Source organism: Ruegeria sp. HKCCE4148, assembly GCF_017872495.1.
Lineage (GTDB): Bacteria > Pseudomonadota > Alphaproteobacteria > Rhodobacterales > Rhodobacteraceae > Ruegeria.
The window spans coordinates 1-57671 of record NZ_JAEDOS010000011.1 but is presented as its reverse complement, the minus strand read 5'-3'; the positions used below and the strand labels follow the sequence as shown (position 1 = coordinate 57671).

45 protein-coding genes (1 of these 45 running past the window's edge) are annotated in these 57671 nt (G+C 56.8%); 18 read left to right on the top strand and 27 right to left on the bottom strand.

Annotated elements, in window-relative coordinates; genetic code table 11:
* A protein-coding gene (locus I9187_RS19555) for a GtrA family protein (protein ID WP_209509795.1) crosses the window boundary here: on the bottom strand, positions 1 to 279 show its 5' portion. 105 nt of this gene lie to the left of the window's left edge; only the first 279 of its 384 coding nucleotides appear in the window; the start codon lies at positions 277 to 279; the stop codon falls past the left edge of the window.
* Complete coding sequence (locus tag I9187_RS19550; RefSeq protein WP_209509796.1) at positions 276 to 1265, bottom strand: glycosyltransferase family 2 protein; 990 nt, start codon at positions 1263 to 1265, stop codon at positions 276 to 278. Before I9187_RS19550 ends, I9187_RS19555 begins: the two co-directional genes overlap by 4 nt.
* A 224-nt stretch (positions 1266 to 1489) precedes the next feature.
* Here I9187_RS19550 and I9187_RS19545 point away from each other — a divergent pair, with 224 nt between their 5' ends.
* The 4 genes from I9187_RS19545 to I9187_RS19530 all read left to right on the top strand — a co-directional run bounded on the left by I9187_RS19545 (position 1490) and on the right by I9187_RS19530 (position 7404).
* Positions 1490 to 3388: a glucosyltransferase domain-containing protein gene (locus tag I9187_RS19545; RefSeq protein WP_209509797.1), complete on the top strand. Its 1899-nt coding sequence runs from the start codon at positions 1490 to 1492 to the stop codon at positions 3386 to 3388.
* 6 nt (positions 3389 to 3394) lie between these two features.
* Entirely contained in the window at positions 3395 to 4726 is a 1332-nt protein-coding gene (locus tag I9187_RS19540) for an arylsulfotransferase family protein (RefSeq protein ID WP_209940301.1), read from the top strand.
* 172 nt (positions 4727 to 4898) lie between these two features.
* Positions 4899 to 5906 (top strand): glycosyltransferase family 2 protein, encoded by a 1008-nt coding sequence (locus tag I9187_RS19535; RefSeq protein WP_209509799.1) that lies wholly within the window; start codon positions 4899 to 4901, stop codon positions 5904 to 5906.
* A gap of 244 nt (positions 5907 to 6150) precedes the next feature.
* Positions 6151 to 7404, top strand: coding sequence for an arylsulfotransferase family protein (locus tag I9187_RS19530; protein WP_209509800.1), 1254 nt, complete (start codon positions 6151 to 6153; stop codon positions 7402 to 7404).
* A gap of 105 nt (positions 7405 to 7509) precedes the next feature.
* Here I9187_RS19530 and I9187_RS19525 read toward each other — a convergent pair whose 3' ends face one another.
* The 5 genes from I9187_RS19525 to I9187_RS19505 form a co-directional block, all read right to left on the bottom strand.
* Positions 7510 to 8988: a sulfotransferase gene (locus tag I9187_RS19525; protein WP_209509801.1), complete on the bottom strand. Its 1479-nt coding sequence runs from the start codon at positions 8986 to 8988 to the stop codon at positions 7510 to 7512.
* Complete coding sequence (locus tag I9187_RS19520) at positions 8985 to 9248, bottom strand: hypothetical protein (protein WP_245223315.1); 264 nt, start codon at positions 9246 to 9248, stop codon at positions 8985 to 8987. The genes I9187_RS19525 and I9187_RS19520 overlap by 4 nt, the downstream gene beginning before the upstream one ends.
* A complete protein-coding gene (locus I9187_RS19515; RefSeq protein WP_209509802.1) occupies positions 9245 to 10609 on the bottom strand; it encodes an arylsulfotransferase family protein in 1365 nt (454 codons plus the stop codon). Before I9187_RS19515 ends, I9187_RS19520 begins: the two co-directional genes overlap by 4 nt.
* 215 nt (positions 10610 to 10824) lie before the next feature.
* Positions 10825 to 12288 (bottom strand): glycosyltransferase family 39 protein, encoded by a 1464-nt coding sequence (locus I9187_RS19510; RefSeq protein WP_209509803.1) that lies wholly within the window; start codon positions 12286 to 12288, stop codon positions 10825 to 10827.
* A 37-nt stretch (positions 12289 to 12325) separates the two neighbouring features.
* Positions 12326 to 12646: a hypothetical protein gene (locus I9187_RS19505; protein WP_209509804.1), complete on the bottom strand. Its 321-nt coding sequence runs from the start codon at positions 12644 to 12646 to the stop codon at positions 12326 to 12328.
* Positions 12647 to 12809: 163 nt separating this feature from the next.
* On the opposite strand from I9187_RS19505, the gene I9187_RS19500 reads away from it, so the two are divergent.
* The 4 genes from I9187_RS19500 (at position 12810) to I9187_RS19485 (ending at position 19840) form a co-directional block, all read left to right on the top strand.
* Positions 12810 to 14201 carry an arylsulfotransferase family protein gene (locus tag I9187_RS19500; RefSeq protein WP_209509805.1) on the top strand — a complete coding sequence of 464 codons (1392 nt, stop codon included), beginning with the start codon at positions 12810 to 12812 and terminating at the stop codon, positions 14199 to 14201.
* A gap of 179 nt (positions 14202 to 14380) precedes the next feature.
* On the top strand, positions 14381 to 16369 hold the full coding sequence (locus tag I9187_RS19495; protein ID WP_209509806.1) for an acyltransferase family protein: 1989 nt from the start codon (positions 14381 to 14383) through the stop codon (positions 16367 to 16369).
* A gap of 280 nt (positions 16370 to 16649) precedes the next feature.
* Positions 16650 to 17741, top strand: a complete 1092-nt coding sequence (locus I9187_RS19490) for a tyrosine-type recombinase/integrase (RefSeq protein ID WP_245223314.1) — start codon at positions 16650 to 16652, stop codon at positions 17739 to 17741.
* A gap of 296 nt (positions 17742 to 18037) precedes the next feature.
* Positions 18038 to 19840 carry a hypothetical protein gene (locus tag I9187_RS19485; protein WP_209509808.1) on the top strand — a complete coding sequence of 601 codons (1803 nt, stop codon included), beginning with the start codon at positions 18038 to 18040 and terminating at the stop codon, positions 19838 to 19840.
* Between the two features lie 22 nt (positions 19841 to 19862).
* Here I9187_RS19485 and I9187_RS19480 read toward each other — a convergent pair whose 3' ends face one another.
* Both I9187_RS19480 and I9187_RS19475 read right to left on the bottom strand, forming a co-directional pair.
* Positions 19863 to 20885, bottom strand: coding sequence for a ParB N-terminal domain-containing protein (locus I9187_RS19480; RefSeq protein WP_209509809.1), 1023 nt, complete (start codon positions 20883 to 20885; stop codon positions 19863 to 19865).
* A gap of 73 nt (positions 20886 to 20958) precedes the next feature.
* The gene (locus I9187_RS19475; RefSeq protein WP_245223313.1) at positions 20959 to 22371 is read right to left on the bottom strand and encodes an AAA family ATPase; all 1413 of its coding nucleotides are present in this window, start codon (positions 22369 to 22371) and stop codon (positions 20959 to 20961) included.
* A 400-nt stretch (positions 22372 to 22771) separates the two neighbouring features.
* Between I9187_RS19475 and I9187_RS19470 the strand changes: the two genes are divergently transcribed.
* Entirely contained in the window at positions 22772 to 23779 is a 1008-nt protein-coding gene (locus tag I9187_RS19470; protein WP_171238969.1) for a replication initiator protein A, read from the top strand.
* Positions 23780 to 23783: 4 nt separating this feature from the next.
* On the opposite strand, the gene I9187_RS19465 is transcribed toward I9187_RS19470, so the two are convergent.
* The 4 genes from I9187_RS19465 to I9187_RS19450 all read right to left on the bottom strand — a co-directional run bounded on the left by I9187_RS19465 (position 23784) and on the right by I9187_RS19450 (position 28304).
* Positions 23784 to 23987, bottom strand: coding sequence for a hypothetical protein (locus I9187_RS19465; RefSeq protein ID WP_171621428.1), 204 nt, complete (start codon positions 23985 to 23987; stop codon positions 23784 to 23786).
* Between the two features lie 393 nt (positions 23988 to 24380).
* On the bottom strand, positions 24381 to 25751 hold the full coding sequence (locus I9187_RS19460; RefSeq protein WP_209509811.1) for a nucleotide sugar dehydrogenase: 1371 nt from the start codon (positions 25749 to 25751) through the stop codon (positions 24381 to 24383).
* 221 nt (positions 25752 to 25972) lie between these two features.
* Positions 25973 to 27148, bottom strand: a complete 1176-nt coding sequence (locus I9187_RS19455; protein WP_209509812.1) for a glycosyltransferase family 1 protein — start codon at positions 27146 to 27148, stop codon at positions 25973 to 25975.
* A gap of 67 nt (positions 27149 to 27215) precedes the next feature.
* Positions 27216 to 28304 carry an NAD-dependent epimerase/dehydratase family protein gene (locus I9187_RS19450; RefSeq protein ID WP_209509813.1) on the bottom strand — a complete coding sequence of 363 codons (1089 nt, stop codon included), beginning with the start codon at positions 28302 to 28304 and terminating at the stop codon, positions 27216 to 27218.
* Between the two features lie 156 nt (positions 28305 to 28460).
* Here I9187_RS19450 and I9187_RS19445 point away from each other — a divergent pair, with 156 nt between their 5' ends.
* From I9187_RS19445 to I9187_RS19435, 3 genes are all read left to right on the top strand, one after another.
* On the top strand, positions 28461 to 29513 hold the full coding sequence (locus I9187_RS19445) for a Gfo/Idh/MocA family oxidoreductase (RefSeq protein ID WP_209509814.1): 1053 nt from the start codon (positions 28461 to 28463) through the stop codon (positions 29511 to 29513).
* A gap of 97 nt (positions 29514 to 29610) precedes the next feature.
* On the top strand, positions 29611 to 30531 hold the full coding sequence (locus I9187_RS19440) for a glycosyltransferase (RefSeq protein WP_209509815.1): 921 nt from the start codon (positions 29611 to 29613) through the stop codon (positions 30529 to 30531).
* Positions 30532 to 30534: 3 nt separating this feature from the next.
* Positions 30535 to 32166 (top strand): GMC family oxidoreductase, encoded by a 1632-nt coding sequence (locus tag I9187_RS19435; RefSeq protein WP_209509816.1) that lies wholly within the window; start codon positions 30535 to 30537, stop codon positions 32164 to 32166.
* A gap of 4 nt (positions 32167 to 32170) precedes the next feature.
* On the opposite strand, the gene I9187_RS19430 is transcribed toward I9187_RS19435, so the two are convergent.
* On the bottom strand, positions 32171 to 33274 hold the full coding sequence (locus I9187_RS19430; RefSeq protein WP_209509817.1) for a glycosyltransferase family 4 protein: 1104 nt from the start codon (positions 33272 to 33274) through the stop codon (positions 32171 to 32173).
* Between the two features lie 281 nt (positions 33275 to 33555).
* Between I9187_RS19430 and I9187_RS19425 the strand changes: the two genes are divergently transcribed.
* Both I9187_RS19425 and I9187_RS19420 read left to right on the top strand, forming a co-directional pair.
* Complete coding sequence (locus I9187_RS19425; protein WP_209509818.1) at positions 33556 to 34854, top strand: glycosyltransferase family 4 protein; 1299 nt, start codon at positions 33556 to 33558, stop codon at positions 34852 to 34854.
* A complete protein-coding gene (locus tag I9187_RS19420; RefSeq protein ID WP_245223312.1) occupies positions 34844 to 35953 on the top strand; it encodes an SUMF1/EgtB/PvdO family nonheme iron enzyme in 1110 nt (369 codons plus the stop codon). Before I9187_RS19425 ends, I9187_RS19420 begins: the two co-directional genes overlap by 11 nt.
* 16 nt (positions 35954 to 35969) lie before the next feature.
* Here I9187_RS19420 and I9187_RS22220 read toward each other — a convergent pair whose 3' ends face one another.
* The 6 genes from I9187_RS22220 to I9187_RS19390 form a co-directional block, all read right to left on the bottom strand.
* Complete coding sequence (locus I9187_RS22220) at positions 35970 to 37499, bottom strand: GMC oxidoreductase (RefSeq protein ID WP_209509819.1); 1530 nt, start codon at positions 37497 to 37499, stop codon at positions 35970 to 35972.
* A gap of 34 nt (positions 37500 to 37533) precedes the next feature.
* Positions 37534 to 38505: an NAD-dependent epimerase/dehydratase family protein gene (locus I9187_RS19410; protein WP_209509820.1), complete on the bottom strand. Its 972-nt coding sequence runs from the start codon at positions 38503 to 38505 to the stop codon at positions 37534 to 37536.
* Positions 38506 to 38599: 94 nt separating this feature from the next.
* Positions 38600 to 39343, bottom strand: coding sequence for a polysaccharide deacetylase family protein (locus I9187_RS19405; RefSeq protein WP_209509821.1), 744 nt, complete (start codon positions 39341 to 39343; stop codon positions 38600 to 38602).
* Positions 39344 to 39346: 3 nt separating this feature from the next.
* Entirely contained in the window at positions 39347 to 40783 is a 1437-nt protein-coding gene (locus I9187_RS19400) for an FAD-dependent oxidoreductase (RefSeq protein WP_209509822.1), read from the bottom strand.
* Positions 40780 to 41742, bottom strand: coding sequence for a lysylphosphatidylglycerol synthase transmembrane domain-containing protein (locus I9187_RS19395; RefSeq protein WP_209509823.1), 963 nt, complete (start codon positions 41740 to 41742; stop codon positions 40780 to 40782). Before I9187_RS19395 ends, I9187_RS19400 begins: the two co-directional genes overlap by 4 nt.
* Positions 41743 to 41755: 13 nt before the next feature.
* Positions 41756 to 42682 (bottom strand): glycosyltransferase family 2 protein, encoded by a 927-nt coding sequence (locus I9187_RS19390; RefSeq protein WP_209509824.1) that lies wholly within the window; start codon positions 42680 to 42682, stop codon positions 41756 to 41758.
* A 307-nt stretch (positions 42683 to 42989) separates the two neighbouring features.
* On the opposite strand from I9187_RS19390, the gene I9187_RS19385 reads away from it, so the two are divergent.
* Positions 42990 to 44426 carry a lipopolysaccharide biosynthesis protein gene (locus I9187_RS19385; protein ID WP_209509825.1) on the top strand — a complete coding sequence of 479 codons (1437 nt, stop codon included), beginning with the start codon at positions 42990 to 42992 and terminating at the stop codon, positions 44424 to 44426.
* A gap of 47 nt (positions 44427 to 44473) precedes the next feature.
* On the opposite strand, the gene I9187_RS19380 is transcribed toward I9187_RS19385, so the two are convergent.
* A complete protein-coding gene (locus I9187_RS19380) occupies positions 44474 to 45979 on the bottom strand; it encodes a PepSY-associated TM helix domain-containing protein (RefSeq protein WP_209509826.1) in 1506 nt (501 codons plus the stop codon).
* A 185-nt stretch (positions 45980 to 46164) separates the two neighbouring features.
* Between I9187_RS19380 and I9187_RS19375 the strand changes: the two genes are divergently transcribed.
* Together I9187_RS19375 and I9187_RS19370 are read left to right on the top strand one after the other, a co-directional pair.
* Positions 46165 to 47205 (top strand): glycosyltransferase, encoded by a 1041-nt coding sequence (locus I9187_RS19375; protein ID WP_348540151.1) that lies wholly within the window; start codon positions 46165 to 46167, stop codon positions 47203 to 47205.
* A complete protein-coding gene (locus tag I9187_RS19370) occupies positions 47202 to 49247 on the top strand; it encodes a glycosyltransferase family 39 protein (protein ID WP_209509828.1) in 2046 nt (681 codons plus the stop codon). The genes I9187_RS19375 and I9187_RS19370 overlap by 4 nt, the downstream gene beginning before the upstream one ends.
* Positions 49248 to 49257: 10 nt before the next feature.
* Here the strand turns inward: I9187_RS19370 and I9187_RS19365 are convergent, their stop codons facing one another.
* The 6 genes from I9187_RS19365 to rfbF all read right to left on the bottom strand — a co-directional run bounded on the left by I9187_RS19365 (position 49258) and on the right by rfbF (position 55744).
* Positions 49258 to 51294 (bottom strand): radical SAM protein, encoded by a 2037-nt coding sequence (locus I9187_RS19365; protein ID WP_209509829.1) that lies wholly within the window; start codon positions 51292 to 51294, stop codon positions 49258 to 49260.
* Between the two features lie 104 nt (positions 51295 to 51398).
* Complete coding sequence (locus I9187_RS19360) at positions 51399 to 51800, bottom strand: GtrA family protein (protein WP_171621444.1); 402 nt, start codon at positions 51798 to 51800, stop codon at positions 51399 to 51401.
* Positions 51797 to 52675, bottom strand: coding sequence for an NAD(P)-dependent oxidoreductase (locus I9187_RS19355; protein ID WP_209509830.1), 879 nt, complete (start codon positions 52673 to 52675; stop codon positions 51797 to 51799). Before I9187_RS19355 ends, I9187_RS19360 begins: the two co-directional genes overlap by 4 nt.
* On the bottom strand, positions 52675 to 53907 hold the full coding sequence (locus tag I9187_RS19350) for a class I SAM-dependent methyltransferase (protein WP_209509831.1): 1233 nt from the start codon (positions 53905 to 53907) through the stop codon (positions 52675 to 52677). The genes I9187_RS19355 and I9187_RS19350 overlap by 1 nt, the downstream gene beginning before the upstream one ends.
* Complete coding sequence (locus I9187_RS19345) at positions 53904 to 54989, bottom strand: SDR family oxidoreductase (RefSeq protein ID WP_209509832.1); 1086 nt, start codon at positions 54987 to 54989, stop codon at positions 53904 to 53906. The genes I9187_RS19350 and I9187_RS19345 overlap by 4 nt, the downstream gene beginning before the upstream one ends.
* Complete coding sequence (gene rfbF / locus I9187_RS19340; protein ID WP_209509833.1) at positions 54971 to 55744, bottom strand: glucose-1-phosphate cytidylyltransferase; 774 nt, start codon at positions 55742 to 55744, stop codon at positions 54971 to 54973. The genes I9187_RS19345 and rfbF overlap by 19 nt, the downstream gene beginning before the upstream one ends.
* 671 nt (positions 55745 to 56415) lie before the next feature.
* On the opposite strand from rfbF, the gene I9187_RS19335 reads away from it, so the two are divergent.
* On the top strand, positions 56416 to 57671 hold a 1256-nt coding region (locus I9187_RS19335), incomplete at its 3' end, for an NAD(P)/FAD-dependent oxidoreductase (RefSeq protein WP_245223310.1).

Genomic DNA, 57671 nt, shown 5'->3' with positions numbered 1-57671 from the left:
CAACGCGTAGACAATTGCTTGATTTAGGAACAGACCAATTCCCGCAATTGTCAGAAATCGCGGCATGGCCTGCCGGTGATCCGCCTCGGACTGAAAGCTGAACCGATGGTGTCCGAAATAGGACACTAAAAATCCAGCTCCGAAACCAAATGCATTTGCCGAAAACGGATGCAAAAACCCTATTTCTATCAACGCAATCGCAACCACAGCATGGGTGATCGTGGCAAGAACGCCGACGACCCCAAAGGCCACAATACTTCTTAAATCAATGGGCTTCACAATGACTCTTCCGAACCTGAAATGACGCGCTCCACGACAAAATGGGGGCGACGTTTGCTCTGTAAATACAACCTGCCAATATATTCGCCAAGGATTCCGATTGTCAGGAGCTGAACTGAGCTCACCAGCAGGACAACCACCATAACCGAAGACCAGCCCGAGACCACATCACCGGTAAACCACCTAAACAGAACCCAGACAATGAGCAACGCCCCCAGAAAGGTTGTAAAAAGTGCCAGCCATGTCGCCAGCCGCAGTGGAACGATAGAGAACCCGGTAATTGCATCGACGGCCAACTGCAGCATCTTTTTAAACGGATACTTGGTTTCCCCGGCGAAACGCTCGGCTCGATCATACAGCAAAGGCACCTGCCGGAAACCGAGCCAACTGACCATGCCGCGAATAAAGCGATCTTCTTCAGGCATGGCGTTCAGATAGTCGACCACCGTGCGGGACATCAGACGAAAATCGCCGGTGTCCAGCGGGATATCGACATCGGTCAGCCGGTCGAGGAGGCGATAGAACGATGCGGCTGTCGCCCGTTTGGCGGCGGTCTCGCCCGCGCGCTGCCGACGCTGGCCATACACGACATCGGCCCCGTCTTGCATCAGGGCCAGCATCTCGGGCAAAAGTTCCGGCGGGTCCTGTAGATCGGCGTCCAGCACCAGAATCCGGCCCCCGCGCACATAAGCCAGGCCGGCCGAAAGCGCCTTTTGGTGCCCATGATTGCGCGATAGGATCACCGCCCGGATATTGGGCCGGGTTTGCGCAAGCTCGGTGATCATCCAACGCGTCCGATCTGTTGATCCGTCATCTACGAGGATCAGCTCCCAGGACATCCCGAAACACTCTACGGCCACAGCACTGGCCCGGCGGACAAGTTCCGGCAGCACGTCTTCTTCGTTGAAACAGGGCACCACAATTGACAGGCCAACCTCGGCCTGTATCCGATGTTGCTCCGCGTCCGGCGTCTGAACTTTGTCCATCGTTACAACAATCCCTTCCGGCGCTTTCGCCGTCTTAGAGTTTTGATCCCAAATCTCGAACGGTTTTACAATGTGTCGGTCAATGAACGTAAATTGGAACTGTGGCCATTGTGTTGCTTGATCGCGGGGCGATAAAAGTGACAGAGGACGGGAAAATCGCTTAGTATCAAAGTCAGAGTTTGATGGAAGGTATTGTTTAGTGGCGCTCATAAATGGGTTTTGCAATGACCGATGCCAAAGTCCCTTTTCGGATTTTGTTGCCAATAACAGCAGCGCTGGCGGCGCTGATTTTCTTACCAACCGCCGGGCTCGGCATTGCGCAATCCGGCTTGAACCCGGATGAGTGGCGGTTTGCGGCCGGGCGCGCAAACGGGTTTGCCGAGATTCATGGCCGCTGGGCCACCCATTGGGCCCATGAGGTTTTTGTTGGCAAAACCGCCCCGATCGCGCTGTTGATAGCCATCATCTTTGTGGCGCTGTTCGGGATTTCTGTTCTGATCGCGCGCCGATCCACGCGACCGGCAGGTCCCGCAATGACTATCACAGCAATCCTAGCGGTCTTTCTGGCCGGGTTTTCGCATGTCTACCTGACGGAAATCCTGCATTACCAGACGCTTGCGCCATGGTTCAGCCTTGGCCTTTTCACATCTCTCGCGGCCATGGCGCTTATCGAACCAGTCAAAGCGGGGTCAGTCCCCCGCATGATCCTGCGCCTGATCGTAGCGGCTGAACTCTTGTCTATCTCGATGGGGTTTTATCAAAGCTACGCCCTGCTGGGCCTCCTTGTTCCAGCCACGGTGCTGATCCGGGTGGATCGGTTCGATCACAGACAAAGCCTGTTCTGCCTACTGCAGGTGACCGTTGTCTCGGTCGCGGCGCTGATCCTGTACCGGCTCCAATTGTCGGCCACGCTGACCCTGCTGGATCTCGATGCCAATTTCCGCTTTTCCGCCAGGATGGACATGGCCACAGTGTTCGACAAACTCTCTACACTACCGCGGCTTGAGCGGTCGATCCACAACGGAGGGCTTCTGGGTCTGCACCAGCCCTATCGCGGCCTGTTTCTGCTTTCCACCGCTGCGGCCTGCGGAGTGGTTCTGCTGGCGGCATTGACCGCTTGTTTGGCGCCGCACGCGCTGCGCGGCGGGGGATGGCTGGGAGCGTTTCGCGTACTTCTGGGCGGGCTCGGAGCGTTTTTTATCCTGCCGGTTCTGATCTGGTTCCTTTATCCGGAGCCCTATTTCATCGCGCGTAGCATCGGTTTCATGGGCTTTGTCTTCGCCGGTGTCGTGCTGGCCTCTACCACTGTCATTGTGCAAGGAATGGACAGTCGCGCTGTATCCCGACTGATGCCGGTCGGAGGGCTAGCTCTGGTGCTGGTCTTTGGCGTCACGCAGGCGTTTACCTCATCGCGTCTGTGGCCGCTGTTTCAGCGTGTCGCGGAACAGGACGTGGCCTTGGCCGACGCGATTGTAACCCGGGCTGATCCCCTTGAAGGCTTCGATGTCCGGTCCGTTCCGATCCGTTCTGTTGGTGCTCCGTCTTATTCGAAACTAAGCTTCGGCGATTTTCACACCCCCAGCACCTTTCATCGAGGCATCGACATAAACTCGATCTTTCAGGTCCGCTATGGGGCGGCGGATTATGCCAGCTCGGCGCTTGCAACTCCAAGAACCTGCCCCGCCTTCCCGGCGGAGGGTTCGGTTTTCATGGCCGATGGCACGCTTTTTGTCTGTCTCGAAGCCTCAGCCCCGCTCCCAGCGCGTTCCACCTGCTTTCCTCTCAACGCGGGCAAGGGCGGGGCGGTCTGCTATGCTGACGGTATGGCCGTTCTGGTCGGCAGGACCTGTACGGATATTGACCCCGGCAAAGGTCAGATCGTCGCAACGCAGTTGAACCAAGCAGGGCACCGAGTCCGGTCCAATCGCTTTAACTGGCAGGCGCGCGAGACTTGGATGAACGGCCTCTGCCACCGGTTTGTCGCGAATACAGACAGGCCATTCTCGACATTGCGCATTGAACATAAGATCGCCGCACCCGGGCAGACCTGGGCCGTTGAGCGTAATGCCAGTGACGCGCGAACGCTGGAAGAGATTTTCGAGACGGGCAATAAGCGGGAGTGAAACTACATGGAACGCAGGAATCTGATTGGGTTTGCCATCTTTCTCATAAGCGGTGCGATACTTGCTTTTCTGGCAGGTGTCTCAGTCGCGGTTCTGGACCTGCCACCAACTGCTGTGGTCCGCAACGTTAAAAACACGGCAAAGGAACTGGTCCGCGGACCGTGGTATCGGGATCACCGCTGGATGCCGCGCCGTTATGAAGGTGTGGGCCTCGTCAAACACGACCCCGAGCGCAGCTGGGCCGGGATCACGGTCATGCAAGGCATGTTTGACGAGGGGATCAAGGCCCGTGCCTATGACGCAGATGGCACGCTCTTACAGGAATGGCCGCTCGATTTTCTCTCAATCTGGCCCAAGCCGACCCACATCCTGCCCGAGAGCCGCATTCCCAAAGGTTCGAAGGGGTACCATACTCAGGGAATTGCCCTCGAAAAGGACGGCTCTATCCTCGTCAATTTTGCCGAGCGTGGCACCGCACGCCTTGGCCCTTGCGGCGATGTGATCTGGACCGTTGACCACATGACCCACCACTCGATCACAGAAAACCCGGACGGGACCTACTGGATTCCAAACAAACGCGACCCTGCAACTGTCGCTGAGGAATATAGGCTCCCAGGAGCTTCGATAGAGGCAATCCTAGAAGCTGACAATTATTACGCCGATTCTGCACTCCTGATCGATACGGACGGTCGCGTCATAGAAGACGTCCCGATCCTGGAACCCGCGCTCGACTGGCTGGCCCAACGTCAGGAATTCGACATTATCTACGGGCTAAACGAGGAAGACCTAGATCCAATACACCTGAACGACATTGAGGTTGTAACCCCGGCATTAAGTGCCCGGCTTCCCGGATCAGAACCAGGCGACCTGCTACTTTCCATGCGCAATCTCAACGCACTGACTGTGCTGAACAAATCCAGCAACAAGATCGTCTGGATGCAACACGGGCCATGGGTGCAACAGCACGATCCGGACATCGCTCCGGATGGGACTATCACAGTCTTTGACAATGGCAGCGGGCGGCGAATGCCAGGGCGCGATTTCGTAGGGGCCCGCGTGCTTCGTTTCGACCCCGTGACCAGTCTGGCTGAGACAATCTACCCAAAGACGGATGATCAGCGGTTTTTCAGCTTCATTATGGGCACACACCAGGCGCTGCCCAACGATAACATTCTGGTAACCGAGAGCATGTCAGGACGCGTTTTCGAATTCACACCGGACGGGGAGATTGTCTGGGAGATGGTGTTCGTTGCGGGAACACGCTCTGCCGCGCTCATCGAAGAAGCCCGGCGATATCCTCTGGGTTATGTCGATAGATCGGTCTGGTCCTGCCCATAACTTTTCATGGTTTCAGGGGTATCCGCCCCCGGATTGCTACGTGATACTGCTGCAAACTTGTGATTGCAAACCGACACTGACAATTGAAAACTCGCGGTCCGACACGGAACTCTTTGAGCCTGTTATAAAACCATGATCACGTAATCCAGACCTAGCAGAAAAGACACTCGCCATGGAGCCGTTGAATAAGAACACTACTACATCTTCGCCTCAGGCAAACGTTGCGGATCAAGACGTTCCCACACTCAGCCTCGTTGTACCGGTGTTCAATGAAGAAGACGTCCTGCCGGTCTTGTTTGATCGTTTGAGACGTATCTTGGAACATTTGGGGGAAAGCTATGAAATCATCTGTGTAAATGACGGAAGTACTGATGGAACAGCGGAACTTTTGACGGAAGCACACGCGCGTGATGATCGCATCAAGGTTCTGAATTTTTCGCGTAACTTCGGCAAGGAAATTGCATTGACGGCTGGACTCGACGTCGCTTTGGGAAAGGCTGTTGTTCCTATAGACGCGGATTTACAGGACCCACCCGAGCTGATTGAAACGTTCCTCAAAAAATGGCGTGAAGGGTTTGATGTTGTTTACGCCGTCCGACGCCGCCGCAACACCGATACCGCGATGAAGCGCTGGTCGGCGACCAAGTTCTATCAAGTCATTAACCGACTTTCAGGTGTATCTATCCCGGCCAATACCGGTGATTTTCGCCTTATGGATCAGCGCGTGGTGCGCGTTATTGTTCAGTTACGCGAGCAGAACCGCTTTATGAAAGGTCTTTTTGCCTGGGTCGGATTTCGACATGCCGAAATCACTTACGACCGGCCAGAGCGCGCAGCTGGGGAGACCAAGTTCAATTATTGGCGCCTTTGGAACTTCGCATTGGACGGCATCACCGGATTTAGCACAGTTCCTTTGCGAGTGGCAGGCTACGTCGGGATGCTAACGGCAATGGGGGCGATCATTTATGGCCTTTTTCTGATCATGCGCACCCTGACCCACGGAGTAGATGTGCCCGGCTATGCCTCATTAATGGTTGCTGTTCTGCTCATCGGCGGCCTCCAACTCGTCGTACTTGGCGTGATCGGAGAATATTTGGGACGCCTTTATGAAGAAGCCCGAAAGCGCCCACTTTACGTCGTTGAAAGCAGCCTTGGTCTGAAATTCGATGAAAACAAATAAACACGTGGATGCTTACTATGGTCAGCTACCGCCCCAAGTTCTTCATAGGGCATGTAACGTGCTCGCGGTTGATAACGCCGGTTGTTGCCCCACTAAAAAGATCTCCATATTGCGAACAATTTGATACATTCGGCCCAAAGGGTACAGTATTTCGAAACAAGTTCATCGCGCCAGGACTCCCACGTTGACTTGGTTCGAACAGCAGAGGACAAGTACAAAGACTATTTAAAGTCGGGTTTTGCGAATGCGTATTGTTTCATACATCTCAGCGATCTTACTGATTGCCATCTTTTCATTCGCTGTGGGCATGTGGACGACCCACAAGGAATGGGCACCTTGGAAAATTCTCAATCAGTCCCGGGAAGTCGTAAAGTCTTGGAGGTCCACCGGATATGTCGTCCCTGGCGGAACTTATCTCCACCGCCCGGATCGAATGCCATCGGATGCATACGTCGCCCATCGACCCGATAAAATCGCGCCCGGATTTGTGTTGATCAATCGGATCGCAAATCCTGACCCGGGCTATATTACTGAACTCATTGATACCAAAGGCAACGTGCTGCACACGTGGAAGATCGACCATTCCAAGGTTATCGATAGTGGAAACGAAGGCGAATTCGTTCATGCCATTCGCCCTCTGCCTGATGGTTCGATCCTTGCCAATTTCGATGACAACATGGGTATGGCAAGGTTTGACGCCTGCGGAGGCATCGTCTGGCGGCGTACAGATATGGTGTTTCACCATTCGCTGACTGAAGATCCCGACCTTGGCGGATTCTGGACCTGGACATCCAAATTCTGGGATGGCGGCCATGATCAGCAGATGACTCGGATCGATGAGGAAACCGGTGAAACGCTTGAGAGCATCGACTTGGCAAAAGACGTTATTCTTCCTGACCCCAACGCACAACTGGCCTTTCGCATTCCGCACGGCTTCAAATGGCGTTGGGACGCTGGTGTAGATGAAATCCCCGACATCATTCACCCCAATGATGTGGAAGTTTTACCTGCGGCATGGGCCGACGCCTTCCCTGAGTTCTCTGCAGGCGATCTTATAATGTCACATAGATCAATTGATCTTGTTGGGGTTGTTGATCGCGAGACAAAACGTCTGAAGTGGTTTCAGGCGGGTCCATGGGAGCATCAGCATGATGCGGATTTCCATCCTGACGGCACGATTACGGTATACTCAAACAACACCGAACGCCGTCGGTCTTCTATTATCGAAATGGACATGAACACCGGCAAAGTACGAGACAAGTTTGGTGGGACTGAACTGGTTTTCGACAGTCATATCATGGGGCAGCAGGAACGACTGCCAAATGGAAACTGGCTGATTGCGTCGCCAATGGAGGGCAGGGTCATTGAGGTGACGGTAGATGGCGAACTGGTTCGCGAAATATCGAATATCCTGACTGACAAGCATAATTCTATCATCACGACAGCCGTTCACGTTCCGCCCGATTACTTTGACGCCATACCGTCCTGCGAACAGTAAAACCGCAAAAGGATCGTCACCAGTCTGCTACCGGGTCAGGGTTTCAAAGGTGGTTTCTAAGGCAGCCAAAATCCAGCGACGTCAGTTTTGCCCTGCAAATAACAATCAGGAAAAGCTGAGAGCGCATTTCTCCAGCTCGTCATATACGTCCAACGCATCGCGAAACTTGCCTTGGGCGAATATTTTCGTATCAGCCAAATCCTGTTTCGAATGGAAATAACGCCCGAAATCATGCTCGCCCGGTTCAAGGTCGAGAGCTTGATATAGCGCCGTCATTGTCCCACCCGGAGACGACCGCAGATTGTCCTGAAGAAGAATGATGCACTTATCCCTATGTCTGAGTACATGTCGAAACGCATGCGTCCAGTAATCAAGCCAGTAATCGATCGTATCCGCGCTGTACCGTTCAGGATCAAACCCCGAAAACAGAAAGGGTTTGTGAATCTTGCCAAACTCGTAGTGGCCGATATCCGCCATATAACGTGCGATGAAGACATCTTCGGATTGTTGTGTGCAGAAATTCCTGTGCTGCCGTAACAGAGAATGGGCATGGCTTTCCGGGCGCCGGACCGGCACAACGATCCTGCAATCTGGAAAGGCATTCAGCAGATAGGGAATCCGGGCGATATTGGCGTTGTTCTTCGAACAATAGCGTGTTTTGCGCGGCACCTCCGGACCGGCCTGAACAGACCGTGCGCGGACGATTTTAGACATGTGCCGACGGAGGAACTGATCCGCTTCGAGGTTAGTGTTTTCTGCCGTCCAGAGCGGGATTGAAGAAGCCTGATAATGTTGCGGCCAGAACATTTTCCAGATGACTTCTTCAAAAGCCTCCGGGCTGTCCAAATCAATCTCAAGACCATCTCCATGCGCGCGCTGGCGACGACGCACCCCTCTTCGCTGTCCACCGGCCAGCCGGTTCCAGAGAAGGGGGGCCGTCAGAAAAGGCATGTCCCGATAAATATGTGTTGCGATTTCAGACGCATCATGCAGCGCATTCAAAACCGCTGTGGTACCACCGCGGGCCAGCGACGTTACAAAAACAGGCCGTGTGACTTCTTCGGCATGAGATTGGGAGGACAGTTTTTCTTCGGCCCACGCAGCTGCTTTCAGAACTACAGGGCCAGAAAACGCCATACTATGAACGAATTGCTCAACAGGGGAATACAGCGTGTTATCGGCATCATGCGCTGCCGCCACAGGGCGAAGCCACTGAATGGTCTTCACCGCCGCAATGGCAACAATCGAAACAATAACAATGTAATCAAGCCGCAGCATGACATCAAAAACTGCACTGCTGGTCGTCACCCCAAAGTACTCAGCCAAAAAAATAGGCAACCCCGCAGCTGCCAACGCCAAGACGACACGCCAGGCAATGTTGAAACCTCCAACAATCAACTTTAGTCCGGCACGCCGTACCGCCTGTTCTTTAGCGTAATCAGAAAGTTGGCTGTCCATCAAAGACGTCACACCCGTCATGCTGGTGCTTACAACATCGTTTGCAGTCTCAAAAATATTCGTGCGCCAAAGAACAAACGCAAACCCGCCTACGGCAAGCAACGAAACAGCAAGAATTATTATCATTGCGACGGATCTAGCTCGTTATCCTGTTCGGCGCTCTCTTTCCGTTTTTTTATCAGCCGTTTGAGCGGAAACCACACAAGCCCGACAATAAGAAAGAGAACGCCCAAGAGAACGGCAATCGTAACGGCAATCGCTCCCAAGCCCGCTCCAGGACCGATATAAGCAAAAGCCGGACTCGGCAGAGCAAGAAACAGCATCCCGAGGCATCGAAATAGCATGGTCGGATGGCGCCCGATGTGATGTTTTAAAAACCAATTCATGACTCGCACTCTCCCCATTTCGTTTGGAAAAATTCCGCGGAATATAATTTTGAGTTGGTTATTTCCCCAACAAAATCGTCGTCGAAACGATTGACGTATTCCCACACAATATCGCCCTCCGCTGTCACCTCTAAGACCCGTCCAGCGTCAAATTCTGTTATCAGCATACCACCATCACTCAAAATTTCATGCTGGCCACGAACAACCGAAAGCATCTCCTGGCCGGGTCTGCTGCCATACGCGATTTCCGTTTCGCGGCTGACAGGGTCAATCAGCATGATGTTGGTATCGCGAGGCGCACTCAGCCGCGTCTTTTCTAGTTCATCATAAGACGTCAGATAGGCGTTATTATTGAAGACGGATATCTTACCATCCGGGCGAAACTCCGGATCGTGTTGACGTACCCAGGGGCCTGTCTGATACCATTTCACAGCTTTCGTTTTGGAATCCACGACTACGATCAGGTTCAGACCGCGCATGGAAATAGCCCAATCCCCAGGAGTAAACAGGGGAAATTTTCCGGCCAGTGCGGTCGGTAGCTCGGCGATCTTGTTAGCATGAACAAGCTCTCCCCGTGCAACTTTAGACGATTTGAACGTTTGCCCAGACGCCGTAAGCAGGGCGGATAAGCCGCTGTCGAAAATGATTTCTGGAATCGAAAATCGCTCAAGGATTTCTCCATGTTCGTCGAGCCTCAGGATAAGATCCTCGGAAATAAGCTGATTGGTGGCTGGGGTAGAGAACGGCGGGAAGCGTTCCGGTTCGTCCGCTGCCTTCCATTCATCGCGGCTGAGGAGCAGATACCCCCCGCCTTCGGCCTCGATCAGCGAATGATGCGTTTTCTCATTGATCGTCCAGATTATGTTGCTGCACTGATCCAACTTAACAGTTCCGCAATACTCATAATTGAAGATTAAATCTCCACGCGGGGTCAGCACGGCACCATGCACATCCGTCAATAGTGGTGTCAACATTGTGCATGGGCGGGTCTCAGCATCCGGAAAATGCTCATGGTAATTCAACGACCATTTTCGGATGACATTACCGTTGCGATTAACCAGCCGCGCCTGGTTCTCGCCCTCAAAAAAACCAAGCATCAGGATGGTGTCGGAACTGTCGGGCTTTGTGTTGACGGTAACGCCTTCGCCTTGCCCGCGGGACGGCTGGAGATGTTTCTGATCAGCCGAACTGGTCAGGGTTTTCTCGATAAATAGCACATTATACGCAGTCCGCAGTTGCGGCACAGGCGGCCAGTGTTTTATCTGCGCGAAGATGCCGTACAACACGGCACCGAACAAAACGGTGAAAATCAGGCAAGACCAAAACAGGCGCGCGGATAACTCTTCAAAAAAACGCTTCATACTATGCGACAGCCCTGTCTCACTTAGCCAGAAATCACCCAAATTTTAGTTTAGCAAGAGCGACTCTTGTAGAACCTCATAGACATTTACACTAAAAATACACGTTCAAGAAATCGTGCCTCTAATCCCACTTTAAAGCAACATGTTCATATCTTAATAGTAACGAAGAAACAGGATGCCATGACAGGGGGACGGCCTGGATCCCCAGGTACCACTTACTTGCGCCGATAGACCAACACGTCGCCATCCCCGAGTGTTCCGGCAAAACCGTGTACGAAATCCAGCCTCCCTTCGGCATCGCGGGCCAGCTCCGGGATGGTGCGAAACATCCGATTGGGGAACAGAACGACCAGCGCTACAGGTCCGGGCTGAGACATCGCCTTGCTGTAATGTGTGGAGTCGCCGATAGTCGTCCAGTCTGCGTTAAAATGGTTTTCGAAGATCGGACCCCCTGGATTGATGGCATAGACCCGCTCGGACGGGCGTCGTGTGTTCTCAACCAGCGCAAAAGCCCCGGCCAGATCCTGCTTGGGGGCCACGTAGTTCCGCTGTACCAACACCACGGAGAGAGCAGTTATTGCCAGAACACCAATGGCAAACAACGGTTGCTCGAGCCCGGGACGCCTGAGCGTCCCCGCCACAACACGCGAGCCAAACCCACAACCAACCACAACAAGAAGGATGACAGGCGCAATATCAACGAAAAAAAACCGCGGCCAGATTCGCATCTCAAGCGACAACAAGATGATCAGTGTTACCACGACATGCGCCACGATAGACGGGAAAAATAGCGGTTGTGTCGCATGTGTGCCTACCGCACCAAACGCAATAGCCACCAGCCCGCCAATAGCAACGACCAGAGTCAGCGGCCCTGTATTTCCAACGGCCGTCCGCAAGCCCTCTATAATAGTCCAGAGCGGGTTTTGATATTCCTGCATAGGATCAACAGCAGAGGTCGCCGAAACCTCGCTCATGGTACCCACGAGACTGGGCAGAATTGGCAGATACGCCAACAGGATAAGAACCACCGCGATGGTCACACCGATTAGCGGCTGCACCACCCATGCCCGGGTCAAGCCGCCCCGGCCAAACCCGGTCGTCAGAGACAGCAGCCAGACAAACCCCAAAGCGACAAAGAAAAACGCACCCGTCAGATGAGTGAAAACCGCTGCAGCCGCCGTCAGCCCGAAACCGACCCAAATGCCAATGACCGGGCGTTTCACACCCCGTAGAAACAGAATGAGGCCCAGCACACTCCAGAACGCCAGTTCGGTGTATCCGCGAGCATTTTGTGAAAACCAGACCTGATGGTAGGAAAGCGCTACCAGCAAAGCGGATATATGAGCGGTCCAGGTTCCGGCCACGTCTTTTGCCAGCCACCAGATCGCCCCGACGGTGCCGACACCAAACAGAGCAGCCGGAAAGCGATAGACCCAGGCTTCTTCTCCAAAGATCTGGGAAAACAGCTTGGCCTTCATGCTGAAGAAGTAATGATGGTTCATTGAATATTCACCCATCATCTCACCCCAGGGCAGACGAACATGCGTATCGACTGTCCAGATCTCATCATACCACAACGGCGCGTTCAGCCCGGCGGTTCTGAGCACTGCGGCAAAGAGCAGGATGAACAGAAGCACGGCCAGATCATGACGGCCAATCTCTCGGGAGTGTTGGGTCATAGGGCGTCTCCGGTCACATTTGCCTCGATCCGGGGCATCAATCAAAACCAACAATATCAGGGTTCGTCGCGACTGTTCGCCGACCGTCTTGCAAAAGCGCTCCGCACTTAGGCAGTGCAATTAAACAAAATGCTAGCGCAGACGATTTCATATGGAAAATGTCCCCCAATCCCTGACGATTCGCCCATTCTCTTTGTATTGTTGAGGCATCAGCACTGACAGCTCTTCCTCGCGTCGATGGGAAACACCACAGACCTGCAAACCGGAAATTTCCATTCGCATCGGGTTCTCCAGAGCTTACCAGACTATAATTTTCCTTAAATTCGGGGAAATCACTCATCATCAATGCATCACTCAAACTAAAGTCTCTAAGGGAACGGACTGATGGTTCGACTGGCAGGTTTTAAAGTCAACGCCATTCCGCTTTTAACAAAGATGTTTTTGTACTAAAGTGCGATCCAAACTCGAAACTATGCCGATTTTGTTGCCAAAACCCCAACATCTCAAGGATGAAACCTGTGATGGAAAGGTTGGTTTTTAAGAAAGTCGAGATTTGGATTCTGGGGCTGTGTCTGGTCGCGGGCTTTCTTTGCATGCTCTTGTTTGGCGCTATCGTTCTCGATGAAGAGCGGGGCAGAAAAGAGCTTGGCAGTGCTCATTTCGGAGAGATAGGAAAGGCAGCGATGACGCTTGCCGAAATACCCGAAAACACGTGGCAAGCCTTCAAGAAATTTGGGCGGCCTGACACCAAAATGATGCCCTTTCTTCGTCTTCCTCCCGATGACGATTTGCCCGATGGGTGGTCCTGGATACAGCCTCCCGGTTCTAATGGACTAACCGGGTATTTGCTGCTGAGCCGGTATAACGGCGATCAAACGCAGCACGAAATTGAATTGATGTCGCTTGAAACCGGAGAAGTCCACCGAACCTGGTCGCCAAAACCTGAAATGCTATTGGCTACGGTTGATCGGCTTCCGGAATTTGATGGGGTTGCAAGCTACGAAAACTGGAACAATGCCTATTTTCGCTATATTCACCCCTACTTGACCGAAGACGGCCGTCTTCTGCTCAAAAACCATAATGCACCGTTATTTATGATGTCACCTTGCGGTGACATCGAGTGGTCGCTAAGTGAATATCTGTTTCATCATTCGACAAGTTCAGACGGTGAAGGCGGTTTCTGGATTCCAAGCTATCAACTAGACGAGCGGCCCGAGGATCTGTCACCTAAATTTGCCCGCGACACTTTGGTGCAGGTGAGCTCCAAAGGCGAGGTGCTTGTTGAAGAGGCGTTGGATGAGATTTTGGTCCAGAACGGTTTGCGCCATCTGCTGTTTCCCGCCGCTCATTTCTACAGCGACCCAATGCACTTGAACGACATTGAGCCCGTTCTAACTAGCGGGCCACACTGGCAAAAAGGCGACCTGTTTTTGAGTCTTCGCACTCCGTCACTTGTCGCACTTTATCGCCCATCAACCCGAGAAATCATCTGGTCAAAGGCGGGGCCGTGGTTGTCACAGCACGATGTTGACATCCTCGATGATCACCGGATCGCTGTATTCAACAACAACGCCTACGATCGTGGGCTTGGTGCACGAGTAGAAGGTGTTAGTGAAATCTTGATCTACGATTTCAAGACGGGCTCAGTGGAAAGCCCATTTCGAGAAGTATTGAAAAGCGTAGGGGCCGCAACTGTTTCCGAAGGCTTGCAGGATTTCACACCATCCGGGCACGTGATTTTCGAAGAAGCAAACCGTGGCCGTATTTTCGTGCTCGATGGCGCTGGTAAAATGGTAGCGACATTTGTCAACAGAGCAGAGAATGGAGAAGCTTACTTCTTGGGATGGTCACGCTATGTATCACGATCTCTTGGAGAGAAGGCCTTAAGGGCTATCGCTAAAAGCGGATGCTAAACTGCATAGGATTCTGACGGTACAGGCTCGTCTTCGGGTACAATTAGACCATGTGAATTTTTTGAGTTGCTACGAACATGAACTTAGCATTACAACATCCGACAGGTCACGTTCATCTACACTTTTTATATTCTTCCTGAGTCCCCGCCATTAGTAATCAGTTTCCAGTTTCCGAAGAAATGAATTACCGCCCCGAAGTAGATGGATTACGCGCGATCGCGGTGGTGCCAGTTGTATTTTTTCACGCTGGTTTTTCACTCTTCAAAGGCGGTTTTGTTGGCGTCGATGTCTTTTTCGTAATTTCGGGTTATCTGATTACCTCTATCCTTCTCAAGGAACTCAAAGCAGGTACGTTTTCTCTTCTGAAATTCTATGAGCGCCGTGCGCGGCGCATTCTGCCCGCTCTTACGGTTATGGTTGCCACCTGCATACCGGTGGCGATTTTCCTAATGACCCCAACGGAAGCAAAGAATTTTGCTCAAAGCGTCGCGGCCGTCGGCCTTTTTGCTTCGAACGTATTGTTCTGGGTTGAAAGCGGTTATTTCGATCTCGACTCGGAAGAGAAGCCGCTCCTTCACACTTGGAGTCTCGCGGTCGAAGAGCAGTTTTATATCGTATTCCCGCTGCTTTTGCTGCTGTTGTGGACCTATAGAAGAAAACTGCTTGTTCCCATCTTGGTGTTTTTGGCCCTGCTCAGCTTTGCGCTGTGCGAATGGGGTTCGCGAAATGCACCAAGCGCCACATTCTTTCTTGCGCCGACGCGTGCCTGGGAGCTGTTGGTCGGATCGTTCTGCGCCATGATCCTGCGACGTGGCGCAGCCTCCCATGATTTGCTGGCCGCATTGGGTGTCGTGATGATCGGGAGCTCCATTTTCATCTTCCATGAGGCGACGCCATTTCCATCGGTCTATGCCCTGCTTCCGGTCGGCGGTACAGTCTTAGTGATCCTGTTTGCCGGATCGACAACAGCAACGGGCAAATTGTTGGCCAAGCCTGTATTTGTCGGTCTCGGGCTTATCAGCTACAGTGCCTATCTTTGGCATCAACCGCTTTTTGCCTTCGCCCGTCTCTGGACACCATGGGCCCCATCGCCAACTGTTCTCCTCTGCCTGATCATTCTGACATTCGTGATCGCGTATCTAAGCTGGCGCTACGTTGAAACACCGTTCCGCCGGACTTCTGGCCCGCATTCAATTCCCCGGAGGCCGGTTTTCATCCTGGCAGTCACGGTCACATTGTTGTTTGTGGCATTCGGCGTCTGGGGACAGATGACAAAAGGCTGGCGCAACGCCTATCTGGCCCGGATGCCTGAGGCAGAAAAACACATGCTTACCCTGATCGAGCATGCATATAACGAACAACTCGCCAATGCGTTGTCGCGCTTTGACAATGGCAACTGCGTCTTCGACGTCCGCATGGTTGATGAGACCGTACGCCAGCGTGTCATCGACTGCGCACAGAAGTATGGCCCCGGAATTCTCGTTCTGGGCGACAGTCACGCAATTGATCTTTATGGCGCGGTTATAACCACATCACAGGCCAATGAGCCCTTCATAATCGGAGTTGTCTCAGGCGGCTGTCGCCCGCATACGCTTTTGCCCGGTTGCGCCTACATAGAACTTGCCGAGTTCATTGAATATCACCCAAATGTCTTTGAATTCGCCGTCTTTGAGCAGGCCGGTTTTTATCTATTGCACGGGGCCGGGTTTGATTTAGGCGGAAGGCGTATGTTCGAAAGGTTGTCGCCAAATGAACCCGTACCCCGTTTTGAACCCCACATGGGTTATGTTCAGGCCGTAAAGGACTATCTGGAACACATCGCATCCCATATTCCGACAGTCTGGCTATCTCCCCGGATCGAGCCACATGTTCAGCCAACTTATATTCGGAAGGCGGGATGTGAATACCCTTATATGCTTCGGCCCGGAACGGAAGAGGTATTTTTGAAACTCGAAGCTACAATCGCCGAAACACTTTCAGCATCGCCAGTAGAGTTCATGTCACAGCACAACTTGCTCAAACTGTCTTTCCCGGAAGACTTCTTATCCTGTGATGTCCTTTTCTGGTCGGATGGCGACCACTTCAGCAACGCTGGTGAAGAACGATTTGGAAAAAGGATGCAGGTTGTTCAAAACGCACGTGCGGTGCTTGGGCTGGAGCGGAAGTAAGGCTCTTGGCGCCTGACGTTCTGCAAACCTCTGTTTTAGGCTCTGAAGGTGTAGGCTTCTCCTGCTGACCCCAATGTTCCATTGCGGATTTGCAGACAACCTGACCGGAGGCATCCATGGAGTTAAGTTGTCGGCGGATATATCTGTGATAGTTCCCCGGAAACTCTTTATATTAAAAGATCAATAGAATTAGTGTGCAATATACTATCTTTTTGCGCGTTTCTTTTGTAGTTTTGAAAAACTTAATTTACATTCGATAAGTATCCCTTATCATGAATAATTGATTTTGTGGGGGAATGGGCGCAGAACGGGCCGTATGAGCACCCCTGAGCCCTATCTCCCCGGCCCCTCCCCTGCCCTGTCGCAGTCTGACCAGGACGCCCTGACCGATCTCTATGTCCGCGGCACACCCGCCAACACGCTCAGGGCCTATGAGCGCGATTTGCTCTATGTAACGGCGTGGAAGGCCGCCCGGTGCGGCGCGGCACTGGATTGGCCGGAATCCGAGACCACTGCACTTGCCTTCATTCTCGATCACGCCCGCAATCTGAATGACGCAACAGAAAAGGATGTGGCGCGCGAAACCGCAGAAGCGCTGATTGCTCAGGGGCTGCGCAGGTCCCTCGCCTGCCCGGCCCCGTCGACACTGGACCGGCGGATTGCGTCCTGGTTGGCGTTTCACCGGATGAAGAACCTCCCCTCCCCATTCGAGGCGCCACAGGTGAAACAGGCCCGGGCCAAGGCGCGCCGCGCCGCCGCCCGGCCCCCTGCCCCAAAGTCGCAGCATCCGATCACCCGCGACATCCTCGAGCTGCTGCTGGCTACCTGCCGGGGTTCCCGGCGCGACTGCCGCGACCGGGCGCTGCTGATGCTGGGTTGGGCCTCCGGCGGTCGCCGCCGGTCGGAACTCACCGGGCTGAGGCGCGAGGATGTCTCTCTCAAGGAATTCGACAAGACCGGGCTAGTCTGGCTCTCGCTGCTGGAGACCAAGACCACAGCCAAGGGCGAAACCCCGCGGCTGGTGCTGAAGGGCCGTGCCGCGCAGGCACTGGTGCATTGGATCGAGGTCGGTGAGATTCAAGACGGCCCCTTGTTCCGCCCCGTCTCCAAGGCCGATCGGGTACTAAGTCGCCGTCTGTCCCCGGATGCGATCGCACAGATCGTTCGTCACCGGCTGAAACTGGCCGGGCTGCCGGACGACTTCGCCTCACCCCATGGGCTGCGCTCTGGGTTTCTGACCCAGGCCGCACTCGACGGAGCGCCGATCCAGGCCGCCATGCGCCTGTCCCTGCACCGCTCGATGGCGCAGGCGCAGAAATATTATGACGATGTCGATATTGCCGAAAACCCGGCGACAGATTTGTTGGGGTGAAAACCCGCTTTTTGAAATCCAACCCTACGGGCATTCGCTGGCACATATTTTGGTTACCAGATTTGATATTCTCGCTAACTACCCCTCACCAATCTGGTTACGTATCTCATGATTTTGTTTTCTCTTGGATGAAGTAATGGGGAGAGCACAGCGAAATTTGTTTTGCCCCCTCCCAACACGACCACGAATGAAACAGAGTGAAAGCATAGCAAAAAGGGGCTTAGGAAACCAAAGCTTCTCAAGCGCATATCCTGATAATAGGCTGCTAATTGATTAAGTGGGTTCGGAGTATTTCAGTGTTCAATAATGTCAATCTGACCGTTTTGCAGTCCTTTGTGCTAAGCGCAGTTGTTTTCTGCATCGCAACCCTGCCGGGGTTGTTGCTGGACGGGTACAACCCTGATGACTGGCGACAACTTCAGGGGGCACCCGCAGGCGGTATGCCTCTCAACTGGACCACTGAAGAAGGCAGATGGGCAATGGAAGCGCTTTATGTATTTGCCATGGGGGAGCGGTTCCTGACACCCATTCAGGCTGCCCTCGCCTTTGTCTGCCTGTTCTGGATTTCATGGGTCCTAGCACGAACTATAATCGATGAGCCCCAAGTCCCACTCACCGCGACCGTGATTTTCAGCCTTAGCATTTGCCACATCTACATGATCGATGCGCTGAATTTCTCATCGCACGTCTTCGCGTTTCCACTGGCACTCGCACTGTCCCTGCAGGCTTATTGCATCTTCTGGTATCTTGCCGAACGACCAATCGGTCTCGGCTGGTTTGCCCGCGCCTTTCTCGCAATACAAATGCTGGCTTTTTCCTGCGCGATCTATCAGCCATTCGCCCCATTCGGAGCCCTATTCATCGCACTTCAGATCATGCGGTATGACAAGTCTACCCCGAAAATCGTTACGCGGGCTGTCCTAATAGCCTTGATTGGGTCTGTCTGTGCCATTCTCGTCTATCTACTGGAGTGGCGGATCGCTGTAGGCCTTAGTTCCCATACCGGAGAAGTCACCCGCTTCAGCCAACCAAGCTCAGACCAGATTCTGCAAAAACTGGCGGTATTACCATCCTTCTGGAAACGATTGCACTCAGGTGGGTTTCAACACACCCCTTGGATTATCCAACTGATTTACGCAGCCACTCTGGCAATGACACTGCTGGCATCCGGATGGGCGGCGCTCCGCGCCTTGCGGGCAGCTGGCCTTGTCCCTGCGGTGCGGGTGGCATTTGGTGCCTTTGCGGGGCTCTTCATTCTGCCGGTGATCGCATGGTTTGCATATACAAGCCTCTGGATGCCAGGACGCGTGGTGGCTTATCTGCCCTTCGCGATGTTCTCCGTTTTGCTCTGTTCGGGCCAGTTGTGCGGCTGGTGGCAACGCGGCTCTGTCATTGGTGCGCTGCTCAAAGGCGGTGCCGCAGGTCTCATGGCTGTCTCAGTAACACTGAGTCTCATGGTCTGGATGGACCAAGTGGAAACTGGGAGGCGCGACACCGCAACCGCACACGCAATCTTTAAACAAGTCTCAGAGACCCCAGGCTTTGACGGTACAAACTTTCGCATCTCGGGCGGGCTGGACTATCCCGAACTCAGTTGGGGTGGCCTTCTGGGTTGGACCGTCTTTCACCGTAACAACCCAGTGCCGGGGATCTTCACCGAACTTTATGGTCGCCCGATGGAACCGGTCTTTGTCGCTGACAGCCCCATACCGTGCCCTGCCTTTCCGGAAACAGGCGCGGTCTTTCTCGACGGCCACACCGTTCACGTCTGTTTAGAATCTTCATCCGGCCTGAAAGAGCAGGTCGATTGTATCGATGTCGGACATGATGAAGCACTGTGTCGAACCGAAGACATGCTTGTCTGGCAACGCCCCGCCTGCGAGGTTCTGCCTCTTGCAGGCGCCGCCACGCGCTTTCGACTGGAAAATGTTGATGGCCAGGAAAAGATGGCTATCTTCACGCTTGAGGATCCGGGCGTTCCGCTCGGAGGGCGATGCCACTATGCGCAGCGTCTTGGCAGGTTCGAATATCAGGCTGTCATCGTCGAACGCTTCAATGGAACGGAATGGGAAGCAACCGAGGCTCAGACCATACCCTGACCAGTGTTTCGCGCGCGAAACATTAGCTGTCGCGGGATTGTAACCAAGCCCGCAGGTCCGCCAGGAATGCTTCAGACATTCCCCGACCAGAAAGAATGATCTGCGTTCCGTTCCGGTTCGGCTTCAGCTGAATGTTTCCTATTGTCTCTTTAGGGGATGTATCAGAGTCTGATACAGATGAATTCCCGCGTTCTGAGCTGCTGCTATTCACTGCCTGTGTCAGGGCAGACAACTCTGCCTCCGATGTCTCGGCCCCGGCTTTACCCAGCGTTTTGATAAGCGCAGATACCGCCTTTGGATCGTCCTTCAGGACCTTGGCAATCGACAGCCCCAATCGTTCAGGAATGGCCGAAGGGAACTGTAGATGATCATCCAACGCCTGATAGATCGCGATGAACGAACCAATCTTTGATCGTTTGGCCCGGCTGGCCGATGCAAACAAACCGCGCAGGGCAGCAGCCTCGTCCGGGTAAACGCCCTGCTCAGCCGCACGGGCTACGATCCGGGCGCGCTCGTAATAGCTAAGCCCGACACGGATTTCGTTTTCCTCGACCATGGCCACATACGCGTCCGAGGCGCTCTGCGGCTGTCTGAGGAAAGCGCGCACAGTTTCAAAGCGGGGCTCGCCCGTCTCCTGTACCAGCGCCCGCAGCGCAGTCATGCGCCGCCAACCCGAGATCAGGCCATACTGCCCTTCGGTCAATTCCACGACCTCGATCGGTGTTTGCTGCCCGCGTGCCTTCAGGCTTTCCTTCAGCGCCTCCATATCCGCGTCATCAGCCGCCAACCGATCACGCACCAGATAGGTCTCCTCGATGGCGTCCAGCGGCAGGTCCTGCACCAAACGACCTTCGGCCCGGGCGGCACGCAATTCTCCGGACAGCTCTTCCAAAGCGGCCTGGGCAGCCGTGGCCCCGGCCACCTGTGCAACCGGCGGCGCGGCGCGGGGTGTCTCAGCGGGGGACATGGGGTTCAACCCGGGGGCAGGGCGATTGTCTTCCAGATAATCCGGCCGGGCTGGGGTCAGTCGTTTGCGTTTGGCCATCACTTTTTCTCCTGCTCGGATCAGACTCTGTTTCGTGTCATAGAAGACGTGTTTCGCGCGCGAAACATCGCACTCAGAGCGACAATTCCGGTGTTCCCGCCTCTTCGGCCTGCTGGGCCCGCTCTTCACCCCGCCAAACGCCAATCAACAGCTTCTTGAACGAAGCATAGGTGGCATCAAAGGTTTCTCGCCCGCGCACATAGGTCTCGCGGTTGAAATCGCGGTAATCCGCCTCGTAGATGCCGTTGACTTGTTCCCCGGCCTGACCAATCAGCGCCGTGTAGCCCTGCCAGTGTGGCGACAGGGTGCGGCCCAGATAGGCTTGCATCAATCCCGCCAGCTCGGCCTGCTGGCTGCCGTCATAGCGGGTGATGATTGTGCGCACCGCGTCCCACTGAAACGCCATCTCGGGCCGTCCAAGCGCGCGGGCGGCCATGTTCTCTCCATCCTCAATGGACTGGAACGTTGAATGCAGCATGTCGAAGAACCGACCGGTGGAGTCGAATTCCAGAAACGAGGCCCCCATGGGCACCAGCAGGACATCCGAGGCCGCCAGCCCGTTGATCGTCAGATAGCCGAGGGCAGGGGGGGTATCGATGAAGATGATGTCATAGTCGTCCAGCACCCCATCCTCGTCCAGCGTGTCGGTCAGTGCATCCCACAGCTTCCAGCTGCGGCCTTGCATCCGCCAGACCGGAATTTGAAACTCGGCCCAGTAGAGGTTCAGCTGAGCGCCGATCAGATCGATATTCGGCCAATGAGTGGCCTGGATCAGGTCGCTGTTGCGGGTTTTCAGCGCCTCGGACAGGGTATCGTCAATCGGATGCGGCGCTTCACCCCGGTCAAGCCGCCCCTGATTGTCGCGGCGCAGATGGGTGGCGTAATGACGGGCGAGCAGGGGAAATACCGTCTGCCATTCATCGCTGACCTTGCCGCCGAAGATCGACGTCATCGAGCCCTGGCTGTCCAGATCAATGACCAGTACCTTGTAGCCGTCCAAAGCAGCAGACATTGCAAGATGCGCGCAGGTCGAGGTCTTGCCGACGCCGCCTTTGAAATTGGCCACCGAGACAATCTTGGCCGGCAACCCTTTGGGTCGGTAGGGACGGTATTCTTTTGCTTTGGATCCTTCTGATGCAAAATGTGTGCGCAGCCGCAGAACCTCATCCAGGGTGAACCACTTGGCGCCACCTTCCGTCTCGGACTGTCCCTGTGGTAAATCCTGGTTGCTCTTTAACACCCGTCGAAAATGGGCGGGGGCAACAGGGATCAGATATTTGGTGATTTCCCAAGTTGAAAACAGGCGCAGTTTTTTCTGTCCATCTTCTTCAAGACCCCGGTTTGCCAGATCTGCCCGCCCTCGGGCGCAGGCATCTGCAATCTGCGAGAACTCATGGGTTCCGGTTGGTTCGCCCAACTCAGCATGGGCCAGATCAGGATCGATATTGAAATAGGGGGGAAGCCCTTCGGACGGTGCTGCTCGCATTGAAAATCTGCCCATGTGCTATGTTTTTGGTAATATACCGCAAAATGAAGCATATGGAAGCATTGTGAGCACAAAACCGAATTTTCTAAGCAAAAATAAGGGGTAAATACCTTTGAAACGCTGCTTTTGAGAGTGAGGTAAAAAAATATCCAGTTAGAATCCTGTTATTTTAGTAGTTACAGCCGAATTTTAATTCTTGTAACTATAAGAAAAGAAATAGATTTCTGCGATTTTTGAGTTCACTAGTGAATCTGATCCCACGATAGGGTGACTCTGAACCCACGTTGCAGTGACTCTGAACCCACGTTCCGGCGGCTTTACGCTTCCTGTGGATAACTCTACGGTAAGCGTCAATAAAACCACGAACAAAGATTCGGGCAGGACATATGGGCAGGGCAGTATGAGCGGGTCAGGGGCGTTGTTGCCTGACCGGCACCCAACGGGCGATTTTTTTGTATGCGATATCTTCGATGCGCTGCCCAAGACAGATATGGGGTCGATGGAGCATCCGATGTTTTCGCTCTCGACCCGGCCGGACCGGCGGATTCTGAATTACGAACATAACGGGGTCGAGATTACTGTGACGCCGTCGGTGCGTGGTTTGGCAACGATCCACGACAAGGACATCCTGATCTTCTGTATCAGTCAGCTGATGGCGGCGATCAATGCGGGCCGGACCGTCAGCCGGGTGTTACATCTGAAGGCGCATGATCTGCTGGTGGCCACCAACCGCGAAACCAGCGGTGACGGTTACAAGCGTCTGCGCGAGGCGTTCGAGCGGCTGGCCGGTACAAGGATTACCACCAACATCGTCACCGGTGAGAAAGAGACCACCACTGGGTTCGGTCTGATCGAAAGCTGGGAGATCGTCCGCCATACCCGGGCGGGCCGGATGGTCAGCGTCAGCGTGAAACTGTCGGACTGGCTGTTTCGGGCGGTGCTGGCGAAATCGGTTCTGACCCTCAGCCGCGACTATTTCCGTCTGCGCAAACCGCTTGAGCGTCGGATTTATGAACTGGCGCGTAAGCATTGTGGCCGCCAGCCCGAATGGCGGATTTCGGTCGAGGTGCTGCTGAAGAAGTCGGGCTCGGCCTCACCCCGGCGGGTGTTCCGTAAGATGATCCGCGACATGATCGCGGCCGATCATCTGCCCGATTATGAGATGACCGAAGAGCCCGGCGACCTGATCCGCTTTACCCGCCGCGGTCAGGTGGTCGAGGGACCGGACAAGCCGATCTTGCCCTCAGAGGCGCTGGAAGAAGCCCGGGCTATGGCGCCGGGCCGCGATGTCTATGCGCTGGAGGCGGATTGGTTGGCTTATTGGGCCGCATCGGGGCGCCCACAGATCAGGAACCCGCAACGGGCATTTCTGGGCTATGTGGCCAAGCGGGTCGCCGGGCGGGACTAAACGCTTAGCTGGAATAAGCAGGGTTTTGTTTCTGCACGCGTCTCTTCACGATTTTGACCGCGATAACAACGATGAGGGCAGCAATGATGAAGAGCCAGCCAAAGAGGATGTAGCTGCCCAGTACCATAAGAATGGACGCGCCGGAGAACAAAGCAATCCCAGCGGCGCACAGGCCGACAAGAATGGCTATTCCGATAACTCCGATCATGTTCTCCAAGTCCTCCAGCTCTGGTCTTGGTCTGGCTAGTCCCCGAGCGGGTGCAGCTATGCCATTGGGCAAATACCCAAAATGATTCCGCGATGAAATCATGGCAAAACTTTGGACCACTAAGGGTTAAAATTTGGTTATTTTTACCTGACGGAGCTTTGCTCCACTACTCGCGCAACACTGCTTATAATTTATTGAGACATGAATATGTCTGAGCAGATAGTTCCTTAAAACTTTTGTTACAGCAATATAGAACGCCGAGGACCCCTGAAAATGTGCAAAGGTCCGCCTATGGCACCGCTCTGTCAATCCGCGATCATTTGGATGGAATGGCAGACGAGCGTGCGCTTTGGCCATTGAAGGATCAAAGGTTTGCTGGGTGGCCCCGGAGGGTCACATCTTGACCAAACGCCCGTCCGTCACCTTGATCCCCGCTTTTTCAAAGACATTGCGCGTATCAAAAACCAGCGCCGCTTCACGTGCAACCAGATCGTAATCCGGGGCGCTGTGATCGGTGATCACGGCCACGGCGGCATAGCGTTTCAGGTTGTCTGCCGTCAGCGGCTGCGAGGTTCGGCCCGCCAGTTGCGGGTATTCGCCGCCTTCGGGCAGGCGCGGGAAATAAGGGTCGTGATACTCGACCTCGGCCCCAAGCTTTTCCAACTCGTCCAGCAACACCAGCGCCGGGCTGCGGCGGGTATCCTCGACATCGCGCTTATAGGCGATGCCCATCAGCAGGATGCGCTGCCCGGTCAGGGGCTGCCCGGTTTCCGCCAGCGCGGACCCGTTGCGCGCGGCCAACTCGGCTGCCATTCGTGCTGCCAGCATCTCTGGCACCGCGTCATTGCTGGTGCGGGCCAGATTGATCAGCGGCGTATCAGATCCTGCATCCGCGGCGCGCCAGGCCAGATAGGCCGGAGACACCGGGATGCAGGCCCCACCAATTCCAGGACCGGGATAGAAGGGCATGAAGCCAAACGGCTTGGTCGCCGCAGCTTCGATTACTTCCCAGACATCCACGTCCATTGCTTCAAGTGCGGTCTTCAACTCGTTGACCAGCGCAATATTGACGGTGCGAAAGCTGTTTTCGACCAGCTTCACAGCCTCGGCTGTGGCGGCTGAACTCACCGGCACGGCGCTGGTGACGATGGCGCGATAGAAATCCTCGACCAGTTGCCGCGATTGCGGATCGTCGGCACCGACCACCTTGGGAATGCTGTGCGTGTCGAACTTGTCATTGCCGGGGTCTTCGCGCTCGGGCGAGAAGGCCAGGAAGAAATCGGAACCCGCCCGCAGACCGCCCGCTTCGAGGATCGGCTGAACCAATGTCGTTGTGGCACCGGGCCAGACGCTGCTTTCCAGCACTACCATCTGACCGGGGCGCAGATGCTGTGCCATGGTTTGTGCGGCAGCCGCGACAAAACGCATGTCCGGGTCTTGTGCGTCGGTCAGCGGGGTCGGAACGCAGATCAGGATGATATCGGCCTCGGCAAGTGCTGCGGCGTCCTGCGTCGCACGGAATTTGCCGCTGGTCACCGCCTGCGCGATCCGGTCCTGTTCCAGGTACGAGATGACCTGATCGCCCTGATTGATCCGCGCCACCCGATCGGGGTTGAGGTCAACGCCGGTGGTGTCGAACCCCTTATCATAAGCCGTCAGCGCCAGCGGCAGGCCGACATAGCCCAGCCCAACCACGGCAACCCGCGCATCGCGCGCCGCGATAAGCTGCTTGAGGGACTGATGGTGCGAGGTTTCGTAGTTCATAATCTATCCTGATCGTACAAAGTCACACTGAAATCAATTCGCGATGCGGACGGCGGAAGGCCCCACCTTTTCCACGGATAGGGCGGAACGGGTGCGAATCCAACATATTTGTCCGCCCGGCCTTAGGCTGCAGTGCCGTGTTTCCCGAAAGGGCTTAATTTTTGAGTCACGGCAATACTGTTGATAGACCTTTGATAAAGTCAGGCCGGGCGGATTTTTTGTCATTTCGGGTGCAACGCATTCCGAAACGACGCCTCGGCCAGTTCGGCGCCCTTGTCCCAGCTAAAGCCCGAAGCCTGTAACAGCGCCTTTTGCGACAGGTCGTTTTGCAGGCCCGGTTCGCGCAGCAGGCGGATGGCTTGGTTGGCCAGGGCTTGGCTGGACAGGGGATCGAAATACAGCCCGCCATTGCCCACTACTTCCGGAAGGCTGCCGCGATCCGAGGACAGAACCGGCGTGCCGCAGGACATCGCTTCAAGCGCGGGCAGGCCGAAGCCCTCCCAGAGCGACGGGAAGACCAGTGCGTCGGCGGCGTTCAGCAAGGCGGCAAGTTGCTCATCATCGATCTCGCCGGTAAAGACTATGCTTTCCGACCGGGCGGCGTCAGCAGCGGAGCTGGCCTTAAGGTCTTCGACATTGTCCCAGAACCGCGCGCCGATGGTACGTCCGACAATGGTCAGACGTGCATTTGGCACATGATCCAGAATGGCCGGCATCGCCTCGATCAGGCGCAGCACGTTCTTGTGCCGGTTGAACCCACCCACATAGACGAGCAAACGAGCATCGAGCGGAACGCCATATGCCTGACGCGTCTGCGCCAGAAGCTGTGTGTCCTGGATTTGCCGAAAGACCGGCTCGGCCCCTTCAGTGATGATGTCGGTGTGCGCGGCGGGAATGCGCAGGATGCGTTCCAGATCATCGGCAGACGCCTGCGAGATTGTCATGATCCGCGTAGCCTGTTTCTTAGCCAGCCAGCATTTCGCCTGCCACAGGCGGAAGTTCAGCTTTTTGGGAAAGATCAGATCGGGAAAGCGTTCGGGAATAGTGTCGTGAAAACACACGACCGACGGCCGCCGGGTCAGTTGCGGGAAATAGGAATAGACCGCCGGGTAGAAGAACAGATCGCAGTCCATCTGCCGCGCGGATCTGGCCATGGTCATCAAATCCGCCCCGCCGCGTGCCGAAGCGCCAGAGGAGGCCTCTGACATCGACTTTTCCGATCCGGCGATCCTGACATCTACTCCTTCGGGCACGGGGCGTGTCGGTTCCTGATCGAACAGCAGCGTATAGCGGAACCCTGTCTGCCGGGCCGCGAGCGCGGGGATCAGATTGCGGGTGAAGCGTCCAAAGCCACGTTCATTTTCCCAGGAACTGGCATCTACACCGATATGCAGCATGTTCTTGCCTTGATAGCGGTCCTAAAATCCGGACCATGCGGTTGCGTTTCAAATGACGGGCATGGCGTCAGCCATACCGGCCCCGCAAATAGTCTGCTGTCGCCGCCAATCCTTTTTCAAGCGGATAGTCGGGCTGATAGCCCAGCCGTTCCTGTGCATGTGCGATGCTGCACTCGCCTTTGGAGGCAAAAAGCTCCAGCAGATGTCGGTCGGGATAGGTAGCACCATCGCCGGAGGACACGCGCCTTTTAATAGTGCGTACCAGCGTCTCAAACCGCTCGCGCCCCAGCAGGGCACGGCCAAATGCGCCGATCCTGGGCGCAACCGAAAGGGTCTCGGGGCCCGCGTCGTGATCGGGTTCGGGTCCCAGCCGATCCGAGAGGCTCTGATATGGTTCAAACCGCAGCTCGCCCTTGCCGATGATCCGGGAATAGCCCAACAACAGGTCAGACCAGGCCACTGGCTCAGGTCCTGAGATGACAAAGCGTTCCTGGCCCAGATCCGCCAGCACCGCCGCCCTGAGGATGGCTTGCACCACATCGTCGACGAACACGGCATTACACAGGCCTTCGGGCTGTGACAGGATCTGTGTTCCGGCGGCAAGGTTTTCCGTCAGCTGATCGGTCCATAGGGCGCTGCCGGGCCCGTAAATCAAGGTCGGTTGCAGGATGGCCGCCGGGATCGGCCCGGCCATCAGCTGTTTTTCCATCTCGATCTTGGCCTGACGGTAGGGGCTGCCGCCGGGGCGTTGCATGGGGCTGGTTTCATCCAAGCTTTCATTGGGCCAGACATCATAGACTACGATAGAGCTGGTATGGACGATCCGCCCGATGTCAGTGTCCCCTGCTGCGCCAATGAGCGCGGTGAAATCCGACAGGTTCTTCTCGGAAGTGGCGCGCACGTCATAGGCCAGATGCACCAGTACATCGTGATCGCGTAGGGCCTCCATGATTGCTGTCCGATCGCCCAATGCTGCGGTGACGACATTGACGCCTTTCGCCTCCAGATCGCTCGCGCCGTGACGGTTGCGCAATAGGGCTGTGACCCGTGCCCCGTTCTCCAGAAGGGCTGGAACCAGACGCGCCCCAAGGAATCCCGTTGCGCCGGTGACAAAGACCATCTGCCCCTGTAGTTTTTCCAAGCTTGTGAAGTTCACTGTTGCCAATCCTTCTTCAATTTAAATCAAGGCATGAAATCGTTGCGCCTCAGAAGCCTAGCGCAGGGTGGTTGTGCATGCTACTCCGCTAACAGATGATCTGCTGTTATAGATGTCCGGGGTGTGACATCCCATGGTTTTTGAGTGAGGAATTTTATGAAGATCGGTGTGATCGGTGCTGCCGGCAAGATCGGGCAGATGCGCGTGCAGACCATTATCGACAACCCCGACACCACGCTTGCCGCCGTTTTAGATATGGACATGCAGCTCGCCGAAGCCGTTGCCAGTGGTGCACCGGCTTTTACCGATGCGGGCAGGTTTTTTGATGTTGCCATGGATGCGGTCGTTATTTCGACCCCGGCGCATGTACGCGAACCTTTGTGCATCACCGCATTTGAGCGGGGGCTGCATGTTCTGGCGGAAAAGCCGCTGGCCACCACGGCAGAGGTCAGCCGTAGGATCGTTGCAGCGGCCCGGGCGGCGGGCAAGGCTTTGGGCGGTGGGTTCAACATGCGCTATTACCCGGCCTTCTCATACGTGAAGGATGTCATCAGGTCTGGCCAGATCGGAGAGATCGATCATATGCGTATCTATGGCGGGCATGAGGGGCTGACGAAATTTGTGCATGACTGGGAATACAAATCCGACATTTCGGGCGGCGGGGCGCTGTGGGACGTGGGCATCCACATGACCGACATGGCCCGCCACATGCTGGGTGAAATCACCAGCGTTTACGGCGTTGCTACCGAACAAGTCTGGAATGAACCCGGTTCTGAAGACAATGCGATGGCCATCTTAAAAAATCCTGACGGCATCCCAGCGATCTACCAGGCGACTTGGACGGACTGGAAAGGCTACAAAAGCCAGATCGAGGTTTATGGCAGCAAGGGCATGGTGCGCGGCGCCTATGCGCCGATGGAGACATTGTTGATTACCATGGATCGTCCGGGCGGCAAGCCCACCCGCCAGCATCGTCGTTATCCGGGGATCATGCTGCGGGAAAAGCTGAAATCCTGGAAAACCACGGCGCTGCTGTCCTTTGCCGATGAGCTGCAGGAATTTGTCGGGCTTTGTGCGGGGCAGACCGGTTTGCGTATTTCCGATGGCCACGCTGCCCTGCGGGCGATCGAGGTTGCGGATGCGGTGCGCGAAAGCAGTGCATCCGGCCAGCCGGTGACGCTTGAGGCGTTGGGGGACATGGCCGCATGACATCCGACCGGTTTCCAGACGGCGCTTGGCATCCCGGCCGGGCCTTGTCAGTATCTGCCTTGAAGAGGCAGGACTTTTTTAGTTGCAGGAGCTTGCGATGACAGATCATCCAACGCTTTCCATTGTTGTGACCATTGTCGATGGCAGCACGTATCTGCGCGATTTCCTGATGTCGGTCGCCGCATTCGAAGACCCGCCGCCGCTGGATATCATCGTGCCTTATGATGCGAGCGTTTCGGATGCCGCCGATTATGCAGCGGAGTTTCCGGAGGTGAATTTTCTGGACCTCGGGCCGATCACGCCCGCCCGCCCCATTACATCCGAGGCGGGTCAGCATGAGCTGTTTGACCGCCGCCGGGCCGCCGGGCTGGCTGCCGCCACCGGTGACGTGATCGCGATCCTCGAAGATCGCGGGCATCCGCATCCTGACTGGGCCCGCACCGTCATGCGCCTGCATGCGGAAACCGGCAAGAATGTCATTGGCGGGGCCATCGACTGCAAGGAACCGGTCTCGCTGCTCAACTGGGCGTTCTATGTGACCGATTTTGGCCGCTATGGTCTGCCGTTTTACAGCGGCCCGGCGGAATGGGTTTCGGACGTGAACGTGACCTACAGTCGGAAGGCGCTCGAGGCGACCCGCCATCTGTGGAAAGAGCGGTTCCGCGAGCCGGTCGTCCACTGGTTTCTGATCGAACAGGGCGAAGAGCTGTTGCTGTCCAATGAGCTGGTTGTCGATCATGTCCGCCCTCCGGCTCGGCTGGGCCAGCTATTGCCCGAGCGGTTTCATTGGGGCCGTCTGTTCGGCCATATCCGGGCGATGCATATGAGCGGTCCGAAACGGCTGGCCTATATCGTGTCCAGCCCGCTGATCCCGCCGGTTCTGTGGGTGCGCCATGGCCTGACACAAGCCAGCAAGGGGCGGTTTCTGCGGTATCTGACAGCGCTGCCCTATATCATCATCCTGACCATTGCCTGGACCTGTGGTGAGGTCTGGGGCTACATCACGCGCAGGCCCTGAGCGATGCAGGCACCCGGGCCAGAATACGACGTTATCGTCATTGGCTCCGGCGCCGCCGGGGGATGGGTTGCGAAGGAAACAAGCGAGCGCGGCTGCCGGACATTGATGCTGGAGGCCGGGCGCGCGCTGGACCCCAAGGATGATTTCCCCGACAGCGACCGGGCAGGCGGATCCCGCGTCAGCATCCTCAGCCGTGTCATGGCGATCCTGCGGGGGCAGCATGTTCAGGCGCGCTGCATGTCCTTCACGCCTTTGACCGGGCATCTGTTCGTCAATGACCGACAGAATCCCTACACTACGCCATCCGGCGCCCATTTCAACTGGTTCCGGTCCCGTCAGGTCGGCGGGCGGCTGCATCTGTGGGGGCGCAATGCGTTGCGCCTTTCGGATCAGGAATTCAAGGCCGCCGAACAGGATGGGTTCGGGGACAGCTGGCCGATTTCCTATGCCGACCTCGACCCTTGGTATGGCCGGGTCGAACAGTTTCTGGGTGTCGCGGGCGAGGCGGCGCAAATCGAAAACCTGCCCGATGGAATTTACGACGCCCCGCACCCGCTGACCAAGGCCGAACGCGCGCTCATGGCCGAGCTTGCGCAAAAATGGCCGGATCGCCCCGCCACCACCTGTCGGATCATCCGCCATGTGCCGGCGCGGACGCCTCTGCCCCTGACGGCGGCACAGGCGTCAGGGAATTTCGAGCTGCGCAGCGGGGCGGTGGTGTCAAAGATCGAAACCGATGCGCAGACGGGTTTGGCAACCGGGGTTCGCTATATCGACGCGGCCAGCGGGCAGGAGCATACCGTGAGGGCGCGGGTGATTGCGGTTTGCGCCTCGACCATTGAATCCGTGCGGCTTTTGCTGAATTCCCACGGGCCGCGTCATGAGAAGGGTCTGGGCAATTCATCAGGTAATCTGGGGCGCTACCTGTCGGATCATCTGATGGTTTTTCGGGCAGGCACTATGTCCGAGATCGAAGGGCTGGGGTCGGATCATGATCCGTATGATTTCGGCGCCCAATCCGGCATTTATATTCCCGGTTTTCGCAATCGCGGTAAGCGCGAGGATTGCCGGTTTCTGCGCAGCTATTCGCTGCTGGGGTCCGTCGGGCGGATCGAACCCGGCTGGTTTTTCATGGCAATCGGAGAGGTTCTGCCGCGTGCTGAAAACCGGATAGAGCTTGACCCCAACAAACGCGATGCCTGGGGCGTTCCCGCGCCAAAAGTCACGCTGCGCCATTCCGACAATGAACGCGCGATGGTGCAGGATATGAAAGACACCCTGAAGGACGTGTCGCAAACCTTCGGCCTGCCCGATGACCTGCTGGGGCGCGAAAGCCTGGTGTCGAAGCTGGCCTACAAGATGGCCGGGCCGCTGGTCTATACCCCCGACGGCGCCTTACGGCCGGGGTCATCGATCCATGAAACCGGAGGGGCATGCATGGGAGATGATCCTGCCCGACATGTGCTTAACAGGAACCTTGAAGTGTTTGATTGCCCCAATGTCCATGTCACGGACTCGGCGTCGTTCCCGACCAATCCGTTCCAGAATCCCGGCCTGACCATCATGGCCTTGTCAGCCCGCGCAGGGGCGCGGATTGCCGAGAAGGTCACAGCAGAGCGCGCGCGCGGCATATGATGCGTCAGCTGCGGTGCCGCCCGGCCAGATCGTAATAGGTTTTCTCAAACTGATGATGCACCCAATCCGGGTCGAACCGATCCTCCCGGCTGCGTTTCAGGGCGTTTTCCGCAAGAGTTTGCCGGCGCCCCTCATCCGCCAGCACATCTGCCACAGCCGTGCAGATCGCGTCGATATCGCCGATGGGCACCACCGCACCAACGCTGTCGTCGATCAGTTCGACCACGCCGGAACAGGCTGTGGCCACGGCTGGTGTTCCGGCCTGAAACGCCTCGGCGATGGTGAAGGGCAGGGCCTCCCACCGTGAGGTCAGCAGGAACAGGTCCGCCGCGCGCAGATGGCGGATCGGTTTATCGGTCCGCCCGATGAATTGCAGATGTTTGCCTAGCCCTTTTTCCTGCGCCAGAGCATGCAGCTTAGCCTCATCCGGTCCGTCGCCTGCAACGACGAAGCGGTAACCGGGGTGGGTTTCCTGCATCCGGGTGACGCAATCGATCAGGATATCGATCCCTTTTTGTGGTTGCAGGCGCGCCAGTGTGAGGATCACCCGCTCACCATCCCCAAGCAGCTTGGCCCGCAGGTTCGCGATGTCCTCGGCGCTGTCCTCGGGTGGGCGCGAGACGCCGAGGCCGATCACCTTCAACTTGTCCTTTGGCACCTTGCCGATGGTGGCCAGATCTTCGGCGGACCGATGGCTAGGCGTAATCACTAGATCGCATTTGGCAGCAATGCGGCCAAATGCGGCGATCCGCTCGGGTTCCGACCCATGATAGGTGACGGCCACTGGGATGCGCCGCTTGGTACGGGCCAGATTGGCTACTAGAGCAGGTGCGGATTCATGGCAATGAATCAGGTCGACGGGATTTTCCACCAGCCAGCGCCGCAATCGCCAAGCTGCGTCGGCCGTATGGCCCAACCGTTTGACGATATTGCCGCCTTCACCTGCGACATAGCGGATGGGCAAGTCCAGAAATCCGGCGCCGCGGTCTGGGCCCGCCCAGATATCGGCAGTGCCTGCTAGTGTGATGCGGTGGTTCCGCGCCTCCAGCCAGGTGCTCAACCCGAGGATATGCCTGGTGATACCGCCCATGCCAAACTGGGAGCCCATTTCAACGACGTGAAGAGAGTTTGAAGAAGGGGTGGTCTGCATCTGATGTAGGTTTGGCCAAATTTCTCAACAATCGTGCGATCATACCACGCGCATGGTATTTGCCCATGTCATGATGGCCAAGCAGCGCAGCTTGCATTTATCTGCAGCAAGCCCGCAACACCGGTCGTCAACCGGATAGAGGCGTGACTTGTGCCTTTCGATTGCCGCAGGGATCGTGTTTCATACCGGATAGTTATTAGTAGCCCGGTATAATTCGCATGCAGTCTTTGCGCATTTTAATGTTCACCACATTTTACCCACCCTATTCCTTTGGCGGTGACGCCGTCGGGATTCAGCGTATGGCAAGGGCGCTTGTGGCACGAGGTCATGACGTGACCGTGGTGCATGACGAAGACAGTTATCTGATCCTCGGCGGCAAACCCCAGCCCGCGGGCGAGCCCGATGGAATTCGCCGGATCGGGTTGCGCAGCCGCAATGGCATGATGTCGAACCTGCTGACCCAGCAGCTTGGCCGACCGGTTGTCCATGCTGCCCGCATCCGCGAGATACTGGCCGAACGGCAGCCGGATATCATCTGGCACAACAACACATCCCTGATCGGCGGACCGGGCCTATTGCCGATGGGCGAAGGGCTGAAGGTTTATGAAGCGCATGAACACTGGTTGGTCTGTCCAACCCACGTTCTATGGCGGCACGGGCGCGAGCTGTGTGACGACCGTCAGTGCCTGCGCTGTGTGCTGAATTACAAACGCCCGCCGCAGCTGTGGCGTTATACCGGTGCGCTGGACCGGGCGCTGGACCACATGGATCTGATCGTCGCCAAAAGCGAATTTAGCCGTTCCAAACATCGCGAGTTTGGCCTGCGTCAGGAGATGCAGGTGTTGCCCTATTTCCTGCCCGATCTGGAGCAGAGTGCCTTGCCGGAGCCGGCAGCACATGACCGCCCTTATTTCCTGTTTGTTGGGCGGCTGGAAAAGATCAAGGGGTTGCAGGACGTGTTCCCGGCCTTTGACCGCTATCCCGATGCTGACCTGCTGATCCTGGGCGATGGTGATTACGCAGATGAGCTGAAGGCACAGGCCGCAGGCAATGACCGGATCAAATTCCTGGGCCGCAAGACACTGGAAGAGCTTAACGCCTATTACCGTGGGGCCATCGGGCTGATCGTGCCGTCGGTGTGTTATGAGACCTTCGGCATCATCCTGATCGAAAGTTTCCGACTGGGCACGCCCGTCATCGCACGCCGACTGGGACCTTTCCCTGAAATCGTCGAGCGCGCAAGCGGCGGATCGCTGTTTGAGACCGAGGACGATCTGATCGCCGCGATGAGCTACCTGCAACATCATCCCGACCGACGTGTGAGGCAGGGTGCTGCCGCGCGCAAGGCGTTTCTGGCTATCTGGCACGAAACCTCGGTGCTTGAGGCGTATGGGGCCGCTCTAGCCCGTGCTGCGCATGGTAAAGGTAACCGCGCGCTGGCCACGGCGCTGGAGGCTGGGGCGTTTGAGTTCGGATCCGCAAATCAAATGCCTGCCAACCTTCGGGACAATCAGGAAAGGCTTTTCAATGACACGTAATAGAATGTCGATCGGCCCGGAGAAAAGCTCTATTTGGTGGCGAATTGCCCGATGGGTATTGCAATTGTTCGGAATTATGTTGTCGGGATTTTTGGTGGTCCTTGTGCTGCTGGCTGGGGTCATCTTAATGATCGTTGTTGCCAACACCGCGCTGCGCGATCTTGAAACCACCATGCGCGCAACCACGGATCAGGACCAGTTGCCTGAACCAGATCTTTCAACGCTGCAACGAACCGCACTTTTTATAACATCTCAGTTTCTTCCATTACATCAGCCTGGTTTTCAGATGGTTACACCCGGCCGAGTCTTTCGCGACTGCACAGACTGCCCAGAAATGATTGAGGTTCCAAAGGGCTATTTCCTGCTGGGTTCTCCGATTTTTGAAAAGGGCCGCCATGCACATCTGTTTAGTCACACGCCCCTTCGGGCTCAGTTGAAGCTGGTTAACCGCGAGGGTCCGAGGCGTCTGGTGCACATTTCACGTCCGTTGGCATACTCTCGCTATGAGATTACGTATGGGCAGTGGCGGCAGGCTCAGGAAGACCCGGAATGGTCATCAATAACCGGGCGTGCTTCGTTTCTTCCCGACTGGGGAGCGAGCTATCGCGACGATCAGCCTATGACCGAGGTCGAGTGGAGTGACGCAAAAGCATATGCCGCTTATCTGAGCGCGAAGACCGGGTACACCTATCGTTTGCCAACGGATGCCGAATGGGAATACGCGGCCCGGGCCGGCTCGGTAACGCGGTTCCCATGGGGCAACGACATTGGCAAGAACAACGCGATCTGTGTCAACTGTTCCTCTATATGGTCTGAGCGCAAGCCTGGACCCGTCGGTCAGCATCCACCCAATGATTTTGGGCTCTATGATATGCATGGCAACGGATTTGAGTGGGTCGAAGATTGCTATGAAGCCTATCACGATCCCGTGAAAATCGACGGCTCTCCTTATGTGCAGGATGCGTGCGAATTTCGGACAGTTCGTGGAGGCGGTCCGGCTTCCCCGGGCTGGCAGAACCGATCGGCTTTCCGTGTTGGGCCACATCACTACAACCGTGGCTATGGGCATGCCATTCGCCTCGTTCGGGAATTGGACTAGGCTGGTTGGTTAGGCGTCAGGGGGCCAACGTTCCAATCCGGTGGGCATTGGCCATGACCGAGAAGGTGATGGTTGTGGCCGGAATGCTGGGCAGGCTTGAAGCATCGACAAGGTGTACCCGCGACAGTCCTTTGGGCCGACCCAGAATATCCGACTGTCCTGTGTGGGGCGTTTGAGCCATGGGCACTGAGCCGCCGACATGAAAGCTGGACCCCACAGCACCGGGGCGGCGGGCAAATTTGAGCGATACCAACCCGGCCAGCTTCAGTATCTGCGCCAGACGGGATGTGGCCCGCGCCATGATCTGTTCGGTGGCCTCATTGGTCTGGATAGTGGACACAAGCCGCCCGTCAGGGGCCAGGGTCAGATCTATGCGTGCGGAATGGTCGGAATGCAGAAATGCCTGCGCCACGATCAACCGACGTGCCAGCATATGCCATATAGGGGCCGAACCGGGCAGTTTCGCACCATAGCTACGGATCAAATCCTGGGCATAGAACTCATTCCAGGTATAGATCTGGCTGTGCACCAGATGGGGAGAGAGATCGGGGTCATCCAGCTCGATGAAAATCTGCGGCAGGGTGTGATAGGGGGCTTGATCGGGGCGGCGTGGGGCACGCCAGCGGTGCAGGCTGGGCAGAAAGAAATGCTGGCTGTCCTGTAATTGCAGGCGTGCTGCCGGATCCGCCGAAGACAACAGCAGCAAACGCGCCGTTTCCAGAACGCCTGCGGCGACAAAAACACGCTCGGCCTTCAGGCTCTCGCCGCCATCCAGCCGGACAGTGACATGATCGGCCTGCTCCTCGAATGCATGGGCAAGGCCGCTGCGGTAGCGGAACGCCGTGTGGTGGCGCAGAGCCTCAAGTGTTTGTCTGGCCGAATAAATATGCCCCCAAGGGCACCCATGCAGACACTGGCCGCAGTAGCGGCAACCCGGATCCACAGCCAGGCGTGCCATCCCGGCAGATGCCCCCAACCCCGCAAGGCTGGTTCGCTGTTGCTTCAGACGGTGCAGAATGTGCCCGGCCTGAGGCGACGGGGTCAACGGAACCCGGTTCTGCATCGGAAAGGCGGGGAACAGGGCCTGCAATGCATCCTCTCGCCCGCTCACCGGCAGAAATTTGGCAACCGCCCGGTAATGCGGTGCCAGATCCTGCGCGCTCAGCGGCCAGTCGGTGATATCTGTATCCCGGTTGGGCAGGATTGCCGATCCCCAAAGGTTGGATAACCCCCCCGCCGCGTGTGAGGCGCGTAGTCCGATCTGATCCGGCGCAACCAGTGTTTCTGCACCTGGCACCATGGCAAAATCGGACCCGAACCGGCGCACCTGTCCGGGCGGCGTGTCTAACTGAGGGGCCTGCCAGGCCCGAATATCACTCGCAGACCAGTCCTCAGGATCTGAGGCCGCCATCTGGTCGCGACGCTCCCGTGCAGAGGCTTCAAGTTCTTCCCCTCCGTCTATCATCAAAACCTGACGACCGCGGTTCAGAAGGGCAATGGCCACCGATATACCTGCTGGCCCCGACCCGATGACAAGATCGGTCACGGGGTGCGGCCCGTCTGCACTGACAGATGCGCCCTCATGCGGGAACCGGGCGGGTCATCTCGGCAACGATATCATCGATGATCTGTTGCAGCGTCCGCATCGGACGGAACCCGGTGACCCTTTGCAGTTTCGAGACATCGGGCAGGCGGCGCTGCATGTCCTCGAACCCTTCGGGGTAGACGGTGTCATAGGGGACGAATTGGATTTCCGAGGTCGAGCTGGTTGTTCGAATGACCTGCTCGGCCAGTTCGCGGATCGTGACCTCCTGATCGGTGCCGACATTGAACACGTCACCGCGTGCCTCGGGCAGGGTCATCAGACGGCACATGGCCTCGACCACATCCGCCACATGGCCGAAGCAGCGCGATTGCTCGCCAGTGCCGTGCACCATCAGCGGCGCGCCTTCCAACGCGGATTTCACGAAATTCGGCAGTACCATCCCGTAGCGCCCGGTCTGACGTGGGCCGGTGGTGTTGAAGAACCGCAGCACCGTGACAGGCAGGTCGGATTCCCGCGCATGGGCCAGCGCCAGAAATTCGTCCAGCGTCTTGGCGCAGGCATAAGACCATCGCAGGTTGCGGGTGGCGCCGATGGTCAGGTCGCCTTCTTCCTGAAAGGGGAAATTGGTGCTTTTGCCATAAACCTCGGAACTGGAAGCGATGAAAGTATGCGTCTTGTCCACCAGCGCGGCATCCAGCACGTTTTCCGTGCCCGCAACATTGGTCAGGATCGACCGGCTGGGTTCATCCATGATCAGCTTAACCCCAACGGCCGCTGCCAGATGGAACACCACATCTGCTGGTCCGACCAGATCGGCGACCTGCTGGCGATCCAGGATACTGCCTTTGACGAAGGTGAACCCCGGGTGATCAGCAACGCTGGCCAGATTGGACATGAGCCCGGTCGACAGGTCATCAAGAACCGTGACGGTATGGCCGTCCCCAATCAGTCTTTCCGCCAGATGAGAGCCGATAAATCCGGCCCCGCCGGTCACCAGAATATGCATATCTATATACCTATCACTTGTTCTGAACCACTGTGCCGGAGTGTACAATCTGTCCCGCGCCTCCGGCTATAGTCGCGGATAAAAAAAGGTTTGCTCACCAAGGCTTCCCCCGAATGGCCGCCCGCAAACCACGCATCATTTTGCGCGCCGCAAGATAGGGCCAGCCGCGCCCGGCAAGATGCGCCTGCCAGCGGGCGATGTCGGTGAAATAGAACATCTCGAGCCGGGGCAGGTCGTGGATGTCATCTTTCGGTCCGGCGACACCCAGCCTTGTGCCGACCGAGGTGTCGTAATGCAACGCGATCTGCCTGAGCACGCTGTTGTTCGACACGCCATAGGGCGGTGCGAAATGCCGGACAGGCTGGCCAAGCCGGGCAGCTATATCCTGCCCGGATCCGGTGACTTCTTCTTCCAACGCCTCTGCATCCAGCGTCGACAGATCTGGGTGGCTGACACTATGCGCTCCAAAACAAACGCCTTCCCCTGCCAGGGTTTCGATCCTGTCCCAATCCATCAGGGGGCGGGTGGGGATGTTGCCCCCGGCCCAGCTGTCACTGCCGCCCATCCGACCCGAGGGCAGATAGACGATCGGGGTGAAATTATGATCGCGCAGGATCGGCCAGGCGGTGTCGGCGAAATCTTCGAACCCGTCATCGAAGCTGATGATAACCACGCGCGGGGCAGGCGGGTTGGCCAGCGCATCAGGTGTGACCACCGGCAGGCCCGAGTCCGCAAGCACCTGCATCTGGGCTTTGAACACCTCGGGTGCAATCGAGGTCGGCCCCGGCGCATCCGAGATCGAATGATACATCAGGATATCGGCCTGCCAGGCGGACATGGATCAGTCTTCCACCACATGGGTGGCAAAGACCTCGCGGTATTTGTTCCATTTCGCGCGGTAGACATGGCCATTGCCGTCAATGCAATCTGCCGCGCCATAGGCCATGGCAAAAGCGTGGTGCGTATTATCGTGCGCAAAAAGGCCCTGCCGTCCAAATACGAGCAATCCGTCCATATCTGAGAGCCATTGATCCACCGTATCAAACCGCTCTTCATAACCCACATCGTAAACCGGATAGGCATGGCTCAGCCGCCGGGTTTCGCAGCGGCGCACCGGTACCGTGACGGGCAAGCCCAGCTGGCCCAGCCATTTGGTGAATTCCTGCCCCAGTTCCTCGTCGGACATGGACCACCATTTTTCATCCGGGTCGCAGGGCAGCTCGGCACACAGAACAGTGACGCCCTTCGGCTCGCCACTGGCGTTATAGTTCTTGGGTTCTGACATGCGGCTGATCGGGATCGACAGTTCGGGGAAGTAATGCGCATCGAACTCGGTGAACTGGTCGGTCTCAAGCACCAGGTACAGCAGGATCATGCCCCGGAACCGGATCGCGCGGGCGGCTTCGACCACCTCGGCCGGAGCGTCGCCGATCAGGCGCGTCAGCCCGGTTAGCGGGATGGTCGACAGGATCAGATCGCCGGTCAGCTTCCGCTCGCCATCTTCGTCGCGGATCGTCAACCCGGTGATGCGGTTGCCGTCCCTATCGATGGCGGTGATTTCAGTGTTGAACAGAAAGCTGGCACCGTTGCTTTCCGCACTGTTCCGCATCGCGTCCGAGATCTGCCCGAACCCCTTGCGCGGATAAAAGAACCGCCCCGCCGTTTCGCTGCGCAGACCCGGCAGCAGGCGCAGCATCTTCATCAGGATCTTGCCGACCGAGCCGCTGCCCACCCGCCGTTCCGCCAGTTTCACCGCCAGCTTGTCCGGATCCAGACCCCACAGCTTGCGTACGTAAGGGAAATAGAAATTGTCCGAAATCGTCGGTCCCAGCCCGTCATAGAGCACGGTCGAGAATGTCTCGGGACCTTCGCTTTTCTTGCGGAAGGGTTTCAGCGCCATGTCCCCGATCAGCGACGCGGCAAAGGGTTTGGGCAGGCGTAACAGCGCATCGGTCAATTTCAGCGGAAAGTGAATCCATTTGCCGCCCAGCCGGATGCGCCCATGGCGGGGGCGCAGCAGCAAGTCGTCCCCTAGCAGGGCTTTTACATCGGCCAGAACCTCGGGCTCGGCCGCCGGATGAAACCGGTGCGAGCCATAGTCGCAGATCACACCTTCGACCGGGAACGAGGCCGAATTGCCGCCCGCAACAGGCGCACGTTCGATCACGGTGACCTTGGCCTGCCCGGTGAGGGCATGGGCAGCGGCCAGACCAGCCGGTCCGGCGCCGAGGATGATGATTTCAGGCTTGTCGCCATTGGGTCGGGAAACATCCGTCACTTGCACTCTTCCTTCTGGGAACTTGCCGGGGTGCTGAACCGCATCCCGGACATGGTCAGAACCAGCGCGCCTAACCCGCCCGCCGTGAACAAAACAACTTGCCAGACCAGCCCGGCGGCCACGACCGCGGCGGCGCTGGCACCAAAGGGGGCCAGAAAACCGGCCAGCGTCGCCTCGCGCAGGCCCAGCCCGTTCAGGGATACCGGCAGCACGGCAATGATCTTGGCCAGTGGCCAGGCGAATATCCAAGGGCCCGCCGCCACATCGACCCCCGCCGCAATGGCCAGCCACCAGGCCAGCAGGATCAGCAACAGCTGAATCAGCACAGATGCGATGAAAGCTACAGCCAGCTTTCCGGGCTTGCGCCCCATCCCGGCCAGCGCCTCGGATAGGCGATGGGCAAAGCCCTTGCCGGGCAGGGACGGCACATAGCGCCAGGGCAGGGGCAGCAGGCGCGGCAAAGCGACCATGCCCACCAGCGCCGCCAGCAAGACCAGAGCTACAGGCCAGATCATATGCCCGCCCGCAACGCTTTCCCATGTCAGGACCAGCCCCAGACAAGAGAGTGTCAGCAGGGCCACCATGTCGATCAGCCGATCCACGGTTGCGCCCGCAACAACCTGCGCGCCGTCCTTCATTGCCGCTTGCGCCAGGCCGGCGCGTACCGTGTCACCTCCGATTGCTCCGGGCAGGCACAGATTGGCCGCTAACCCGGCAAAATGCGCCCGGATGGCCAGCGGGGCCGCAAATCCGCGCCCCAGAAGCAGCCACCATTTCAGCGCCGCCGCGACATGGGCCAGCAGGAACAGGACCAGCACGCATAGAAATACCCAGATCGGGATTGCCTTCAGCGCGGCCACGATTGCATCAGCAGGCAGAATCCAGAACAGGATCGCCAGCACCACGACCGATCCGGCAACCCGGATCAGCCAGCGCCGTTGACTTGGATCGGAAAGCATACCGCCGCTCCTGTCAGGGTCTCAGATGCAGCCGCGAGATCATGTCGGCGATCAGCCCCAGCGACCAGATCATGATCGCCGCCAGGAACGAGAACACCGCCGTTTCACTGAGGTTCCAGTAGAACATGTCGATAATGAATTTCACTGTGCCCAATGTGAAAAACGCCAGACCCAGCGGGATGAACACCCGCAGCGGATTGAACAGCGTGCTGATGCGCAGGATCAGGATGATGAAGTTCAGGAAATCAATCGGCCGGATTTTCGACTTTCCCACCCGTTTGCCATATTCGATCGGCGTATAGATCATCCGCTTGCCATTCGAGGTCATGCACAGCGTGATCGTGGTGGTGAACGAGAAGTTCTGCGGCAGCAGCGGCAGGAACGGGATCAGCTCGGATTTGCGGAACACGCGCAGGCCCGAGTTCAGATCGTTGATCTTGCGCTCGGCCAGGAACGACGCAAAGGCGAACAGGAATTTCTTGGCCGGTCTGCGCAGCAGCGGCACGTTTTTCATCGCCGCCCCCCGGTCGCCGACCACCATATCCTGATCGCGGCACATGGCCAGCATGCCGGGCAGATAGCGTGCGGGATAAGTGCTGTCGGCGTCCAGAATGGCGACATACTCATACTGCGCCATCCGCACCCCACGCTTGAGGCTGGCACCGTAGCCTGAATTCACGTCGTTGAAGGTGACGGTGGCTCCGCTGGCCTCGGCCTCGGCGCGGGTATTATCCTGGCTGGCATCGTCCACCACGATGATCTCGTAGGGGATGCCCAGCGGTTCAAGGTGGGTGCGCACATCCTCGACCGTGTGGCGCACGGCGTTTTCTTCGTTGAACGCGGGGATGACCACGCTCAGGCTCATGCCGGCGGTTTCCGATGCGATCAGCTCTTCGCATGTGGTGCTGTTCGTTTCCATCGGCTCTGCGACTTTGTTCATGAAAATGAAAACCTTTTATTCACTCAATAATCCCTGTCCCGGACCCTGCTGCCAAACGCGCGCAGGGCATTGAACGCGACGGGCATAATTCCCTGTATTGTGTATAGTATTCGAACACGTACAGACTGAACATAGACAATAAATTTGACCAAATTCGACCGTTAAGGCGTCAAGTTTGTATTTACGTATACTGCGCGCAGCAGGTGTGAGTGTTTGAGGCATGTGCCGCCTGGCACATGGTGAGGTTTGGGTGGCAGGAAGGAAACGGATGTCAGGGCGACAAAGTTTCAGCAGCGGAGTTGCCTGGATGTCGGCTGGTATCTGGGTCGAGCAGGCGTTCAACTTCATCATTTTTGCCATTCTTGCCCGTATTTTAGGGGTTGAGGCCTTTGGCCTGCTGGCGATGGTAGCGGCCTTTGTGCTGTTTTCCGAATTCCTGGTGCGCGAAACGATTTCCGACATTCTGCTGACCCGTGACGCGCTGTCGCCAGAGCGGTTGAACTCAGTTTTCTGGCTGTTGACGCTGCTGGGGGGCGTGCTGACGATCGTGTTGTATCTGGGCGCGGGACCGGTCGCAGATTTCTACAATGAGCCGATTGCGCGCGAATTGTTGATCGGATTGTCCCCAACGGTGCTGATGATTTCACTGACGGCGGTGCCGGTGGCGATCCTGCGCCGGGAAATGCGGTTCCGCGTTCTGGCCATCCGCGCAGCGCTTGGCGCGGCGGTCGGCGGGATCGTGGGAATTGGCATGGCAGTGGCCGGATACGGGGTCTGGAGCTTGGTCGGTCAGCGGCTGGCGATGACGGCCACCAACATCGTGATGGCATGGGGCGCGGTGTCCTGGCGCCCGGCCCTTGACGTGTCGCGGGATCACATGCGGGCAATCCTGCATTTTGGTCATCGGATTTTGGGCTTGCGCGCAGCCGAACTGGCTGCGGTGCAGTCCCCAGCGGTGATCATCGGCGCGATGCTGGGGCCGGTGCAGGCGGGATATTATGCTATTGCCTGGCGTGTGATCGAGACAGCCGCGTTTCTTATGATCACACCGCTGCGCACCGTGGCGCAGCCCGCCTTTGGCGCGGCGGCGCGCGATGGTGGCCAGGCGGCGGATTTGCTGATGGATGTCATGCGCCTGACCGGGTTTTTCGCCTTCCCTGCCTTTGCCGGGCTGGCGGTTCTGTCGGAACCCGCGCTGGTGTTGCTGTTCGGTCAGAAATGGGCTCCGGCCGCTCCGGTCCTGAGCCTGATGTCGGTGTTTGGCATGTATCTGTGCGCCGAAAAGGTGCAGCAGACCTTTTGTCTGGCGGCAGGTCAGGCCGGGCGTCTGGCGGTTCTGTCCTGGTTCGAAGTGGCGCTGGCGGCGGTGGTGATTGTGGTGCTGGCCCCGTATGGTTTGCCCGTCGTCACCGCCGGTTTTGTGGCTATTTTTCTGCTGATCTGGCCGCTCAAATTCGCCAATCTGGGGCATATTGCAGGGCTGTCCGGCCTGACCCTGGCGCAGCAGCACTTTGCACCGTTTTTGCTATCCGCAGGAATGGCAGCGTCGGTACTTGGAGTTGTGTGGCAAATCGACGGTAAATCTCAGATTCTGATCCTTCTGACCGGTACTGTGATTGGGATTATTGTTTATTGCCTATTGGCTGTTTTGTTTTTGCGCGAAAGGTTACGTCTGCTGATCGCAATGGTGCGCATGCAAGAGAAAACAGGCCCTGACACCGATCCGCAAGAAGCCAAGGGGTAGTGCATAATGATGCGCCGCCCATATTGGTTGATTGGCGGAGCGCGCAGCTACCAAATCGGTGCGCCGAGGCGGAAATTGACGGTTTTCTCCCCGCCGTCAGATTTTTGAAGGTGAGCAACAATGTTGTTTTCTGTTGCAGCGGGATTGAGCTTAAAATAGGCTCTGGCCTTGTCATCATAATGTACAAAATCAACTGTTGGTGGCGCCTCACCGTTAACCTTGATAACTGCAGACTGAACATCTGGTTCGCCAATTAGTAACTCGATATCGAGAGTAGCGTCACGCCTGAGCGGGGCACGCATGATCAACCGAGCAACTGTGCCAGGCGCGTCGGTTGGGAATGCTCTGGTCTTGTCATAAGAATTCGGGCCAAAGCGATAAAAGGCAGTGAACAAAATGCCCGCGAGCAACAACACATAGGCCCATCGGGTCCATCCCAGACCGTGCCATATGCGCCGGACTGAACCACGATGCGCGGTATCTGGGACCAGGCGGGCAGCAAAAATCAAGGCTCCGGTATAGGCGAGGCCGGTGGCGATCAGCCCGAGTACGATCCAAAGCGTCATCGAGAAAGCACCGCCCCAAGTTCCAAAATGCAGCATGTTCATCAAAGGTTTCCAATAGGCAAAACCCTTGACGTCATGTGGTGTGAAGGCGCCCAGAACCTTGAGGGTTACCGGGTCGATGGACACACTTCCAGGACCAAAGAAACCTGAATATCCCTTTACTGGTCCTGAGAAACCAAGACTGTCAGTTTTCTTTTCGGGCACGAACATAAGGAATGGCTCAAGCCCGGGCAAAGCAGCGCGGGCGCGCGCTTCAGCCTGAGCAATGAGGGCTGAATCAAAATTGGCAGGTAGTGCCGTGTCGCGCGGGGTTGGCGCTTCGGGTTTCGGGCGTGTGCCGTCAAAGCCCAGACTACCCAGCAGAAAATAGAAACTGGTTACGGAAATCAGGATCAGCAGCGGTGCTGTCCAGACAGCTGTTAACCGGTGTGCTCCACCAGCCCAAGAACGCACCCCTCCCGAACTGTTGGGCCAGCGGAAGAACCCTCTCCAGAAGCGTCGATAGGTGATTAGGCCGCTGATGATCTGAAACAGCAGTACGACTGATGTGGCGCATATCAACATGAAGATAATTCGCTGTTGTGTCAGGAACGTGTCATGCAGGTCGCGCATAATCGAACGAAAGCCCAGAGATCGTGTTTCCTCTACAACTGCACCGGTCACAGGGTCTGTCCAGAACCCCACCTTTTCGCCCCATCCCGTGCGACCCAGAGTGTGATCCACAAACCATGGAGTCTGGCGTTTGATCACCAAAGAGATACTGCTCTCTGGATGAGCCTCTTTGACACCATCATAGATCATGCCGAAACTGGCGGTGCGATCTTCTTTGGTCATCATGGTCCAGATGTTTGGACGACCGATCTTTTCAATTTCGATCGCGGCAACAAGCAACGTACCGGTCAGAAACATGAACAAAAAAAACAGAGACAGGTGCAGACCCAGCCAGGTGTGGAGCTTAAAGAGTGCATTACGGATTTTGCGGTTCATCTGAATAGCTCTTGGTAACAATTCTGGTTCATACTAAGCGGCGTAAATGTACAGGAAACAATGGCTATACGGCATTGTTGTAAAAGCAAAGCGGATTTGGCTTTCTATGTTGCCGTGAGTGCACATTATTTCACGATATTTCTGCGGTTTAAGTGTTGTGCGAATCCCGAACTTCGCGGGATGGTATGAATATACCCGGGTATTGGTGGGATAAGCGGTGCTGTTTGATGTTAAATAAAGCTATGAAAACAATTTCTATTGTTTCGCCATGCTTCAATGAAGAAGACAACGTGGCGAATTGTTATGAGACTGTAAAGGCAATTTTCGACAAGGAACTGCCGGGCTACAAGCGCGAGCATATCTTCATCGACAATGCCTCTTCGGACCGAACCGTGGACATCCTGCGCGAGATTGCTGCACAGGATCAGGACGTGAAGGTTGTGGTCAACGCTCGCAATTTCGGGGTGTTCCGCTCAACTTTCAACGGGCTGCGCTATGCGACCGGCGACGGGATCGTCGTCATGCTACCTGTTGATCTGCAGGACCCGCCCGAGCTGATCCCGGAATTCGTCGAGCTGTGGGAAAGCGGTTATGACGTGGTGGCCGGTGCCCGCAGCACCCGCGAGGAAGGGTTTGTGATGCGCAACGCACGTGGCCTTTTCTATCGGATCGTCAATGGCCTGTCGGATGTCTGGCTGGAGCCGTCGGTCGGAGAGTTTCAGCTAATTGACCGCAAGGTTCTGAAGGCGGTGCTGGCGCATAAGGATCACTATCCCTACATCCGTGGCATCATCGCAAGCTGCGGCTTTCGCCGGATTATTAAACCCTATGTCTGGAAGGCTCGCGCAAGGGGACTGTCGAAACACAGCCTGCTGGCGCTGACAGATCAGGCGTTGAACGCGATCTTTTCCTTCACGCGCGCTCCGATGCGGTTCTGCACGATCAGTGGGCTGGTGATCGCCATCAGCTGCATTCTGTTTTCACTTATTTCCGTAGTGCTTTTCTTCGTCAATCCCGATCAGGCACCGCGCGGGACAACCACTATCATCGTATCCCTGTTTTTCTTGTCTGGCATTCAGATGCTGTTCATTGGGATGTTGGGCGAATACATCACCTCAATCCATAATCAGGTGCGCGGTGGGCCCATCGTAACTGAGCAGGAGAGGATCAATATTGAAGGTCCTGCACGGGACCCGGCCTTGGTTCACGAAGAGCATCTGGCATGATGGCTCCGTCATGTTGCTTCTGCCTTGCATTGGTGTTGACCCTGTGTGCCGGTCCCGTTTGGGCCATGGATGCACCGGTCACAAATGCCACGTTGGCCGAGTTGCGCATCTGGTTTGTTGCCATGGTTGCCGCTGCCGTGCTTTTGTTGGCTGTGTTTCGGGCGCGTGGGCAGACTCTGTTTGGGCTTCTGGGCGCGATGGTTCTTTTAGGTAGTTCAGCCCGGTTGTGGCTTACCCAGCCCCTGTGGTTTCCGCGGCTTGAGATTTCGACCGACCCACTCGAGAACCTGCTCATGCTGGCGATACTGGCGGCGCAGGCCGCACTGACCAGTCTTGTGCTGCTGCGGTCTGCGGGTCGTCAGGCAGCCATCCGTGGCCTTGTCGCTGAAGCAGGGATTGTCCGCCTGTTTCTTCTGATGGTTCTGATCGCGGTTTTCTGCCTGTCCGCAACACCTTATGTGGCCTATGGCTATTACGTGGCCTTCGGACTGCAGATCGGTGTTGGCGGTGCATTATCTCTTGTTCAGATAGCCACGCTGGTCGCCATGTTCGCCGTGGCAGGTCCCGATCGCATGCCGCGTATCCCGGTGGCCGCTCTGGCGAGTTTTGCGGCAGTGGCCAGTGCCGTCCTTGCCTGGACGGCGTTCGACCGTGTTCCCCATGTCGAGGATGAACTGGCCTATCTCTTTCAGGCACGGACCTTCGCGGCTGGTACGCTCTGGGCTCCGGTCCCGCCCGAAGCCGCACAACCCGCACTGGAATATTATCTTCTCGAAGTGCACGAGGGCAAATGGATCAGTGTCCCGGCACAAGGCTGGGCCATTGTTCTGAGCCTTGGAGTTTTGATCGGGGCACCCTGGGTGATCAATCCGATCCTGACCGGAATATCGGTCTGGCTGGCCCATGACATCGTCCGCCGGACCGTCAGCAGGGAACGCGCGGATCTGGTCGCGCTGCTGATGGCGACCTCGCCCTGGGTGCTGGCTATCGGGGCCACGCTGATGACGCATTCCGTGATGCTGGTCGTGATACTTTTGGCCTGGTGGTGTCTGATCCGGGCCGGAGAAGGTTCAGCGAGGCGGGCGATCCTGTTGGCGTTTATTGCCGGGCTGGCGTTGGGGTGGGGCTTTGTGACCAGACCACTGGACGGATTGATTGTCGGCGGGCTGACTGGTTTGTGGTTGCTGCGACGCTTGCCCGCAGGGATTGGACAGGTTCTAGCCTGCGCCGTGGGTGGTGTCGTATCCGGGTCCGTTTTTTTGCTGCTCAATTATGGGACCACCGGCGATATGCTGCTGACCCCGCAATCCGATTACCTGAGCCGGCTCTGGCCCGACACGAAAAATGCGTTCGGTTTCGGCCCCAATGTGGGACCACCCGCCAAAAGCTGGGGCGCGTTGGATATCTGGGTTGGCCACAGCCCGGCCGAGGGTTTGCTGAACCTGATCAACGGGATTGCCTCGCTCAACCTTGAACTTCTGGGCTGGACCTTCGGATCGCTGGTTCCGATTTGGATTGTCTTCATCTGGCGCAAGCGCCTGACCGGATTCGACCGGGCCATGCTGGTGATCCTGGTGGCCCTTGTGGGTGTGCTGTTCTTCTATTGGTTCACCGGCACTTTTTATCTGGGACCACGTTACTGGCATACGGCACTTTTACCGTTTCTGGTTCTTTCAGCGGCTGGGATCGAGGCGGTCAAAGACCGGCTGCCGGACCAGTATCACGGTCGCCTGCACTGTATCGTCCTGCTGCTTTGCGTAGTCTCGGTCGTCAGTTTCACTTCATGGCGTGGGGTCTCGAAATACGATGGGTACGGTGGCTTTACCGACGACATCAGGCGTCAGGCACAGGCCGCAGAGCTGAGCAATGCTCTGGTTTTTGTTTCGACAAATGCCAATATCGGATCAGCGCTTTATCTCAACGACCCGTTTCTGCCCGAGGGTAAGCCGATTTTCCTGCGCGATATGGGGCCTGAGCAGAACGCAGCCATCATAGCAGCCTTTCCCCGGCGCGAGGTTGTCTATCTGGGGGATAGCGAATAGGCCCGCGGGCCTATTCGGCCGCATGCTGATTTTCACTCGGTACGAAGTTGCGCCGGAAATCCTTGGCAAACATCGTCCGGGTGAACCGACCCAGCCCCGAGGCATGTTCGCCAAAGGTCTCGATGCGGGTCAGCAGGGTGGCTTTCACCCTTTGATCAACCTGGGTCTGGAATTCGCGGGGCGCGTCGAACTGATAGTCCTGCAGCACACCTTCATATCCCGAATTCCGCCAGGCCTCGAGATCGAAGGACGAGCTCCAGACCGGTTCGTGTTCCAGAGTTTCCGAGAAAGGCACATGCAGCATCACGGCGCTGTAGTAATTGATGATCGTGTCGAGCATCTCGTGCGCTTCGTGGTCATCCTTGTCCAGAAGATCACTGATCGCCCGTTTCAGGAAATCAAGTGCTTCGTCCAGCACGATGAACCGGCCAATCATCGAGTATTTGCTGAGCAGATTGCCTCCCAACTCGCCGCTGATCAGATCATCGTAATTTTTCTGTGCCCAGGCGACACAATCGGCGCGGGTTTCGAACAGTTCCTGCTGGTTTTCTGCCAGATAACCGGCCACCGCATCCCGGAAGGGCTGGGGGGCCTGATCGAGAATTTCCTGCATATGCTTGACGATCAGGAAGGGACGGATGCCACGGGACCGAGCCAGCCGGAAGGCTTCTTCAAAATTGTCTTCGTAATAGAAGATCGTCAGCAGCAGATGGAAAACACGGGTGTCGAGATAATCCTGGAACGAGAAATTCTCGGACTGGACCACCATTTCTTCGGTCTCGACCACGGTTGGGCCTGTATATTTGCCCAGGCATCGGGCGACGACCCGGTGCAGGGTCTTGAACCCGAATTTCTCGCGGCTGTCGGGATTGGCCAGCGGTGCACCGTGCAACAGCATCAACTGATGTGCAGCCACCCGGCTGACACCGGTTTCGATCAGCTTGTCCACCGCATCCATAAAGGATTCCTTGGTTTCGCCCGGCATACACAGGATCAGTTCGCCATAGGACTGCATTCCCTTTGAATGAAGCTCCTGCTGTACCTCGGCATAGGTATCCAGACTGATATTGTCGCGTTTGATGTTCTTCAGAACTTCCGGATTTAGAGACTGAACCGATGAGGTCATCGGCAAGCGACCCTTGGCCTTGCGCATCACCTTGATGATCCGGTCGCCGCGGTTCTTGCCTGTGGTTGTCCGGATGTATTTGGGCCAGTCGTACCGGTCCATCAGATGCCCCAAATAATCGGCCACCTCTTCATCCTGCACATACATGCCGAAATTGTCGTCAGCAAAACAGAGCGGGCTGGCGTGGTTGATACGAGCCACGATGTAATCCAGATCGGCCTTGGTGCGTTCAAACGAATGGCGGAAGACTTTCGAGTTCGATTTGACCGCCGAGTTGCAGAAGGCACAGGTAAACGGACAGCCGCGTGCCAGTTGCATCAGTGCAAACAGGCCGGTGTCAAAGAACTTGTCCATCAGCCCGGCCAGATAGGGCGATGGAATTTCGTCCAGATCACGGATGCGGGGCGGTTCGCCCCCGCGCAGGATCTCTCCGGTTTTGGGATGTACATAAAGCGCGCCATCGACGGCTTCTTCCCACATGCCTTCGCGCTGGCCGCCGACATCGATGAAACGCTGCAACGTGCTTAGAAAGGCGCGCTCACCTTCATAGGTGGGGCCGCGTACATGCATGTCGATCTGTGGCATGGTCCGGATCCAGCTTTCCTGCTCATCTTCGGTCAGTGGAAAGTTGGGGCCACCCATCAGGGTCAGAATGTTGGGATTGACCGTTTTCACATAGTCGGCAAATGACAGGGCGAGATGGTGGTTCCAGGAATAGCTGGAAAAGCCAATTACGTCGGGCGGAGCTGTGTCGATTGCAGCTTTGAGCTCTTGGGGGTCACGGAAGATCGCAGCATCAATTGGCGTTGGGCTTTTTGCATAAGCTTGGGCGAAAGTCGCAAGATTTCCGACACCCAACGGGTAGGTGTCCGATGTTGCAGTAACGAGGTTGTGGCCGAGATCGGCAAGGTAAAGACGCATTAGTTAACTATCCTCGCGGTACAGTTCTTATGTCAAATTTCAGACTCCATGGTCAGTTCGGTCTTCAATGGCTTTTAAGCCAGAATATTATATTCAAGCATTTTTTACACCTCCTGTTGCCATGGAAAGCGATCTGTCAGCACCCGGGAAATCAGGATGAAGGCCAAGATTGCGGCCGGAAGGACGATTATCCCCTGCGCAATGATTGGTTGAAATCCCACGGACAGCAGACCCTCCAGAGACAGGGCATTGAATGCATAAACCACCAGATAGGACAGGATATAAAATGGCAACCGACCCAGGCCCTTGGTATCGAATACAAGGCGCGCATGGGTCATGAAATTCCACAGAACCCCACCGGAAAACGAGATCACCAGCGCGACTTGTGGGGGCAAGCCGGACAGATTGAGAATGGTGAAGAGCGCATAGCCGAACGCCGTGTTCAATACGCCGACCATGGCAAAGCGCATGAAAGATTTCTTGCGGGGAACAAGCAGTTTCTTCAAGTCTGCCCCCCTTCGGATCTAAGAATATCGGCCACGCCCGAGGTGATATCATGTTGCGGCACAAATCCGGCCTCATGCTGCAACCGGCCCACATCCGCCGCCAACCGGGCCGGATCATCTGCTGCGCGCGTGATCGCACCCAATCGGATCAGGTCGGGCCGGCGCATCTGGTTTGCCACCTCTGAAATCAGGTCCCGAACCGGGATTGCGGTGCCGCTGGCGACATTGACAGCGCCGGTCACATTCGTCTCCAGCAGTTGTAACAGAGCGCGGGCCAGATCATTTACATGCAGGAAGTCGCGCTCTTGCAGTCCATCGGTGCAATCTACGGGTTGGCCCGCTTTGAGGTTCGAAATCAGGTCGCCGAACAACCTCCCCGGCGGTTCGCCTGATCCGTAAACAAAAAAGATACGAGCCCAGGCCAGTGACAGGCCAAGCGAGCCCTGCCCTGCACACAGCGCCAGACCGGTTCCGGCCTTGGCCGCGCCATACAAGGTGCGTGGCCGCAAAGGCGTTGCTTCGGTCAGGTCTGGTATGGACCAGTCATATTCGGCGCAGCTTCCGGCGCAGACTGCGCGTTGGCCGCCTGTTCGCGCGAATTCCCGCACCAAATGCAACGTGGCGGCCATACAGTCCAGATTGGCCGCAGAAGTCCAGCGGTCGCGCGAGCCGTCATGCCATGCCAGATGAACCAGATGGCTGGCGCGGGCCGCTTCGAGGGCTGTTGTGGTGGCACCGGGGTCCAGCAGATCGCAGGCGATGTCGCTTGCCGGGTTGCGGCCCAGCGTCACCACCTCATGACCCGCCTTTGTCAGAGCCGGGACTGTCGCGCGTCCAATCAGGCCGGTGGCCCCGGTCAGTAGAACCCGTGCCATCAGCTGATCCTGACCTCCGGCACGGCGGTCACGAACCGGGTGCCCTGCGCCTTCAGGTCGGACAGTTGATCCGTGACCTCGTCCCGGATGTTCCAGGGCAGGATCAGCACGTAATCCGGCGGCGTCTCGCGCAGCGCTTCGACCCCGTGCACAGGGATATGGCTGCCGGGCAGCAGCGTGTTCTGCTTGGCCGGGTTGCGATCAACGCAGTAAGAGATCAGATCGGGGCCGATCCCGGCATAATTCAACAGCGTGTTGCCCTTGGCGGCGGCACCATAGGCGGCAACGGTGTCCCCCCTGGCATTTGCTTCGCGCAGAAAAGCAAGCAATCCGTCGCGCAGCGCTTCGACCTGCGTGGTGAAATTCATATAACCCTCAGGCCGGTCGAACTGCGCTGCGGCCTCATCCGCGCGGACCTTGGCCACACCAGATCCTTCGGGGTGGCTGGCGCCTTCAAGGCAGGCGAACACCCGCAGCGATCCGCCATGGGTTGGCAGTTCTTCAACGTCAAACACACGCAGGCCCGCCTTGGCAAAGATTGCCTCGACCGCCAGCAGTGACAGATAGGAGTAGTGTTCGTGATAGATCGTATCGAACTGGACTTCGTTGATCAGGTTCAGAAGGTGAGGGAATTCGACCGTATAGACCGCATCACCCGTCAGAAGCGTGGCGATCCCGGCGACGAAATCGTTGATGTCGGGCACATGCGCCAGAACATTGGCCGAAGCGATCAACGCTGGAGGTTTTTCTGCCGCAGCAACCTTTTGCGCCAGTGCCTTGCCGAAATAGTCGACCAGCGTGCGCACGCCTTTTTCTTCGGCCGCTGCCGCCACGCTACCTGAAGGTTCAATCCCCAGAACCGGGATGCCTTTCTCGACGAAATACTGCAGCAGATATCCGTCATTCGAGGCGATCTCGATCACCAGATCATCCGGCCCCAGATCAAACCGATCGACCATCCTTTCGACATAAGCCTTGGCATGGGCCAGCCAGCTGTCCGAATAGCTGGAGAAATAGGCGTAATCCGCATTGAATATCTCGTCCGCTGGCACGGCATCTTCGACCTGCACTAGATGGCAATTGTTACAGACCCAGGCATGCAGCGGGTAGCGCGGACAGGCGGTGCCAGCACGCTCGGGCGGGACATAGGAATTAGCCAGCGGTGAAAGCCCCAGATCGACCAGAGTCTGGGTCAGGGCTGCACCGCAGCTTCGGCAAGCGGGCTTTGTCATTGCGGCATCCTCCAGCGCAGATCCTCGCTCAGCGTTCCATTGCGGATATGCTCTTCGAGCGCCTTAAGCCGCATCAGCGGTGACGATCTGAAATCGGCATCGCCAAAGTTGATGTCGTTCAGCAATTGCAACAGGTCCCGGATGGTTCCTTCAAGCGTCTGCTCTGGCTGGTGTTCGGGTGCCAGCTGTTTGTAGAGCGAAAAGTCGACCTTGTACGAACGGTTGTCGGGTGAGGCGTCGGGATTGATCGAATAACTGGCCCCGGGGACCGCCTCGGCCACGGCCTGCGCCAGATCGCGGATCTGATAATTCCACACATCCGACCCGGCATTGACCGCCAGCCATTGACCTCCGGCATCTTCGGTCCGGGAGATGGCCCAGTCGATGGCCCGGGCCATGTCGCGCACATCGATCAGCGGCCGCCACGGGCTGCCATCGCTGAGCACGGTGATCTTGCCTGCGGTGGTGGCGCAGGCGGCGAAGTCATTTAGCACCAGATCCAGCCGCAGCCGGGGTGAAGGTCCGCAGGCGGTGGCAAACCGCAGCGCGGTACGCAGCATACCCGGCGTGTCCATGGCCTCAAGCGCGCGCTCAGTCCCGATCTTACTGCGGGCATAGGCCGTCAGTGGGTTCAGGGGCGCATCCTCGGATCGTGCGTCGCCCTCGGCAAAGCCATAGACCGAACAGCTGGAGGCGAAGACAAAGCGCGACACCCTGGCCTCGGCGGCCAGATGTGCAGCGTGGACAATGGCGTCCTGATTGATTTCCGTGGTGACGGTTTCGAACCGTGCGCCCATCGGATCGTTCGAGATGGCCGCCAGCGCAACAACCGCATCCGCCCCCTGAAACAGCGACGCGTCAATGTCGCGAATATCCGCGATGATTTGCTGGTTCAGAACCCGTTCGGGCCACGCATCATGCGTGGTCAACCTGTCCGAGAAAAACCCGGGATCAAGGCCGATCAGATTGGCGTTGGGATAAGATCTTCGCAAGGCCGCAGCCACGACCGGGCCAATATAGCCCAGATTGCCAAGCAGGATAATTTTCGGAGCGGAACCCAGCGTCATTCCCAGACCTTCCATGGAGCATTGCCTTCCTGCCAGCGCGCTTCAAGCTGACGGCGGTCGCGGAGCGTATCCATCGGCTGCCAGAAGCCTCTGTGACGAAACGCCATCAGATCGCCTTCTGCGGCCAGTGTTTCAAGCGGGGCGCGTTCCCAGATCGCGCCGTCCTCGTCCAGAAGCTCACCAACCGAAGGATGCAGCACGAAGAACCCGCCATTGATAAAGCCACCGTCACCGCCCGGCTTTTCGGCGAAACGCTCGATCTGATCGCTGGCCAGTTCCAGCGCGCCGAAACGGCCTGGCGGTACGACTGCGGTGAGTGTGGCGCGTTTGCCGTGGCTTTTGTGGAACGCGACCAGCGCGCTGATATCGACATTCCCGACCCCGTCGCCATAGGTCATGCAAAAGGCCTCTTCATCCTTGAGCAGATGCATGACGCGACGCAGTCGTCCCCCCGTCTGGCTATCCTCGCCGGTATCGACCAGCGTCACGCGCCACGGTTCCGATTTGCTGTTTGCAATCTCAAGCCCGCCATTGGCCAGATCGATCGTGACGTCCGAGCTGTGCAGAAAGAAATTCGCAAAGTATTCCTTGATGACATAACCTTTGTAGCCAAGGCAGACGATGAAATCGGTAATGCCGTGGGCGGCATAGATTTTCATGATATGCCAGATGATCGGTTTTCCCCCGATCTCGACCATGGGTTTCGGTATCCTGACGGTTTCTTCGCTGAGCCGGGTCCCTAAACCACCGGCCAGAATAACGCACTTCATAAAATTGCTCCCTCGTTAACAACGAAGCCAGCCACCAATTTTCAGGTCCTGAACCCGGACCCGGCGTGACTTGATCCTACAAACTCTCGCAAGCAGTAGGACGGGAGCGGTTCGCCCATGTCAAGATTCACAAGGCTCCGAGTCATGATGCATCCGATTTCCGGGTGCTCTGGTGTCTGGGTATGCACAATATGATGGATGGGCGGGTATTGTTGATGCGCCCTCCCGCGTCAGAGCTATGGGCAGATCGTAGCATATTCTGAGATACGAATAGATGGCGCAGTGGGTCGGAGACATGGTACCCGTCGCAGCGGCGTGTCGGGTTTGACAATGGTTATTTCGAAACGTGGCAAGGTGGTTTCCAAGATGAATAACTATTTTACTATTCAATACGTTGAAAGCCTCATCCGCTGCCTAGAAGGCGCCCGCGATTGTGTTCCCTGCAAGCCGGACACCCGTTTTCAGGAGAGCTGATCGAGGCTTCCAAGCGGTCCGGGTCTTTGGGCTCGAGTGCTGTCAGGGCCAGCTTACCCATGCTTCCATTTCGTCCTGCACAAGGAGAAAGAAACGGCGGGCAGGCATTCCTTTTTGGGGGCCATTAGGAATTTGTTGTGAATCGACGATAACCTCTTGTACCGTGAGATAAGGGTTTTTGTATGGATGTTAGTGATTTGCCAAAAAATATTGTTCCAGTCGTAGTTATAGGGGGTGGGCCAGCGGGTCTGACCGCCGCCTACGAACTCCAGAAGCTGAGTGATACGCATGTTCCCAGGGTTTTTGAGGCCTCGGATATGGTGGGGGGCATTTCGCGAACCGAAACGCACAAAGGCTACCGCTTCGATATTGGCGGGCACCGGTTTTTTACCAAGGTGCAGGAAGTCGAGGATATGTGGCACGAAGTGATGGGCGATGACTTTATCACCGTGCAACGCCTGAGCCGCATCTTCTACCGCAACAAATTTTATGATTATCCGCTGCGCATCTTCAACGCTCTGGGCAATATCGGTCCTTATGAGACCTATAAGATCATCGGCAGCTTCATTAAATGGAAGCTGCGGCCCAAGCCGCAGGAAGATACCTTTGAAGAATGGGTGATCAACCGCTTTGGCGGGCGGCTTTATATGCATTTCTTCCACAGCTACACCAAGAAAGTCTGGGGTATCCCGCCCTCGGAAATCCGGGCGGACTGGGCTGCGCAGCGGATCAAGAACCTGTCTTTGCCCAAAGCGGTCTGGAACGCTATTTCGGGCGCAAATGACACGGCCAGCCTGATTGAAGAATTCCAATACCCCCGTCTGGGTCCTGGTATGATGTGGGAAAAGACCCGGGATCTGATCAAGGAAAAGGGCGGGTCGGTCGAAACCCATTCCGAAGTGATCAAGGTGAATCGCGAGGGCAATCGGGTCACCTCGATTGATGTACGCCATTGGACTGAAGACGGCGAAAAACACATTGAGAGGGTGGAAGGCACGGAGTTCATCAATTCCATGGCGGTGCGCGATCTGATCCATGCTTTTGATCCGCCGCCGCCGCCCGAGGTTGTCGAGGCGGCAGACCGCCTGCGGTATCGCGATTTCCTGATCGTGACCCTGATTCTGGATCATGCTGACCCGTTCCCGGACAACTGGATCTACATCCACAGCCCCAAGGTGAAGGTTGGTCGTATCCAGAATTTCCGGGCCTGGTCCAAGGAAATGCTGCCCGATCAGAACACCGCGTCGATCGGGATGGAGTATTTCTGCCAGAAAGGTGACGGGTTGTGGTCATCCGCTGACAAGGATCTCAAGCATCTTGCCAGTGAAGAGCTTGAAAAACTCGGTTTGGCCAAGGCCGGTGATGTTATCGATTGTGCGGTTATCCGACAGCCCAAGGCTTATCCGGTTTATGACAGCGAGTACAAGGATGCTCTGGACACGGTCAGCGGCTG

Coding starts and splice junctions, on each gene's coding strand:
- I9187_RS19435 (WP_209509816.1), top strand. CDS start 30,535: ATGCAGGCACCCGGGCCAGAATACGACGTTATCGTCATTGGCTCCGGC.
- I9187_RS19405 (WP_209509821.1), bottom strand. CDS start 39,343: ATGTCCGCCTGGCAGGCCGATATCCTGATGTATCATTCGATCTCGGAT.
- I9187_RS19460 (WP_209509811.1), bottom strand. CDS start 25,751: ATGAACTACGAAACCTCGCACCATCAGTCCCTCAAGCAGCTTATCGCG.
- I9187_RS19395 (WP_209509823.1), bottom strand. CDS start 41,742: ATGCTTTCCGATCCAAGTCAACGGCGCTGGCTGATCCGGGTTGCCGGA.
- I9187_RS19365 (WP_209509829.1), bottom strand. CDS start 51,294: ATGCGTCTTTACCTTGCCGATCTCGGCCACAACCTCGTTACTGCAACA.
- I9187_RS19430 (WP_209509817.1), bottom strand. CDS start 33,274: ATGGGCTCCCAGTTTGGCATGGGCGGTATCACCAGGCATATCCTCGGG.
- I9187_RS19525 (WP_209509801.1), bottom strand. CDS start 8,988: ATGATAATAATTCTTGCTGTTTCGTTGCTTGCCGTAGGCGGGTTTGCG.
- I9187_RS19390 (WP_209509824.1), bottom strand. CDS start 42,682: ATGAACAAAGTCGCAGAGCCGATGGAAACGAACAGCACCACATGCGAA.
- I9187_RS19535 (WP_209509799.1), top strand. CDS start 4,899: ATGGAGCCGTTGAATAAGAACACTACTACATCTTCGCCTCAGGCAAAC.
- I9187_RS19380 (WP_209509826.1), bottom strand. CDS start 45,979: ATGAACCGCAAAATCCGTAATGCACTCTTTAAGCTCCACACCTGGCTG.
- I9187_RS19510 (WP_209509803.1), bottom strand. CDS start 12,288: ATGACCCAACACTCCCGAGAGATTGGCCGTCATGATCTGGCCGTGCTT.
- I9187_RS19520 (WP_245223315.1), bottom strand. CDS start 9,248: ATGAATTGGTTTTTAAAACATCACATCGGGCGCCATCCGACCATGCTA.
- I9187_RS19420 (WP_245223312.1), top strand. CDS start 34,844: ATGACACGTAATAGAATGTCGATCGGCCCGGAGAAAAGCTCTATTTGG.
- I9187_RS19355 (WP_209509830.1), bottom strand. CDS start 52,675: ATGGCACGGGTTCTACTGACCGGGGCCACCGGCCTGATTGGACGCGCG.
- I9187_RS19370 (WP_209509828.1), top strand. CDS start 47,202: ATGATGGCTCCGTCATGTTGCTTCTGCCTTGCATTGGTGTTGACCCTG.
- I9187_RS19410 (WP_209509820.1), bottom strand. CDS start 38,505: ATGCATATTCTGGTGACCGGCGGGGCCGGATTTATCGGCTCTCATCTG.
- I9187_RS19540 (WP_209940301.1), top strand. CDS start 3,395: ATGGAACGCAGGAATCTGATTGGGTTTGCCATCTTTCTCATAAGCGGT.
- I9187_RS19455 (WP_209509812.1), bottom strand. CDS start 27,148: ATGCTGCATATCGGTGTAGATGCCAGTTCCTGGGAAAATGAACGTGGC.
- I9187_RS19385 (WP_209509825.1), top strand. CDS start 42,990: ATGTCGGCTGGTATCTGGGTCGAGCAGGCGTTCAACTTCATCATTTTT.
- I9187_RS19445 (WP_209509814.1), top strand. CDS start 28,461: ATGAAGATCGGTGTGATCGGTGCTGCCGGCAAGATCGGGCAGATGCGC.
- I9187_RS19500 (WP_209509805.1), top strand. CDS start 12,810: ATGGAAAGGTTGGTTTTTAAGAAAGTCGAGATTTGGATTCTGGGGCTG.
- I9187_RS19515 (WP_209509802.1), bottom strand. CDS start 10,609: ATGAAGCGTTTTTTTGAAGAGTTATCCGCGCGCCTGTTTTGGTCTTGC.
- I9187_RS19350 (WP_209509831.1), bottom strand. CDS start 53,907: ATGACAAAGCCCGCTTGCCGAAGCTGCGGTGCAGCCCTGACCCAGACT.
- I9187_RS19530 (WP_209509800.1), top strand. CDS start 6,151: ATGCGTATTGTTTCATACATCTCAGCGATCTTACTGATTGCCATCTTT.
- I9187_RS19425 (WP_209509818.1), top strand. CDS start 33,556: ATGTTCACCACATTTTACCCACCCTATTCCTTTGGCGGTGACGCCGTC.
- I9187_RS19375 (WP_348540151.1), top strand. CDS start 46,165: ATGAATATACCCGGGTATTGGTGGGATAAGCGGTGCTGTTTGATGTTA.
- I9187_RS19345 (WP_209509832.1), bottom strand. CDS start 54,989: ATGGAAGGTCTGGGAATGACGCTGGGTTCCGCTCCGAAAATTATCCTG.
- I9187_RS19440 (WP_209509815.1), top strand. CDS start 29,611: ATGACAGATCATCCAACGCTTTCCATTGTTGTGACCATTGTCGATGGC.
- I9187_RS19545 (WP_209509797.1), top strand. CDS start 1,490: ATGACCGATGCCAAAGTCCCTTTTCGGATTTTGTTGCCAATAACAGCA.
- I9187_RS19470 (WP_171238969.1), top strand. CDS start 22,772: ATGAGCGGGTCAGGGGCGTTGTTGCCTGACCGGCACCCAACGGGCGAT.
- rfbF (WP_209509833.1), bottom strand. CDS start 55,744: ATGAAGTGCGTTATTCTGGCCGGTGGTTTAGGGACCCGGCTCAGCGAA.
- I9187_RS19465 (WP_171621428.1), bottom strand. CDS start 23,987: ATGATCGGAGTTATCGGAATAGCCATTCTTGTCGGCCTGTGCGCCGCT.
- I9187_RS19550 (WP_209509796.1), bottom strand. CDS start 1,265: ATGGACAAAGTTCAGACGCCGGACGCGGAGCAACATCGGATACAGGCC.
- I9187_RS19495 (WP_209509806.1), top strand. CDS start 14,381: ATGAATTACCGCCCCGAAGTAGATGGATTACGCGCGATCGCGGTGGTG.
- I9187_RS19480 (WP_209509809.1), bottom strand. CDS start 20,885: ATGGCCAAACGCAAACGACTGACCCCAGCCCGGCCGGATTATCTGGAA.
- I9187_RS19475 (WP_245223313.1), bottom strand. CDS start 22,371: ATGCGAGCAGCACCGTCCGAAGGGCTTCCCCCCTATTTCAATATCGAT.